The 57,340-nt window shown below is 55.5% G+C and carries 56 protein-coding genes (1 of these 56 cut by a window edge); 19 read left to right on the forward strand and 37 right to left on the reverse strand.

Features of this window, described 5'->3' with window-relative positions; genetic code table 11:
• Positions 1-59: 59 nt before the first annotated feature.
• Positions 60-566: a molybdopterin-guanine dinucleotide biosynthesis protein MobB gene (mobB, locus tag OXR04_RS20760; RefSeq protein ID WP_267372668.1), complete on the reverse strand. Its 507-nt coding sequence runs from the start codon at positions 564-566 to the stop codon at positions 60-62.
• Between the two features lies 1 nt (position 567).
• The gene (gene mobA / locus OXR04_RS20765) at positions 568-1,134 is read right to left on the reverse strand and encodes a molybdenum cofactor guanylyltransferase MobA (protein WP_058957391.1); all 567 of its coding nucleotides are present in this window, start codon (positions 1,132-1,134) and stop codon (positions 568-570) included.
• A 39-nt stretch (positions 1,135-1,173) separates the two neighbouring features.
• Here mobA and OXR04_RS20770 point away from each other — a divergent pair, with 39 nt between their 5' ends.
• From OXR04_RS20770 to polA, 4 genes are all read left to right on the forward strand, one after another.
• Positions 1,174-1,449, forward strand: coding sequence for a YihD family protein (locus tag OXR04_RS20770; RefSeq protein ID WP_046100879.1), 276 nt, complete (start codon positions 1,174-1,176; stop codon positions 1,447-1,449).
• Positions 1,450-1,494: 45 nt separating this feature from the next.
• On the forward strand, positions 1,495-2,481 hold the full coding sequence (locus OXR04_RS20775) for a serine/threonine protein kinase (RefSeq protein WP_140029970.1): 987 nt from the start codon (positions 1,495-1,497) through the stop codon (positions 2,479-2,481).
• Between the two features lie 26 nt (positions 2,482-2,507).
• The gene (dsbA, locus tag OXR04_RS20780) at positions 2,508-3,137 is read left to right on the forward strand and encodes a thiol:disulfide interchange protein DsbA (RefSeq protein WP_009088168.1); all 630 of its coding nucleotides are present in this window, start codon (positions 2,508-2,510) and stop codon (positions 3,135-3,137) included.
• 378 nt (positions 3,138-3,515) lie between these two features.
• Positions 3,516-6,302, forward strand: a complete 2,787-nt coding sequence (polA, locus tag OXR04_RS20785; protein ID WP_267372669.1) for a DNA polymerase I — start codon at positions 3,516-3,518, stop codon at positions 6,300-6,302.
• Between the two features lie 418 nt (positions 6,303-6,720).
• Here polA and yihA read toward each other — a convergent pair whose 3' ends face one another.
• A complete protein-coding gene (gene yihA / locus OXR04_RS20790) occupies positions 6,721-7,356 on the reverse strand; it encodes a ribosome biogenesis GTP-binding protein YihA/YsxC (RefSeq protein WP_267372670.1) in 636 nt (211 codons plus the stop codon).
• A 549-nt stretch (positions 7,357-7,905) separates the two neighbouring features.
• Between yihA and yihI the strand changes: the two genes are divergently transcribed.
• Together yihI and hemN are read left to right on the forward strand one after the other, a co-directional pair.
• Positions 7,906-8,430 carry a Der GTPase-activating protein YihI gene (gene yihI, locus OXR04_RS20795; protein ID WP_009088161.1) on the forward strand — a complete coding sequence of 175 codons (525 nt, stop codon included), beginning with the start codon at positions 7,906-7,908 and terminating at the stop codon, positions 8,428-8,430.
• A gap of 233 nt (positions 8,431-8,663) precedes the next feature.
• Positions 8,664-10,037: an oxygen-independent coproporphyrinogen III oxidase gene (gene hemN / locus OXR04_RS20800; protein WP_267372673.1), complete on the forward strand. Its 1,374-nt coding sequence runs from the start codon at positions 8,664-8,666 to the stop codon at positions 10,035-10,037.
• Positions 10,038-10,077: 40 nt separating this feature from the next.
• On the opposite strand, the gene glnG is transcribed toward hemN, so the two are convergent.
• The 3 genes from glnG to glnA all read right to left on the reverse strand — a co-directional run bounded on the left by glnG (position 10,078) and on the right by glnA (position 14,092).
• Positions 10,078-11,487 (reverse strand): nitrogen regulation protein NR(I), encoded by a 1,410-nt coding sequence (glnG, locus tag OXR04_RS20805; RefSeq protein ID WP_009088155.1) that lies wholly within the window; start codon positions 11,485-11,487, stop codon positions 10,078-10,080.
• A 7-nt stretch (positions 11,488-11,494) separates the two neighbouring features.
• The gene (gene glnL / locus OXR04_RS20810) at positions 11,495-12,544 is read right to left on the reverse strand and encodes a nitrogen regulation protein NR(II) (RefSeq protein ID WP_009088153.1); all 1,050 of its coding nucleotides are present in this window, start codon (positions 12,542-12,544) and stop codon (positions 11,495-11,497) included.
• 138 nt (positions 12,545-12,682) lie between these two features.
• Positions 12,683-14,092, reverse strand: a complete 1,410-nt coding sequence (gene glnA, locus OXR04_RS20815) for a glutamate--ammonia ligase (RefSeq protein ID WP_009088151.1) — start codon at positions 14,090-14,092, stop codon at positions 12,683-12,685.
• A 438-nt stretch (positions 14,093-14,530) separates the two neighbouring features.
• On the opposite strand from glnA, the gene typA reads away from it, so the two are divergent.
• From typA to fabY, 5 genes are all read left to right on the forward strand, one after another.
• Complete coding sequence (gene typA / locus OXR04_RS20820) at positions 14,531-16,354, forward strand: ribosome-dependent GTPase TypA (protein WP_009088150.1); 1,824 nt, start codon at positions 14,531-14,533, stop codon at positions 16,352-16,354.
• A gap of 210 nt (positions 16,355-16,564) precedes the next feature.
• Positions 16,565-17,161, forward strand: coding sequence for a glucose-1-phosphatase (yihX, locus tag OXR04_RS20825; RefSeq protein WP_046100875.1), 597 nt, complete (start codon positions 16,565-16,567; stop codon positions 17,159-17,161).
• Between the two features lie 3 nt (positions 17,162-17,164).
• Entirely contained in the window at positions 17,165-18,034 is an 870-nt protein-coding gene (locus OXR04_RS20830) for a virulence factor BrkB family protein (RefSeq protein WP_267372674.1), read from the forward strand.
• Positions 18,031-18,468 carry a D-aminoacyl-tRNA deacylase gene (dtd, locus tag OXR04_RS20835; RefSeq protein WP_009088144.1) on the forward strand — a complete coding sequence of 146 codons (438 nt, stop codon included), beginning with the start codon at positions 18,031-18,033 and terminating at the stop codon, positions 18,466-18,468. The genes OXR04_RS20830 and dtd overlap by 4 nt, the downstream gene beginning before the upstream one ends.
• Positions 18,469-18,524: 56 nt before the next feature.
• On the forward strand, positions 18,525-19,472 hold the full coding sequence (fabY, locus tag OXR04_RS20840; RefSeq protein ID WP_009088141.1) for a fatty acid biosynthesis protein FabY: 948 nt from the start codon (positions 18,525-18,527) through the stop codon (positions 19,470-19,472).
• Positions 19,473-19,504: 32 nt separating this feature from the next.
• Here fabY and OXR04_RS20845 read toward each other — a convergent pair whose 3' ends face one another.
• The 7 genes from OXR04_RS20845 to gmk all read right to left on the reverse strand — a co-directional run bounded on the left by OXR04_RS20845 (position 19,505) and on the right by gmk (position 28,638).
• A complete protein-coding gene (locus OXR04_RS20845) occupies positions 19,505-21,184 on the reverse strand; it encodes an AsmA family protein (protein WP_058957387.1) in 1,680 nt (559 codons plus the stop codon).
• A 118-nt stretch (positions 21,185-21,302) separates the two neighbouring features.
• A complete protein-coding gene (locus OXR04_RS20850; protein ID WP_058957386.1) occupies positions 21,303-22,676 on the reverse strand; it encodes a uracil-xanthine permease family protein in 1,374 nt (457 codons plus the stop codon).
• Positions 22,677-22,781: 105 nt separating this feature from the next.
• Positions 22,782-24,860, reverse strand: coding sequence for an ATP-dependent DNA helicase RecG (gene recG / locus OXR04_RS20855; protein ID WP_140029963.1), 2,079 nt, complete (start codon positions 24,858-24,860; stop codon positions 22,782-22,784).
• On the reverse strand, positions 24,857-25,555 hold the full coding sequence (gene trmH, locus OXR04_RS20860; protein WP_009088135.1) for a tRNA (guanosine(18)-2'-O)-methyltransferase TrmH: 699 nt from the start codon (positions 25,553-25,555) through the stop codon (positions 24,857-24,859). Before trmH ends, recG begins: the two co-directional genes overlap by 4 nt.
• Positions 25,556-25,558: 3 nt before the next feature.
• Positions 25,559-27,664 (reverse strand): bifunctional GTP diphosphokinase/guanosine-3',5'-bis pyrophosphate 3'-pyrophosphohydrolase, encoded by a 2,106-nt coding sequence (gene spoT / locus OXR04_RS20865; RefSeq protein WP_009088134.1) that lies wholly within the window; start codon positions 27,662-27,664, stop codon positions 25,559-25,561.
• A 20-nt stretch (positions 27,665-27,684) separates the two neighbouring features.
• On the reverse strand, positions 27,685-27,960 hold the full coding sequence (gene rpoZ, locus OXR04_RS20870) for a DNA-directed RNA polymerase subunit omega (RefSeq protein ID WP_003851346.1): 276 nt from the start codon (positions 27,958-27,960) through the stop codon (positions 27,685-27,687).
• Between the two features lie 54 nt (positions 27,961-28,014).
• Positions 28,015-28,638 carry a guanylate kinase gene (gene gmk, locus OXR04_RS20875; RefSeq protein WP_009088132.1) on the reverse strand — a complete coding sequence of 208 codons (624 nt, stop codon included), beginning with the start codon at positions 28,636-28,638 and terminating at the stop codon, positions 28,015-28,017.
• A gap of 239 nt (positions 28,639-28,877) precedes the next feature.
• Here gmk and ligB point away from each other — a divergent pair, with 239 nt between their 5' ends.
• Positions 28,878-30,629: an NAD-dependent DNA ligase LigB gene (gene ligB / locus OXR04_RS20880; RefSeq protein WP_267372678.1), complete on the forward strand. Its 1,752-nt coding sequence runs from the start codon at positions 28,878-28,880 to the stop codon at positions 30,627-30,629.
• Here ligB and OXR04_RS20885 read toward each other — a convergent pair.
• From OXR04_RS20885 to OXR04_RS20925, 9 genes are all read right to left on the reverse strand, one after another.
• On the reverse strand, positions 30,567-31,184 hold the full coding sequence (locus OXR04_RS20885; RefSeq protein WP_140925492.1) for a trimeric intracellular cation channel family protein: 618 nt from the start codon (positions 31,182-31,184) through the stop codon (positions 30,567-30,569). The genes ligB and OXR04_RS20885 overlap by 63 nt on opposite strands.
• 432 nt (positions 31,185-31,616) lie before the next feature.
• Positions 31,617-32,261 carry an oligosaccharide flippase family protein gene (locus OXR04_RS20890; RefSeq protein ID WP_111207998.1) on the reverse strand — a complete coding sequence of 215 codons (645 nt, stop codon included), beginning with the start codon at positions 32,259-32,261 and terminating at the stop codon, positions 31,617-31,619.
• A 762-nt stretch (positions 32,262-33,023) separates the two neighbouring features.
• Positions 33,024-33,419, reverse strand: a complete 396-nt coding sequence (locus OXR04_RS20895) for a hypothetical protein (protein WP_009088126.1) — start codon at positions 33,417-33,419, stop codon at positions 33,024-33,026.
• Between the two features lie 135 nt (positions 33,420-33,554).
• Positions 33,555-34,697, reverse strand: a complete 1,143-nt coding sequence (locus tag OXR04_RS20900; RefSeq protein WP_267372682.1) for an alanine racemase — start codon at positions 34,695-34,697, stop codon at positions 33,555-33,557.
• A 218-nt stretch (positions 34,698-34,915) separates the two neighbouring features.
• On the reverse strand, positions 34,916-35,839 hold the full coding sequence (gene lpxP / locus OXR04_RS20905; protein WP_009088122.1) for a kdo(2)-lipid IV(A) palmitoleoyltransferase: 924 nt from the start codon (positions 35,837-35,839) through the stop codon (positions 34,916-34,918).
• Positions 35,817-35,993, reverse strand: a complete 177-nt coding sequence (locus OXR04_RS20910; protein ID WP_158000249.1) for a hypothetical protein — start codon at positions 35,991-35,993, stop codon at positions 35,817-35,819. The genes lpxP and OXR04_RS20910 overlap by 23 nt, the downstream gene beginning before the upstream one ends.
• A 413-nt stretch (positions 35,994-36,406) precedes the next feature.
• Positions 36,407-36,886, reverse strand: a complete 480-nt coding sequence (locus OXR04_RS20915; RefSeq protein ID WP_009088120.1) for a DUF943 family protein — start codon at positions 36,884-36,886, stop codon at positions 36,407-36,409.
• Positions 36,886-37,698: a DUF3289 family protein gene (locus OXR04_RS20920; protein WP_267372685.1), complete on the reverse strand. Its 813-nt coding sequence runs from the start codon at positions 37,696-37,698 to the stop codon at positions 36,886-36,888. Before OXR04_RS20920 ends, OXR04_RS20915 begins: the two co-directional genes overlap by 1 nt.
• Before the next feature lie 297 nt (positions 37,699-37,995).
• Entirely contained in the window at positions 37,996-38,859 is an 864-nt protein-coding gene (locus tag OXR04_RS20925) for a YicC/YloC family endoribonuclease (RefSeq protein ID WP_009088118.1), read from the reverse strand.
• A gap of 157 nt (positions 38,860-39,016) precedes the next feature.
• On the opposite strand from OXR04_RS20925, the gene OXR04_RS20930 reads away from it, so the two are divergent.
• Positions 39,017-39,442 (forward strand): DUF3574 domain-containing protein, encoded by a 426-nt coding sequence (locus OXR04_RS20930; protein ID WP_140029957.1) that lies wholly within the window; start codon positions 39,017-39,019, stop codon positions 39,440-39,442.
• Between the two features lie 35 nt (positions 39,443-39,477).
• Here the strand turns inward: OXR04_RS20930 and OXR04_RS20935 are convergent, their stop codons facing one another.
• On the reverse strand, positions 39,478-40,662 hold the full coding sequence (locus OXR04_RS20935) for a nucleoside transporter C-terminal domain-containing protein (RefSeq protein ID WP_046100862.1): 1,185 nt from the start codon (positions 40,660-40,662) through the stop codon (positions 39,478-39,480).
• A gap of 150 nt (positions 40,663-40,812) precedes the next feature.
• Here OXR04_RS20935 and rph point away from each other — a divergent pair, with 150 nt between their 5' ends.
• Positions 40,813-41,529: a ribonuclease PH gene (rph, locus tag OXR04_RS20940; protein ID WP_009088115.1), complete on the forward strand. Its 717-nt coding sequence runs from the start codon at positions 40,813-40,815 to the stop codon at positions 41,527-41,529.
• A 49-nt stretch (positions 41,530-41,578) separates the two neighbouring features.
• Positions 41,579-42,220 (forward strand): orotate phosphoribosyltransferase, encoded by a 642-nt coding sequence (gene pyrE, locus OXR04_RS20945; RefSeq protein ID WP_009088114.1) that lies wholly within the window; start codon positions 41,579-41,581, stop codon positions 42,218-42,220.
• A 28-nt stretch (positions 42,221-42,248) separates the two neighbouring features.
• Here the strand turns inward: pyrE and slmA are convergent, their stop codons facing one another.
• The 3 genes from slmA to coaBC form a co-directional block, all read right to left on the reverse strand.
• Positions 42,249-42,845 (reverse strand): nucleoid occlusion factor SlmA, encoded by a 597-nt coding sequence (slmA, locus tag OXR04_RS20950; protein ID WP_009088113.1) that lies wholly within the window; start codon positions 42,843-42,845, stop codon positions 42,249-42,251.
• Positions 42,846-42,963: 118 nt separating this feature from the next.
• Entirely contained in the window at positions 42,964-43,422 is a 459-nt protein-coding gene (dut, locus tag OXR04_RS20955) for a dUTP diphosphatase (RefSeq protein ID WP_033736106.1), read from the reverse strand.
• Positions 43,400-44,620, reverse strand: a complete 1,221-nt coding sequence (gene coaBC / locus OXR04_RS20960) for a bifunctional phosphopantothenoylcysteine decarboxylase/phosphopantothenate--cysteine ligase CoaBC (protein ID WP_033736105.1) — start codon at positions 44,618-44,620, stop codon at positions 43,400-43,402. Before coaBC ends, dut begins: the two co-directional genes overlap by 23 nt.
• Before the next feature lie 181 nt (positions 44,621-44,801).
• Between coaBC and radC the strand changes: the two genes are divergently transcribed.
• The 4 genes from radC (at position 44,802) to mutM (ending at position 47,002) form a co-directional block, all read left to right on the forward strand.
• A complete protein-coding gene (gene radC / locus OXR04_RS20965) occupies positions 44,802-45,458 on the forward strand; it encodes a DNA repair protein RadC (protein WP_009088110.1) in 657 nt (218 codons plus the stop codon).
• A 240-nt stretch (positions 45,459-45,698) separates the two neighbouring features.
• Complete coding sequence (rpmB, locus tag OXR04_RS20970; RefSeq protein WP_006121249.1) at positions 45,699-45,935, forward strand: 50S ribosomal protein L28; 237 nt, start codon at positions 45,699-45,701, stop codon at positions 45,933-45,935.
• Between the two features lie 20 nt (positions 45,936-45,955).
• The gene (gene rpmG / locus OXR04_RS20975) at positions 45,956-46,123 is read left to right on the forward strand and encodes a 50S ribosomal protein L33 (RefSeq protein ID WP_001051798.1); all 168 of its coding nucleotides are present in this window, start codon (positions 45,956-45,958) and stop codon (positions 46,121-46,123) included.
• Positions 46,124-46,192: 69 nt separating this feature from the next.
• Entirely contained in the window at positions 46,193-47,002 is an 810-nt protein-coding gene (gene mutM, locus OXR04_RS20980) for a bifunctional DNA-formamidopyrimidine glycosylase/DNA-(apurinic or apyrimidinic site) lyase (RefSeq protein ID WP_009088108.1), read from the forward strand.
• Here the strand turns inward: mutM and coaD are convergent.
• The 11 genes from coaD to rfaD form a co-directional block, all read right to left on the reverse strand.
• Positions 46,999-47,478, reverse strand: coding sequence for a pantetheine-phosphate adenylyltransferase (coaD, locus tag OXR04_RS20985; RefSeq protein ID WP_267372686.1), 480 nt, complete (start codon positions 47,476-47,478; stop codon positions 46,999-47,001). The genes mutM and coaD overlap by 4 nt on opposite strands.
• Positions 47,475-48,251, reverse strand: a complete 777-nt coding sequence (locus tag OXR04_RS20990) for a glycosyltransferase family 2 protein (RefSeq protein ID WP_267372687.1) — start codon at positions 48,249-48,251, stop codon at positions 47,475-47,477. Before OXR04_RS20990 ends, coaD begins: the two co-directional genes overlap by 4 nt.
• Positions 48,251-49,525: a lipid IV(A) 3-deoxy-D-manno-octulosonic acid transferase gene (gene waaA, locus OXR04_RS20995; RefSeq protein ID WP_009088102.1), complete on the reverse strand. Its 1,275-nt coding sequence runs from the start codon at positions 49,523-49,525 to the stop codon at positions 48,251-48,253. Before waaA ends, OXR04_RS20990 begins: the two co-directional genes overlap by 1 nt.
• A 92-nt stretch (positions 49,526-49,617) precedes the next feature.
• Complete coding sequence (locus OXR04_RS21000) at positions 49,618-50,751, reverse strand: glycosyltransferase family 4 protein (protein WP_267372688.1); 1,134 nt, start codon at positions 50,749-50,751, stop codon at positions 49,618-49,620.
• Positions 50,744-51,820 carry a putative lipopolysaccharide heptosyltransferase III gene (gene rfaQ, locus OXR04_RS21005; RefSeq protein ID WP_150030371.1) on the reverse strand — a complete coding sequence of 359 codons (1,077 nt, stop codon included), beginning with the start codon at positions 51,818-51,820 and terminating at the stop codon, positions 50,744-50,746. The genes OXR04_RS21000 and rfaQ overlap by 8 nt, the downstream gene beginning before the upstream one ends.
• Positions 51,821-51,893: 73 nt before the next feature.
• Positions 51,894-52,880 carry a glycosyltransferase gene (locus OXR04_RS21010; protein WP_223812786.1) on the reverse strand — a complete coding sequence of 329 codons (987 nt, stop codon included), beginning with the start codon at positions 52,878-52,880 and terminating at the stop codon, positions 51,894-51,896.
• A 325-nt stretch (positions 52,881-53,205) separates the two neighbouring features.
• Positions 53,206-54,195 (reverse strand): glycosyltransferase, encoded by a 990-nt coding sequence (locus OXR04_RS21015; RefSeq protein ID WP_267372689.1) that lies wholly within the window; start codon positions 54,193-54,195, stop codon positions 53,206-53,208.
• Positions 54,196-54,204: 9 nt separating this feature from the next.
• Positions 54,205-55,281: a glycosyltransferase family 9 protein gene (locus tag OXR04_RS21020; protein WP_009088095.1), complete on the reverse strand. Its 1,077-nt coding sequence runs from the start codon at positions 55,279-55,281 to the stop codon at positions 54,205-54,207.
• Positions 55,278-56,255, reverse strand: a complete 978-nt coding sequence (gene rfaC / locus OXR04_RS21025; RefSeq protein WP_267372690.1) for a lipopolysaccharide heptosyltransferase RfaC — start codon at positions 56,253-56,255, stop codon at positions 55,278-55,280. Before rfaC ends, OXR04_RS21020 begins: the two co-directional genes overlap by 4 nt.
• Positions 56,243-57,298, reverse strand: coding sequence for an ADP-heptose--LPS heptosyltransferase RfaF (rfaF, locus tag OXR04_RS21030; protein WP_267372691.1), 1,056 nt, complete (start codon positions 57,296-57,298; stop codon positions 56,243-56,245). Before rfaF ends, rfaC begins: the two co-directional genes overlap by 13 nt.
• A 17-nt stretch (positions 57,299-57,315) precedes the next feature.
• On the reverse strand, positions 57,316-57,340 hold the end of the coding sequence (gene rfaD / locus OXR04_RS21035) for an ADP-glyceromanno-heptose 6-epimerase (RefSeq protein WP_267372692.1). It continues 908 nt past the right edge of the window; the window shows 25 of its 933 coding nt (coding positions 909-933); the start codon falls outside the window, past its right edge; its stop codon occupies positions 57,316-57,318.

Raw genomic sequence — 57,340 nt, forward strand, 5'->3', positions numbered from 1 at the left:
TGACGTGCGGGGCTTTTTTACGTCTGCAGATCGTGAAAAATCGCAGTGTAATACCATCCTCAGCGGCTTTTCAGCCACTCAGCAATGAAATCTGCAACACTGCCCGGACAATTTATATCCAGAAGCGGTACGTTCAGCGCTAATTTCTGGTCGGTGGCAACCGCTATTGTCCGCGCATCGAGCAGCTCTTCGATCCCACCCTTAACTCCCTCGCGCCATAAAACAATCTTTGGAACAGGTTCATCTTTGAAGCCTTCGACCAGCACCACCTCAAGTAAAGCGTGATCCATACGGCTGACCAGATAAGACAGATCAATCGACGGCTGATCCGGCGTTTCACACATCAACGCCCAGCGTTCTGAACTGGCGACCATGACCTGACTGGCCCCCGCCTTTCTGAGCAGATAGCTATCTTTACCTGGGGTATCCACATCCATCTGATGATGGGTATGCTTGATCAACCCCGCGCGAATGCCTTTGCCACTGAGAAGCGGAATCACCTGCTGCAACAGCGTGGTTTTACCGGTTCCACTCCAGCCCACAATGGCAAGTAAGGGTAGTGACATATCAGGTTCTCTCTTTCAGATCGTCTGGCGTATTGATGTTGCGGAAGGCGGATTCATCATCATCCAGCGCGACCGCATGACCACCATGATCGCGCAGGAACTGCATGAGGCGCCGCTCTCCGGCCTGCAGATAGTCAAAAAGGGCTTTTGCCATGTCACGGTGAATCAGGGCGAGTGTAGGGTGATCGCGCGTCTGCGAGCGAACCCATACTGCGGGTGCTTCTCTGCGTTGATGGATCAGTTTTTCCACAAAGTTAAGAGGAATCGCGGGGGTATCGCAGGAGCAAAAAACCGCCCATTCCCCTTCTATGGCGATCAAGGCACTGTAGATGCCAGCCAGCGGGCCCGGGTAATCGTCAAAAACATCCTCTATAACGCGACACCCGCTTAGCTGATAGCGATCAATATTACGATTCGCATTAATCATGACAATGTCGACTTGTGGCCTGAGCCGCTCAAGAACATGCTGGTAAAGCGGTCTGCCATCCAGCTGCACCAGCCCTTTATCCAGACCACCCATACGGCGGCCCTGACCACCCGCCAGAATGATGCCGGTTAATGCTGTCATGACAGTGCCCTCGCTGATTACGTACCTGGAGAAAACGAAATGAAATGCCATCGCCTGAATGAATTGCTGGAATTGCTGCAACCCGCCTGGCAAAAAGAGCCTGACCTTAATCTGGTCACATTTTTGCAGAAACTGGCTCAGGAATCTGGTTTCCGTGGCCCGTTAAGTGAATTAACGGACGATATATTAATTTACCATCTCAAAATGCGTGACTCAGCCAGCGATGATGCCATTCCGGGGCTGAAAAAAGATTATGAAGTCGATTTTAAAACGGCACTCCTCCGCGCGCGGGGTGTCATTAAACCGGACGAGTAGTGTTATCCTTGGCAGCTACATGCAAGGGCAACCACAGGTAACAGAATGAGCGACGCTGCTTTCAACTTCCAGACACTGAACCCCGACGTACTGCTTGATGCGCTCTGGGGTACAGGAATCCGCGTCGAATCGGGACTGACAGCCCTGAACAGTTATGAGAACAGGGTCTATCAGTTCAGCGATGATGAAAAACGTCGCTATGTCGCCAAATTCTATCGTCCACAGCGCTGGCGTGCCGAACAGATTGCGGAAGAGCATCAGTATGCCCTCGATCTGCTGGCTGACGAGGTCCCTGTTGCTGCACCGCTGCGGCTTCAGGGCGAGACGTTGCACCGCCACGCGGGCTTTTTCTTTGCGCTCTTTCCCAGTCTGGGCGGGCGGCAATATGAGACCGACAACGAAGATCAGATGGAGTGGGTGGGTCGTTTTCTGGGGCGTCTTCATCAGACCGGTCGCAAAGCGCTGTTCAGTCACCGGCCAGTCATGGGACTGGATGAGTATCTGCACGAACCGCGTCAGGTGCTGGAGCAGGCTCAGCTGGTTCCTGATTCACTGAAAGCCATGCTGCTACAGGCGGTTGATAAGCTGGGAGAGGCGCTGCAGCAGCACTGGCATACCGGATGGCAGCCGCTACGATTACATGGTGACTGCCATCCGGGAAATATTCTGTGGCGCGATGGACCGCTGTTTGTCGATCTCGATGACGCCCGTAATGGCCCGGCGGTGCAGGATCTCTGGATGCTGATCAGCGGCGATCGACAGGAACAGCGTATTCAGTGGGATATCCTGCTGGAGGCTTACGGTGAATTCAGCGATTTTGATATTAATGAATTGTCACTGATTGAACCTTTACGCGCGATGCGCATGGTTTATTATCTGGCCTGGGTCGTCAGACGCTGGCAGGATCCCGCTTTTCCGCGTGCGTTTCCCTGGATGACAGATGAAGATTTCTGGCGCAGGCAAATTTCGCTATTCACCGAGCAGGAGAAGCTGTTGCAGGAACCTCCTCTGCAGCTGACACCGCAATATTAATGACGTAGTCAGGAGAGTGTTTCACGATGAAAAAGATTTGGTTTGCACTGATGGGTTTAGTGCTGGCATTCAGCGCGTCTGCTGCCCAGTTCACTGAAGGTAAACAATATGTCAGTCTGCAGAAACCCGTGGCCGGCGAACCTCAGGTGATGGAGTTCTTCTCGTTTTTCTGCCCGCACTGCTACCAGTTTGAACGCATTTATCACGTTAATGACGCGGTTAAAAAGAACCTGCCTGCTGACACCAAACTGGTGAAATATCACGTCGATTTCCTCGGCGGTGATCTCGGGCCGGTCGTGACTCAGGCCTGGGCGGTAGCGATGGCGCTGGGTGTGGAAGACAAGGTTACGGCACCGATCTTCGACGGCATTCAGAAAACGCAGACCATTACCGATCCTGCCAGTCTGAAAGAGGCCTTTATTCAGGCGGCCGGGATCTCCTCTTCTGATTACGATGCGGCCTGGAACAGCTTCGCAGTTAAAGCCTTAGTTGCCCAGCAGCAGAAAGCGGCGGCTGATGTCGATCTGCGTGGTGTGCCTGCGATGTTCGTTAATGGCAAATACATGGTGAACAATGGCGGGCTGGATACCAGCTCTATGGATAATTTCGTTGCAGACTATGCCAACGTCGTTAAATTCCTGGTAAGCCAGAAGTAATCAGCCTTCTGCACCCGTGAAACGCCAGCGCCTGCTGGCGTTTTTTTTATGCTTCTTAATTGCGCGACGGTTTTGTCCATCTCCAGGGCATAAATTTAATATCCACACAAGGGATCACGCTATTGAAAATGGCGATCACGTCACGGTAATTGATAAAGCATATGAAAAATAAGCATTTTATTTGCTCATAAATTGCCTGATCGCCTGAGGGATCGCGCGTTATCATTTTTACGCACAAAGTTATCCACAACCCGATCGTTGCGATCCTGCCTCCGGAAATGTGAAAAAACGTCCACGCGGCACGCCTTAGTTCACCATTTCTGCCAGGTTGTGGCATCCTTATAGTCCAACTCACAGCAACGAAGACTACACAGACTTATGGCGCAAATTGCAGAAAATCCCCTGATTCTGGTTGATGGCTCATCCTATCTTTATCGCGCGTATCACGCGTTTCCGCCGCTGACCAACAGTGCAGGTGAACCGACTGGCGCCATGTACGGCGTGCTCAACATGCTGAAAAGCCTGCTGGCACAGTATAATCCGAGTCACGTTGCTGTGGTGTTCGATGCCAAAGGCAAAACCTTCAGAGACGAACTGTTCGAGCATTACAAATCTCACCGCCCCCCAATGCCAGACGATCTGCGCGCGCAGATTGAGCCGCTGCACGAGATGGTACGGGCGATGGGGCTGCCGTTGCTGGCGGTGAGCGGTGTGGAAGCGGACGATGTGATCGGTACGCTGGCGCTGGAGGCTGAAAAGAAGGGCCGTTCAGTGCTGATCAGCACGGGCGATAAAGATATGGCGCAGCTGGTTTCGCCAGGGATTACGCTGATTAACACCATGACCAATACCATTCTCGGGCCGGAAGAGGTCGAGCAGAAATATGGTGTCCCTCCCGCGCTGATTATCGACTTCCTTGCCATGATGGGCGACAGCTCAGATAACATTCCCGGCGTACCGGGCGTGGGTGAGAAAACCGCACAGGCGCTGCTGCAGGGGCTGGGCAGCATGCAGACGATCTATGACAACCTGGATAAAGTGGCCGATCTCTCGTTTCGCGGTGCCAAAACGATGGCGACCAAACTTGAGCAGAATCGTGAGGTGGCCTTCCTCTCGTATCAGCTGGCGACCATCAAAACCGACGTTGAGCTGGCACAGCCCTGTGAAGAGCTGACGGTGACCGATCCCGATATTGAGGCACTGCAGTCTCTGTTCAGCCGTTATGAGTTCAAACGCTGGCTGAGCGATCTGCAGGACGGTAAATGGCTGCAGGGGAAAAAGAGCAATACGCAGGCGCAAAAAGCCCTGTCCGATGAGCCGGCACCCGTGGTGGAAACCAGCAGCGTATTGCCAACCGATAATTACGTGACCATTCTGGATCAGGCTCTCTTTGATAGCTGGCTGGAGAAGCTGAAAAACAGCGACGTCTTTGCCTTTGATCTGGAGACCGATGCGCTTGATACCCTGAGTGCAAATATTGTCGGCATCAGCTTCGCGGTGGCACCCGGTGAAGCGGCTTATCTGCCGGTTGCCCATGACTATCTTGATGCGCCTGAGCAGCTGGATCGCGACGCCGTTCTGGCGCAGCTCAAGCCCCTGCTGGAAGATGCCAGTGCCTGGAAAGTGGGTCAGAACCTGAAATACGATCGCGGCGTCCTCAGGAACTACGACATTGAACTGGCCGGTATCCGGTTCGACACCATGCTGGAGTCATATATCCTCAATAGCGTAGTGGGCAAACACGATATGGATAGCCTGGCTGCTCGCTGGCTTAAACATAAAACGGTCACTTTCCAGGAGATTGCCGGTAAAGGTAAAAATCAGCTGACGTTCAATCAGATCGCGTTAGAGCAGGCAGCCCACTATGCTGCCGAAGATGCCGATGTCACGCTGCAGCTGCATCTGAAGATGTGGCCTGAGCTGGAAAAAGAAGCGGGCCCGAGAAACGTCTTTGAGCAGATTGAGATGCCATTGCTGACGGTCATCTCCCGGATAGAGCGTAATGGCGTCTTGATCGACCAGGCTATTCTGGCGCAACACTCGAAAGAGTTGACTGCCCGACTGGCTGAGCTGGAGTCGAAAGCGCATGAGCTGGCAGGCGAGCCCTTCAACCTCTCCTCCACGAAACAACTTCAGGTGATTCTGTTTGAAAAACAGGGCATCAAACCCACGAAGAAAACACCGGGTGGGGCACCGTCAACCAGCGAAGAGGTGTTAGCCGAACTGGCGCTCGATTATCCGCTGCCTAAAGTGATCCTGGAGCATCGCGGCCTGTCGAAACTGAAATCGACCTATACGGATAAGCTGCCGCAGATGATCAATCCGCTGAGCGGACGGGTGCATACCTCCTATCATCAGGCCGTTACCGCCACCGGGCGCTTGTCCTCTGCCGATCCTAACCTGCAGAACATCCCGGTGCGTAATGACGAGGGACGCCGAATCCGTCAGGCCTTTATTGCCGATAAAGGTTATCGCATTGTGGCGGCCGACTACTCACAGATTGAACTGCGTATCATGGCGCATCTCTCTCAGGATAAAGGCTTACTGGATGCCTTTGCCCAGGGTGAGGATATTCACCGTGCCACGGCATCGGAAGTGTTTGGTGTCGCGCTGGATAAGGTGAGTGGAGAACAGCGTCGCAGCGCCAAAGCGATTAACTTTGGTCTGATTTATGGCATGAGTGCCTTTGGCCTGTCACGTCAGCTCAACATCGGTGCAGGTGAAGCGAAAAAGTATATGGACCTCTACTTTGAACGCTATCCGGGCGTACTGCGCTATATGGAGAACACCCGGCAGCTGGCGGCGAATAAAGGCTATGTTGAAACGCTGGAAGGGCGCCGGCTCTGGCTGCCGGATATTAAATCCAGCAATGCGATTCGCCGCAAAGCCGCAGAGCGTGCCGCCATCAATGCGCCGATGCAGGGAACGGCAGCAGACATCATCAAACGCGCGATGATTGCCGTGGATGAGTGGCTTCAGCAGCAGAATGACAGCGCAGTAAGAATGATCATGCAGGTTCACGATGAACTGGTGTTCGAAGTGAAATCGGAGGCGGTGGAAGCGGCCAGCCAGAAAATCCGTGCGTTAATGGAAGGCAGTGTAAAGCTCGACGTACCGTTACTGGTTGAAGTCGGCGTCGGTGACAACTGGGACGAAGCACACTGATTACCGCCTCCGGGCCGGTTCTGTCGCACAAAACTGGCCCTGATTCAGGCATAAGTAATTCGTTTAGTTGAGCGGTCAGCTGTAACCGGGCGACACCGGGAGCGAAAGCGCGTTTCTAACTGCTTATCGGCTAAACATTTTTTTCGTCATTAAACTACATCACAACGCTATTTTTGTGACGGGTATGGTAAAAAAAGTCCTGTTTTGATGTAAGTAAGCAACAAAAAAGCCTTTGTCAGGCACAAAAAATCAGGTAAAGTTCGTCGCGTAGGGTACAGAGGTAAGATGTTCTATCTTTCAGACCTTTTACTTCACGTAATCGGATTTGGCTGAATTTAGCCGCCCCAGTCATTCTGTGACTGGGGCGTTTTTTATTGGGATTTTTGTTACCGCAGTGTCAGCGGATCAGCGATGCTGCTCACGCGTCCCCGTGCTGTTCCTCAGTCGCCTCATCAGGCATTGCATACCAGCTGTCCAGTTTCTGACGAACCTTATCCACGCCGATTTTCTTCAGCGATGAGAAGAGCTCTACCTGGATATCGCCGCCGAAGCTAAGCGCTGCCTCACGCACGACGTTGAGCTGGGCTTTGCGGGCACCGGAAGCGAGTTTATCGGCTTTGGTGAGCAGCAGCAGAACCGGAATTGCGCTTTCCACCGACCACTGAATCATCTGGCGGTCGAGATCTTTCAGCGGATGACGAATGTCCATCAATACGACCAGCCCCTTCAGCGCCTGACGCTTTTGCAGGTACTCGCCTAACGCACGCTGCCACTTCAGCTTCATCTCTTCCGGCACTTCGGCATAACCGTAGCCTGGCAGGTCGACCAGACGCTTCCCTTCTTTAACTTCAAACAGGTTGATCAGCTGGGTACGTCCCGGTGTTTTACTGGTGCGCGCCAGCCCTTTCTGATTGGTTAACGTGTTCAGCGCACTCGATTTTCCCGCGTTCGAGCGGCCAGCAAAAGCCACCTCAATTCCGGTATCGGCAGGCAGATGACGGATATCCGGCGCGCTCATGACAAAGTGGGTAACGTGATAATTCAATTCAGACAAGGTAACACTCCAGAAAACGCATTAGGGCAATGGCGGCGATTATACGCGTTATGGCGCGAAAGTGCTCAATCGCGTCGTGATAACAGTCCATGTAAGAGATTGACCATTCGCGCTGCGGGTTATGTCGATTTTTACGCGGATTTCTGAAAATAAAATCATCACTATTTCAATGAGTTAATAAGTTTTGCTCTTTTTTTAAGCCAACTATCGGTGGCGCTGACTTGAGGCTTTTACCAGTTGGTCTACATTATTGTGCAGTGAATGGCAGCACACATCAGGATGATGCGCTCAGGGATGTCAGGATGGCAATGAGCGATGGAATGGAACAGGTCAGGGACATGGCCAGACAGGGACAGGGAATAGCTCAGGAGTTGAGCAGGCGCGGGATTGACCGGGATGTTACGAGCCGAAAAGGATTTAAAACATGATTCCTTCTTGTGAAGGTATGAAATAAGGCGACAGCTTGAGCTGTCGCCTTTTTTCTTTGTCGGGTTTCTGCTAGATTTCGCCGCAATTCTATACTGAATAAAAAAGCCAGGACCGAATACTATGAAGCAACCTGCACGAGCTGCCCACGGCAAACCTGCCGTCAAAGCCAAACGCAAATCGCGTGACGAAATTAACCTCGAAGCGCGCGATCGCAAACGCGATAAAAAGCATCGCGGACATGCATCTGGCAGCCGTGCTAATCCGGCGGCGTCGGACAGCAATGGCGCACGCCAGTCAGCCCCCGCAAAAGATCCGCGCATCGGGAGTAAGAAGCCGGTGGCCCTGATCGCCGATGGCAAAACTACCGCCGTCAGGCCACAGAAAAGTGCAGATAAACCGGCAGCCCCGAAGAAAGTGCGCCTGACGCCGGAAGAAGAGCTGGCGAAGCTGGAAAACGATGAACGTCTGGATGCGCTGCTGGATCGCCTGGAAAATGGCGAAACGCTGTCGGCAGAAGATCAGGGCTGGCTGGATGCCTCGCTGGATCGCATCGACGAACTGATGGAGCAGTTAGGCATCGTGATGGACGATGGCGAAGATGAACAGGCAGAAGAGGATATGTACCGTCTGCTGAAGGGCAACTAAGCAAATTTGATCGGCATGCGAGTTCCGCATGCCGTGCTTCTCAGGTAAACGACAATGTTTTGGCCTGGATCAATTTTCGCGCTGCTGGCGACATGTTATCTGCTGTGGTTATTGTTTAAACTACGACGCCTGTCGCGTCTGAAGCAACGTTTACGTCGGGTCTCATCCCGCTCACCTTTCATCCCTTCTTCTTCGCGACCTTCTCTCAGACGACGTCACCGGAAGGAGTGAGCATGCCATCGCTGCAGATTGCCTGGGATCAGGCGTTAATTGAAAAGTACAATTACGCCGGGCCACGTTACACCTCCTATCCCACTGCGCTGGAGTTCAGCGAAGATTATACGGAAACCGATTTTCAGCATGCTGTGGCACGCTATCCCGGGCGTCCGCTGTCGCTTTACGTTCATATCCCTTTCTGCCACCGTCTCTGCTACTTCTGCGGCTGTAATAAGCAGGTGACGCGTCAGCGCCACAAAGCGGACCGCTATCTGGATGTGCTGGAGCAGGAGATTATTCAGCGCGCGCCGCTGTTCCGCCAGCGCCGGGTGACACAGCTTCACTGGGGCGGCGGCACACCGACCTTTCTCGACAGGCAGCAGGTTTCGCGGCTGGTGGGCCTGCTGAAGCAACACTTCAATGTGACCGATGATGCCGAAATGTCGATCGAGGTCGATCCGCGGGAAATGGCGCCGGATATGATCGATCATCTTCGATCGCTGGGCTTTAATCGTCTCAGTATGGGCGTGCAGGACTTCAACAAAGCGGTGCAGGCGCGGGTTAACCGGGTGCAGGATGAGGAGATGATCTTCAGTCTGATGGCCCGCGCTCGTGAACAGGGCTTTCGCTCAACCAGCATCGATCTGATCTACGGTTTACCTCTGCAGACGCCCGACAGCTTCGCCTGGACGCTGGAGCGGGTCGTGGCGCTGAATCCGGACCGTCTCAGCGTCTTCAACTATGCGCATCTGCCGGCGCTGTTTGCGGCACAGCGCAAAATCAAAGAGGATGAACTCCCCTCGGCCCGGCAGAAACTGGATATTTTGCAGCAGACCATCGCGACCCTGACGCAGCAGGGCTATCACTATATCGGCATGGATCACTTTGCGAAGCCGCAGGATGAGCTGGCTGTCGCGCAGCGCGACGGGAAGCTGCATCGCAATTTTCAGGGTTACACGACGCAGGGTGACAGCGACTTGCTGGGGCTGGGTGTCTCCGCCATCAGCATGGTGGGTGACAGCTATGCGCAGAACCAGAAAGACCTTAACAGCTGGTACAGCAGTGTGGAACAGCAGGGGAATGGCCTGTGGCGCGGCGTCGCCTTAACCCGCGATGACTGTCTGCGGCGGGACGTGATTAAAACACTGATTTGCCACTTTTCGCTCGATTTTGCCGCAACAGAGGCGCAGTGGGGAATTTGCTTTCATGACTACTTTGCTGAAGATCTGGCGCTGCTGAAACCCTTAATTGCCGACGGGCTGGTGGAGCAGACGACGACGGGGCTGGAAGTGACGGGGATTGGCCGGTTGCTGGTCCGCAATATCTGTATGTGCTTTGATCGCTATCTGCGGCAGAAAGCCCGTCAGCAGCAGTTTTCGCGCGTGATCTAGAGAAACGGGCTGGCAGACCTCGCCAGCCCGAACTGAACCCCTATTCCATCCCCAGCTCTTTCAGCTTGCGCGTCAGGGTGTTGCGTCCCCATCCCAGCAGACGTGCGGCTTCCTGCTTGTGGCCCTGGGTATGGCGCAGCGCCGTAGTCAGCAGCGTCCGCTCCATCTCGGGCTGGGCTTCTGACAGCAGATTCTGATGACCGGAACGCAGCGCGCGGTCGGCCCACTGAGCCAGCAGCGTTGCCCAGCTGTCAGGCAGTGACTGCACCGGGTTTTCCGGTGTGCTGGACTCAAACAGCTCGCCGGGCAGATCCTGAATCAGCACTTCCTGACCGGCCGCCATCACCGTCAGCCAGCGACAGGTATTTTCCAGCTGGCGCACGTTACCTGACCAGTGCAGACGGGTCAGCGCCGTTTCGGTTTCCGGATGCAGAATCTTCGCTTCTACCCCCAGCTCACGGGCCGCCACCTGCAGGAAATAACGCGCCAGACGCGGGATATCTTCACGACGCTCACGCAGCGGCGGCAGATGCACACGAATTACATTCAGGCGGTGGAACAGATCCTCACGGAACTTGCCTTCCTGCACGCGTAATTCCAGGTTCTGGTGGGTAGCCGCAATGATCCGCACGTCCACTTTGACCGGCGCATAGCCGCCGACGCGATAGAACTGACCATCGGCCAGCACGCGCAGCAGTCGGGTCTGCACATCCAGCGGCATGTCGCCAATCTCATCCAGAAACAGCGTGCCCCCATCTGCCTGCTCAAAACGGCCCTGACGGATCTGGTTTGCACCGGTAAAGGCGCCTTTCTCGTGACCGAACAGTTCTGACTCAATCAAATCTTTGGGGATCGCCGCCATATTCAGCGCGATAAACGGTGCTTTGGTGCGTGGGCTGTGCCGGTGCAGCGCATGGGCGACCAGCTCTTTACCGGTGCCCGACTCACCATTGATCAGGACGCTGATTGAGGAGCGCGACAACCGCCCGATGATGCGGAACACATCCTGCATCGCGGGCGCTTCCCCGATAATATCGGTGGTCGGTCCGCTGACCGGCTGATTACGCGGCTGCTGCTGCTCCTGATAGTGACTGATGGCACGCTCTACCAGCGCAACCGCCTCATCAATATCGAACGGCTTAGGCAGGTAATCAAACGCCCCCTGCTGATAGGCGCTGACTGCGGCATCGAGATCGGAATGCGCCGTCATAATGATGACCGGCAGCATCGGATGACGCTGTTTAATCTGTTTCAGCAGCGCCAGACCATCCATACCGGGCATGCGAATATCTGACAGTAAAACGTCCGGGGTTTTGGTTGAGAGGGCATCCAGCACCTCACCTGCGCTGTCAAACGTCGCACAGCTCAAACCGGCTCCAGTGAGCGCGCGTTCAAGCACCCAGCGGATGGAGCTATCGTCATCGACGATCCAGACTATCCCTCGTTGCATAGAAACCTCACTGGCGAATAGGCAGGTAGACCGAGAATTCGGTGTGACCCGGCCAACTGTTAAATTCTATTTTTCCTGAATGCTGATCAATCAGGCTACGGGCGATGGAGAGACCTAAACCGGTTCCGCCTTCACGTCCACTGACCATCGGATAGAAAAGCGTATCCTGTAGCTGGGCCGGAATACCGGGGCCATCATCTTCAATATCTATTCGTGCTACCAGGCGATAACGGGTGCCATGCAGCGTCAGCTGAAAAGCCGTACGGGTGCGAATAACAATCGTCCCGCCGTCGTCGCCCAGCGCCTGAAGCGCATTGCGTACGACGTTAAGCAGCACCTGTTCAATCTGGTCAGGGTCGTGCGGCAGTTCCGGCAGGCTGGGATCGTAATCCCGCACCAGGGAGACATTCTCCGGCAGCTCCATCGACACCAGATTGACCACCCGCTCAGCCACCTGGTGAATGCTCTGGGTAATGTGCATCCCCGGCTGCTGTGGCCCTAACAGACGATCCACCAGATTCCGCAACCGGTCGGCCTGTTCAATAATGACCCTGGTATATTCATTCAGCGAGGGATCGGGCAGGGCGCGTGATAAAAGCTGTGCCGCGCCGCGCAATCCTCCCAGCGGATTTTTTATCTCATGGGCCAGGCCGCGAACCAGATCGCGTGCAGCCACCTGCTGGGCGTGCTGTAACTGCTCCTGACTGAGGCGACGCTGGTTATCCATCGGCGCCATTTCCATCAGAATCAAGCCATCGGGTAAACGCTGTGCGGTCAGCGACATAATATGTGCGCGACCATCGACTACCAGCGTGACCTCACTGTCAGTGAATCCCTGGCCAGCCTCAAGACTCTCGCGCATCACCTCAATATTCAGCGAAAAGTAGCCGGTTAAATCCGGTAACGGCGTGCCGAACAACTTGCGTGAGCTCTGCGCCAGTAATTGCTGCGCCGCCGGGTTGGCGTAATGAATAACCAGGTCGTTATCCACCAACAAAATACTGTTGATTAAAGCGTTGAGAATCTGCCCGGCGTCGGGCAGAGAGCCAGTTGCCATACAACGTTCCTCTGCACTAAATAGGTGCATTCTGGTGTTTAAGCCGAAAAGCGGGAGAATGAACGGTGAATTCGCGGAGAAAAAAGCCCATCCGAAGATGGGCTAAAAGTTTCCACGGCAACAAAAACGTCTGATCAGTTAAACGCTGTAGTACAGCTCGAACTCAACCGGGTGTGGCGTCATGCGAACGCGGTCCATCTCAGTTTTACGCAGTTCGATGTAAGCATCGATAGATTCATCAGTGAAGACACCACCGCGGGTCAGGAACTCGCGATCTTCGTTCAGTGCATTCAGCGCTTCTTCCAGCGAGCCTGCAACTTTTGGAATCTCAGCTTCTTCTTCCGGTGGCAGGTCGTACAGGTTTTTATCCATCGCATCGCCAGGGTGGATTTTGTTGATGATGCCATCAAGGCCAGCCATCAGCAGTGCGGTGAACGCCAGGTATGGGTTAGCCGCTGGATCCGGGAAGCGCGCTTCAATACGACGGGCTTTCGGGCTGGCCACTACCGGGATACGGATAGACGCGGAACGGTTACGGGCAGAGTAAGCCAGCATAACCGGTGCTTCGTAACCCGGAACCAGACGCTTGTAGGAGTTGGTGGTCGGGTTCGCCAGGGCGTTGATCGCTTTAGCGTGCTTGATGATACCGCCGATGTAGAACAGCGCCATTTCAGACAGGCCGCCGTACTTATCGCCCGCGAACAGGTTCTGGCCACCTTTAGAGAGTGACATGTGGCAGTGCATGCCTGAACCGTTGTCGCCAAACATTGGCTTCGGCATAAAGGTCGCGGTCTTACCGTAAGCGTGCGCGACGTTGTGAACGACATATTTGTAGATCTGAATTTCGTCAGCTTTTTTGGTCATGGTATTGAAGCGGGTCGCCACTTCGTTCTGACCTGCGGTCGCCACTTCGTGGTGATGCGCTTCAACCACCAGGCCCATCTGCTCCATGGTCAGACACATGGCAGAACGGATGTCCTGTGATGAGTCAACCGGTGGAACCGGGAAGTAGCCGCCTTTCAGACCTGGACGGTGACCTTTGTTACCGCCTTCGTACTCTTTACCGGTGTTCCATGCCGCTTCGATATCGTCGATAGCAACGTGTGAGCCGGAAGTTGATGAACCGAAACGGATGTCATCGAACAGGAAGAATTCAGGTTCTGGTCCAAACAGGACGGTATCGGCGATACCGGAAGAGCGCAGGAAATCTTCAGCGCGTTTGGCGATAGAACGTGGATCGCGGTCGTAGCCCTGCATGGTGCCTGGCTCGAGAATGTCACAACGGATGATCAGCGTAGAATCTTCGAAGAAAGGATCCATGACCGCCGTGGTAGCGTCAGGCATCAGCACCATGTCTGATTCGTTGATGCCTTTCCAGCCGCCGATAGACGAACCATCGAACATTTTGCCTTCTTCGAAGAAGTCAGCGTTAACCTGGTGAGCAGGGATCGTAACATGCTGTTCTTTACCTTTGGTATCGGTAAAACGCAGGTCAACAAACTTAACTTCATGCTCGTTCATCATCGAGAGAACGTGTTCAGCGGACATACTCAACTCTCCTGGAAATGGTCTTTCATTATCTACATGGCGAGGAAACGTCGTTTCCGGAGGGCGTGGCGGGAAAGGGAATTCCTGACCACTCTTTTCCGGCACGCTCTTCAACCGACATCTGACTGGCGTTTACGCTTGTTACAGATAAAGCGAATTCTGTGCCAACTTTTTTGATGTTGCTTAAATCGCCTTATGATGCACCTTTTTGTCGTAATGCGGCTGCACCACGATGGTTTTAGTGCACCATAACAGTGCTGAAGGTGAATTTACAGGCACCAATTTGGTGCATAGGACCAACTTAGTGCATTTTCTGCACCGGGAACAGTGCGAATTTGCGTCAATGCAATAATCTTTCAGTGAAAAGTGTGATCGTGTTCAGTCTTCCGCTTAATCCGTGTACAATAGCGCGCTATTTCTAATGCCTGAGGCAAAGCTGTGATCGAAAATTTGCGTAACATCGCCATCATCGCGCACGTTGACCATGGAAAGACCACCCTGGTTGACAAACTGCTGCAACAATCCGGTACTTTTGATGCCCGTACCGAAGCAACCGAGCGCGTGATGGACTCCAATGATTTGGAGAAAGAGCGTGGGATTACCATCCTCGCAAAAAACACCGCCATTAAGTGGAATGACTACCGTATCAACATCGTTGATACCCCAGGACACGCCGACTTCGGTGGTGAAGTTGAGCGCGTCATGTCCATGGTGGACTCGGTGCTGCTGGTTGTAGATGCGATGGATGGCCCTATGCCGCAAACCCGCTTCGTGACCAAAAAAGCGTTCGCGCATGGTCTGAAGCCGATTGTGGTTATCAACAAGGTAGACCGCCCGGGCGCACGTCCGGATTGGGTTGTGGATCAGGTGTTTGACCTGTTCGTTAACCTGGATGCGACTGATGAGCAGCTCGACTTCCCTATCATTTTCGCCTCTGCGCTGAATGGTATTGCAGGTCTTGACCACACCGATATGGCTGACGATATGACCCCGCTGTACCAGGCCATCGTTGACCACGTTTCACCTCCACAGGTTGAAGTTGAAGCGCCACTGCAGATGCAAATCTCGCAGCTGGACTACAACAACTACCTGGGCGTGATCGGCATCGGCCGCATCAAGCGCGGTAAAGTGAAGCCTAACCAGCAGGTTACTATCATCGATAGCGAAGGCAAAACCCGTAACGGTAAAGTCGGCAAAGTCCTGACTCACCTGGGTCTTGAGCGTATCGACAGCGATCTGGCTGAAGCGGGCGATATCATTGCTATCACCGGTCTGGGTGAGCTGAACATCTCTGACACCATCTGTGACACGCAGAATGTGGAAGCGCTGCCAGCCCTGAGCGTCGATGAACCTACCGTAACCATGTTCTTCAACGTCAACACCTCACCGTTCTGCGGTAAAGAAGGTAAGTACGTGACGTCGCGCCAGATCCTGGAGCGTCTGAACAAAGAACTGGTTCACAACGTGGCACTGCGCGTTGAAGAAACCGAAGACTCGGACGCATTCCGCGTTTCAGGTCGTGGTGAGCTGCACCTGTCTGTTCTGATCGAAAACATGCGTCGTGAAGGTTTCGAACTGGCGGTATCCCGTCCGAAAGTTATCTTCCGTGAATTCGAAGGCCGTAAACAGGAGCCATTCGAGAACGTCACGCTGGATATCGAAGAAACGCATCAGGGTTCCGTTATGCAAGCCATGGGCGAGCGTAAAGGCGACCTGAAAAACATGGACCCGGACGGTAAAGGCCGCGTACGTCTTGACTACGTGATCCCAAGCCGTGGTCTGATCGGCTTCCGTAACGAATTCATGACCATGACTTCCGGTACCGGTCTGCTTTACTCCACCTTCAGCCACTACGACGACATTCGTCAGGGCGAAGTGGGTCAGCGTCAGAACGGCGTCCTGATCTCTAACGGTCAGGGTAAAGCGGTTGCGTTCGCCCTGTTCGGTCTGCAGGATCGCGGTAAGCTGTTCCTGGGTCACGGTGCAGAAGTCTATGAAGGCCAGATCATCGGTATTCACAGCCGTTCTAACGACCTGACCGTGAACTGTCTGACCGGTAAGAAGCTGACCAACATGCGTGCTTCCGGTACAGATGAAGCCACCACCCTGGTTCCACCGCAGAAAATGACGCTGGAGCAGGCTATCGAGTTCATCGATGATGACGAACTGGTAGAAGTGACTCCGCTGTCAGTGCGTATCCGTAAACGGCATCTGACCGAAAACGACCGTAAACGTGCTTCACGTGGTCCTAAAGACGCGTAATCGTGCTTTAGCGTAATAAAGAGCCCCGCCATGCGGGGCTTTTTTTTGCCTGCGATTCCGCGCCTGCCCGCCGGGCCAGCCAATTATTGTCTGCTGTGACACGCTTTTTGCCCACCCGCTGCCGTTTACGCCTTTCTCTCCGGTGCTGGCTGTTCAGCCTGCGTTTTTGCCGCTAGAGTGAATACTCCAGGGAACCGAAGGAGGCGCACCATGCTGTATATCTTTGATTTAGGCAATGTGATTATCGATATCGACTTTAACCGCGTGCTGGGCGTCTGGAGTGACCTTAGCCGTGTGCCGCTGGCCTCACTGCAAAGCCATTTCCGGATGGATGAGGCGTTCGAACAGCATGAACGCGGTGAGATCAGCGATGAAGATTTTGCGCTGGCCCTCTGCGAAAAGCTGGAGATCGCTCTCAGCTATGAACAGTTTGCCGCGGGCTGGCAGGCGGTGTTCGTTGACGTGCGTCCGGAAACGCTGGCGCTGATGAACCGGCTGCGGCTGGAGGGGCATCGGGTCGTGATCCTCTCCAATACCAATAAGCTGCACTGCGCCTTCTGGCCAACGCAGTACCCCGACGTGCAGCAGGCGGCCGACAAGCTCTACCTGTCACAGGAGCTGGGCATGCGGAAGCCGGAAGCCCGCATTTATCAGCATGTGCTGGATGCGGAAGGGGTAACGGCCGATCAGGCGGTCTTTTTTGATGATAACGCAGAAAATATCGAGGCGGCCCGGGCGCTGGGTATCGAAAGCGTGCTGGTGACGGACAGCCGCACGGTTCCCGACTGGTTTGCAGGTCGACAGTAACGCATGAAGTCACGAACATTTCGTCCCGGGCTGCATGCCTTCTGGCTGTGGCTCAGGCTGCTGTGGAAACGCATTGACGAAGATGGCATGACAACCCAGGCGGGCAACCTGGCCTATGTCTCACTGCTGGCGCTGGTGCCGCTGATTGCGGTGGTGTTTGCGCTGTTTGCGGCGTTTCCGGTCTTCTCCGACATCAGCGTGCAGCTGAAGCAGTTTGTCTTTAATAACCTGATGCCCGCCGCAGGCAATACGCTGCAACGCTATCTTGAGCAGTTTGTGGCTAACGTCAACCGGATGACGGCGGTCGGGGCCGTTGGCCTGATTGTGACGGCCCTGCTGCTGATGCATTCGGTCGATACCGCGCTGAATACCATCTGGCGCAGCCATAAGAAGCGGCCGATGGTTTACTCTTTTGCGGTCTACTGGATGATCCTGACCCTCGGCCCGCTGCTGGCCGGTGCCAGCCTGGCGATCAGCTCCTATCTGCTGTCGCTGCGCTGGATTAATGTTACCGGGGTCACCAGCCTGGTTGATCAGATGCTGCGTATTTTTCCGCTTCTGCTCTCGTGGCTCGCCTTCTGGCTGCTCTACAGTATTGTCCCCACTCAGCGCGTGCCGCCGCGTGATGCGCTGATTGGTGCACTGGTCGCCGGGGCGCTGTTTGAGCTGGGCAAAAAGGCCTTTGCGCTCTATGTTACGATGTTCCCCTCTTATCAGTTGATCTACGGTGTTCTGGCCGTGATCCCGATTCTGTTTCTCTGGGTCTACTGGACCTGGTGTATTGTGTTGCTGGGTGCTGAAATAACCGTAACGCTAGCCGATTACCGGCAGCTGAAACAGCAGCACAAAGATGAGCAACGCGAGGAAAGATGATTGCATTGATTCAGCGCGTAACGCGCGCCAGCGTCAGCGTCGATCAGGATGTGACCGGTGAAATTGGTGCCGGACTACTGGTCCTGCTGGGGGTGGAGAAGGGCGATGACAATGCGCGTGCGGAACGTCTCGCAGAACGCGTACTGGGCTATCGCATCTTTAGTGATGAGCAGGGCAAAATGAACCTGAGTCTCCGCCAGACGGGGGGAAGCGTGCTGGTGGTGTCACAGTTTACGCTGGCCGCTGACACGCAAAAAGGGATGCGCCCCTCCTTTTCTGGTGGCGCCGAGCCGGCTGAGGCTGAGCGCCTGTATGAGTACTTCAGCGACTGCTGTCGGCAGCAGGGCATTACCACGGCGAATGGCCGTTTCGCGGCAGATATGCAGGTTTCGCTGGTGAACGATGGTCCGGTGACGTTCTGGTTACAGGTGTGAGATCGTCAGCTGAGCGGCAGGGAACAGGCCACACCTCCGAGCGGGAGAAACATTTTATGTATCACCTTCGTGTGCCTCAGACAGCGGAAGAGCTGGATATCTACTATCAGTTCCGCTGGGAAATGTTACGTAAACCGCTGCGTCAGCCGCAGGGGTCTGAACGTGACGCCTGGGATGCCCTAGCGCATCATCAGATGGTGGTGGACGAGCAGGGAAATCCGGTCGCCATCGGTCGTCTCTACATTAATGCCGACAACGAGGCCGCGATCCGCTTCATGGCCGTTCATCCCTCCGTGCAGGGCAAAGGGCTGGGAACGCTGGTGGCAATGACGCTGGAGTCAGTGGCGCGTCAGGAAGGTGCCAAGCGGGTAACCTGCAGTGCCCGGGAAGATGCTGTCGCTTTCTTCGCGAAACTCGGCTACGTCAATCAGGGCGAGATAACCGCGCCGCAGACCACGCCGGTTCGTCACTTTCTGATGATTAAGCCGGTCATTACGCTGGATGACATTCTGCACCGCGCCGACTGGTGCGGGCAACTGCAACAGGCCTGGTACGATCACATCCCGCTCAGCGAGAAAATGGGGGTCCGCATTCTGCAGTTTACCGGGCAGAAATTTATTACCACCATGCCCGAGGCGGGCAACCAGAATCCGCACCATACCCTGTTCGCCGGCAGCCTCTTTTCGCTGGCAACACTGACCGGCTGGGGATTGATCTGGTTGCTGCTGCGCGAGCGTCATCTCGGTGGAACGATTATTCTGGCAGATGCCCACATTCGCTATAGCCATCCTATCAGCGGGCGGCCCGGCGCGATTGCCGATCTGGGCTCATTAAGCGGCGATCTCGATCGTCTGGCGCGTGGCCGTAAAGCGCGCGTGCAGCTTGAAGTGGAGCTGTTCGGCGATGATGAGTGTGGCGCAGTGTTTGAAGGCGTTTATATCGTGCTGCCCGCCGATCCCGACGGACCGCTGGAAGAGGGCGGTTCCGGCGCACGTATCAATTAATCAGCAGGGCCGCACCCGCGGCCCTGCTGCGATTATCGGACCTCACCGGCCTGCATGGTCTGCTGCAGCTGCTGACTGTCGGTTGTCACCGACAGCGTGCCATTTACCGTCGGACGAAGTGGCTGATCAGCGCGTAACGCACCGTTGAGTTGCAGCTGCATATTGCTGTCTCCCGTTAGCGGCAATGCGGGCCATCCCCAGTTCTGCAATACGTTCGCCGGCACCGCACGACCGGTCAGCTGCAGCGTCAGCGGACGGGCGGATTGCTGGCCCACGGTGGCCGTTCCTTCGAGCAGTCCCTTGTTACTGAACGCGCTCAGCTCCGTCACCTTAATCTGCTCTGCATCAGCACTCAGCGCAATGGATGGGTGACGCAGATCGGTACGGTTAAAGGTGGACTCCGCCGCATTCAGGCTCAGCTTACCCGACCAGATCCCCCACTGATGCTGCTGCGCCAGTCGCAGATTCTCACCCGTGCCATCCAGTGATGTCAGCTGGAAAGGAAAGGCCGGATTGATATCGATAATCAGGTTCCGGTTCGACATAAAACGCGTTACCTCTACACTCTCCAGCCACGCGGGCAGGGTTGCCTGCCAGCGGTCGCGCCAGTCCTGCGGCAGGGTATATTCCAGCCCGGCAACGGCCAGATTTTTCAGGGTCAGGCGTTTATCGCTGCGCGACCAGTCACCGTCAGCCCGAATCACACCGTTCGCCCAGCGTGAACTGAACTGCGTCAGTGCGATGCCCTGCGGAGAAAAATCCAGGTTAACGATAGGGTCGTTAAGCTCGAAACCCCCGTTGATAAAATTGCTGGCATTCAGCGCCAGTGAACCATCATTACTCTGCCAGTCGTCTCCCTGCCAGTTAACGTTTCTCAGCGTCAGGTCGAGGTCAGTTACCGCCCAGTCCGGTCCCTGCAGACGGGCATCGGTCAGATCGAGTCGCGTAATCGCGATGGAGGGAACCACCTGCAGGCTGTGCAGGAAGTCTTTCAGGCTGCTGGCGGTCTGCAGACGGATATCGTTCAGTCGCAGCTGGTTGATTTTCCAGTTGCCCTGGGCATCCCGTTCACCGTTACCGGTCATGGAGCCGCGCGCCAGATCGGCACCGATATTGTCAAAGCGCATCCGGCCCTGGGACACACTTCCCTGAATCAGTACGTTCTCGCCCGCCACATTGTTCAGCGTCATGCTGCCGGCGCTCATCTGGAAGCGGGCATCGCGGCCCAGCATATCGCGGGCGGTCGGTTTCCACGGCAGAATGCCGCCATTCACCTGCTGAGCAAACAGCGGTAACGCGCTGCCGGGGCTGTCGAGACGCATGTTATTGAGTTGCAGGCGGTCAGCCTGAATCGGAAGCGCGCTGTCTGGCGTCAGGTTAGCCAGATTCACTTCCCCGTCGCGCAGCTCAAGACTGCTGAAATGCAGCGGATCGCTGAACTGAATCAGGGCCAGACCGAGATCGACCCGCTTTGCTACCAGCACCGCCGGCTGCCCATCGTGACCAAAGCTGAAATCATCCAGAATGATGTGAGAGGGCGAGGAGAAATTGTGTTCAATTTTACTCAGGGAGAGATGCCATTCGGTTTTGTCGCTCACCCACCGGCTAAACCAGCCTGCACCCCACTGTGTCTGCAGCAGCACATAGATCACCACCAGGGTGAAAAGCAGCAGTAACAGTATGGTGAGGAAAAACTTTCCAAGAAATTTCATCGCATCCTTCCCGCGTTCAATCCGGTGAGAGGTTGTTATGCCTGAATTACCGTTACAGCTCAACAGCCTGGATGTAAATACGAAGAAATAGCAGGCAGGCCGAAGCCTGCCCGTGGCCTTACTTCTCTGGCGGGAAAATCAGGTTGAGCAGGATAGCGGTAATACCGCCTGCGGCAATGCCCGAAGAGAGCAGGGTTTTCAGCCAGTCAGGGGCAAACTGCAGGATCAGTGGCTGCTGGGAAACACCCAGGCCCACGGCCAGCGACAGCGCAATAATCATGATGGCGCGGCGGTTGAGCGGCTCGCGTGACACGATGCGAACGCCCGACGCAGCAATGGTGCCGAACATCACAATGGTGGCACCGCCAAGCACCGGCTCAGGGATCAGCTGCACCAGACCACTGACCGCCGGGAACAGCCCCAGCACAATCAGCATCAGCGCCACCACAAAGCCCACGTAGCGGCTGGCCACGCCGGTTAACTGAATCACCCCATTATTCTGACCGAAGCAGGAGTTAGGAAAGGTGTTAAACAGCGCAGAGACAAAGGAGTTCAGGCCATTCGCCAGCACGCCGCCCTTCAGGCGTTTCATATAGAGAGGGCCGCTCACCGGCTGCTCTGATACATCCGAGGTGGCCGTGATGTCGCCGATGGTCTCCAGTGAGGTCACCATAAACACCAGCATCAGGGGGATGAGCAGGTTCCAGTCGAAGCCCAGTCCGTAATAGAGCGGGCTGGGTACCCTGATCAGCGGCTGATCGGCCGGGAGACCTGAGGCAGGCAGCATGCCCATGGCCCAGGCCAGCAGATAGCCGACCGCCATCGCAATCACCAGGGAGGCGACACGCAGGTAAGGGTTTTTCTGCCGGTTAAGCAGCACGATCACCAGCAGCACCGCGCCGGCCAGCATCAGGTTTTTCGGCGCGCCAAAGGTGTGATCGTTAATCGCACCGAATCCCCCGCCGATAGAGGTGAGTCCCACCTGAATCAGCGACAGGCCGATAATCATGACCACGATACCGGACACCAGCGGGGTAATGATCCGGCGTGCCAGGTGCAGGACGCGGGACAGTACCATCTCAGTACAGGAGGCCACCATCAGCGTACCAAACAGGGCCGCCATCATGGTGGGAACATCCGCACCGCCGTTTTTCAGCGCCATCCCCCCCATGATTAAGGGGGTGACGAAGTTGAAGCTGGTTCCCTGAATCGACAGCAGGCCCGAACCGACCGGTCCCCAGGTTTTGATCTGCAGCAGTGATGCCACACCCGAGGCAAACAGCGACATGCTGATGATGTGCCGGGTGTCTTCTGCGGGCAGGCCCAGTGCCTGACAGATCAGTATCGCGGGCGTGATGACGGCCACAAACATGGCCAGCAGATGCTGAGCGGCAGCAAACAGCGTCTGCGGAAGGGGAGGACGATCGTCGAGGCGGTAAATCAGTTCGCTTTGCAGAGCGGAGGGCTGGTCTGGCTGCGGATTGGTGGACATCTTCTGCTCTTCCCGAAAAAGTGTGTGGCGATTGTAATCATCCGCAGGCCAAAAGCAATCGTTTGCCCGGCTGAGGTGAAAAGTGGGTGCGGGCAGGGGCGTGACTCAGACGTTGGTATAACGGGTATTTTCCGGCAGCCAGCGTTCAATCAGGGCGCTGGCCTGTTCGGGATAGTGCTGGTGGATGTGACGCGCGACACGCTGAACTTCGGGCACCATCGCCTGATCGCGCAGCAGGTCGGCCACTTTAAACTCGGCGTTACCGGTCTGGCGGGTGCCCAGCAGCTCACCTGGCCCGCGTATCTCCAGATCGAACTGGGCAATGACGAAGCCATCGTTGCTGTCTCGCAGCACCTGCAAACGCTTCTGCGCCGTCTTGCTGAGCGGCGCTTTGTAGAGCAGCACACAGTGTGAAGCCACCGCACCGCGACCGACCCGGCCCCGCAGCTGATGCAGCTGTGCCAGGCCTAACCGTTCCGGATTCTCAATAATCATCAGGCTGGCGTTAGGCACGTCTACCCCGACTTCAATCACGGTGGTCGCCACCAGCAGTTGCAGCTCGTTTGCTTTAAACGCCTGCATCACCGCCTGTTTCTCGGCGGGTTTCATCCGGCCATGCACCAGGCCTATATTCAACGCAGGCAGGGCCGTTTTAAGGGCTTCCCAGCTCGCCTCTGCCGCCTGCGCCTCCAGTAATTCTGACTCTTCAATCAGGGTGCAGACCCAGTAGGCCTGACGCCCTTCGCGGCAGGCGTGTTCCACCCGTGCGACGATCTCATCCCGTCGGGAGTCGGGAATGGCCACGGTGGTCACCGGTGTGCGTCCCGGCGGCAGCTCGTCGATGGTTGAGGTATCCAGATCGGCATAGGCGGTCATCGCCAGGGTGCGCGGAATGGGGGTGGCGGTCATGATCAGCTGATGCGGATGGAAACCCTGCTCCTCACCTTTTTCCCACAGCGCAAGGCGCTGATGGACGCCGAACCGATGCTGTTCATCAATGATGACCAGCGCCAGTCCCTTAAACTGCACCTGTTCCTGAAACAGAGCATGGGTGCCGACGACCATCGCCACCTGACCGCTGGCGATCGCTTCCTGCTGCGCCTGACGCGCTTTGCCTTTCTGTTTCCCGGCCAGCCAGCCGACTTCAATTCCCAGCGGTGCAAACCACTGACGGAAGTTACTGGCGTGCTGTTCAGCCAGCAGTTCGGTCGGTGCCATCAGCGCCACCTGTTTACCGTGGGCGATCACGTTCAGCGCAGCGAGCGCAGCCACCAGCGTCTTGCCTGAGCCAACATCACCCTGCACCAGTCGCATCATCGGAAAGTCATTCGCCAGATCGTTTTCTATCTCCGCCACTACCCTTTTCTGCGCCTGGGTGGGCGAGAAGGGCAGCGCGGCCAGCAGCTGGTCACTCAGGTTATGGCGCGGCGGCATGGGCAACGCGTAATAGCGCTGCGCACCGGCGCGCACCGCCAGCATACTCAGGTTGTGCGCCAGCAACTCTTCCAGAATCAGGCGGCGCTGGGCCGGATGGCGGCCACTCTCCAGTTCGCTGAGCCGGAGGTCGGGCGGTGGGCGATGCAGCGTGCGTAAGGCATCGGGCAGGCTGATCAGACCGCCGCTCAGCTCCTGCGGCAGCAGTTCGGCTATCGGGCAGCTCTCCAGCAGCGTCAGCGCCTGATCGGTCAGATTACGCAGCGTGGCCTGGCGGATACCTTCGGTGGTGGGATAAACCGGCGTTAAGGTCTCTTCCAGCGTTACACTGCTCTGTTCGCCCTGGATGCGGTATTCAGGATGGATAATCTCAGCGCCACGCTGGCCGCGCTTGATTTCACCATAGGCGGTAACGTGACGACCCGGCGACAGGTTGTTCTTCATACCGGCATTGAAATTGAAGAAGCGCATGGTCAGCACGCCGCTGCCATCGCTGATCTGGCAGACCATCATCCGGCGGCGACCAAAGGTGATATCCGTGTGCAGCACTTCGCCTTCTACGGTGGCCCAGATGCCAGGCAGCAGATCGTTAATGGCATAGAGCTGAGTGCGATCTTCGTAGCGCAGCGGGAGATGAAGCAGAAGATCCTGGATGGTGTGCAGGCCTATTCTGGCCAGCTTTGCTGCCTGGCTGGCACCGACGCCGGTCAGGGTACTGAGCGGGATGGCATCCAGCAGACGGCCTTTCATCGTCTTTTACCGGTCGATTGCATCGTCGCCCACCAGCTGGGATCGGCGTCAACTTCACCCTGGGCGTTGATGCGCGGATAGGGCAACCCTTTCTGTCTGGCGACGCGCGCCAGCACCGGGAATCCGCCTTCGAACAGCAGACGCTGCTGTTCCTCTTCGTCCAGCAGGCTGTAGTCGCGCAGATAGAGCCCCGCATTCTGCCGCTGCCGCTGTGCTTCGTACAGGATCAGCGCGCAGGCGACCGAGACATTCAGCGACTGAACCATCCCCACCATCGGAATAACGATCTGCCGATCGGCCAGCGCCAGTGCTTCTTCGGTAATCCCGGTTTTTTCCTGTCCCATCAGGATGCAGGTCGGCAGGGTGTAATCGATCTCGCGGAAATCAACGGCATCCGCAGAGAGATGGGTCGCTAAAACCTGCATCTTCTGCTGTTTTAGCTGTTTTACGGCATCGCCGATGGTGGGATGGGTGACCACTTTCACCCAGCTGTTGCTGCCGGCAGAGGCAGAAGCCTGCGTGCGCATCCGCTGGCTGGGCCAGACCGCATGCACTTCGTGGATGCCCACGGCGTCGGCTGTGCGGATCACTGCGGAAACATTGTGCGGCTTATGCACCTGCTCCATACAGACCGTGAGATCGTGCTGGCGCAGTGCCAGCATCGCCTGAATCCGGGCAAAACGTTGATCGTTCATGCACTAATTACGGTTACGGTGGACTTTAATCACATCCGGCATCACGCGGATTTTCCGCATGATGTTGGCCAGATGGACGCGGTCACGGGCGGTCAGGCGGATAAAGGCGCTGTAAACGCGGCCATCGCGCTCTTCGGTATTCAGGCTCTGAATATTCGAGCCGGCGGTGTTAATCGCCGCCGTCAGGTTAGCCAGCGCGCCCTGATGGTTAAACATGTCGACCTTGATCTCCGCCACGAACTCCTGCTCAGTGACTTTGTCCCACTCGACCGGCATGAATTTTTCAGGCTCTTTCTGATAGCCGCGAATATTCCGGCAGGATTCGTGATGCACCACCAGCCCTTTTCCGGGGCTGACATGGGCCACAATCGGGTCACCAGGAATAGGGCGGCAGCATTTGGCGAAGGTAATCAATACGCCATCAGCGCCCTTTATCGGCAGCTTACCGCGTTTGCTGTTGCTGATCGTCTTGTTGTCAGCCTGCAGCAGGTTCTTCGCCACCACCACGCTCATCGCGTTGCCCAGACCGATCTCGGCCAGCAGATCGTCGAGCGAGGTCAGCTTCATGCGATCCAGCTCCTGGCGGATATTCTCAGCCGGGATTTCAGCCAGTTTACGGCTGCCGCCCAGCGCATGGCTGAGCAGGCGGCGACCCAGATTGACCGAGTCTTCGCGCTTAAGGTTTTTCAGCAGCTGACGGATTTTGGCACGGGCTTTGGAGCTGACGACGAAGTTAAGCCAGGCGGCGTTAGGCCGGGCGCCTGGGGCGGTAATGATCTCAATCGTCTGCCCGCTGGTCAGCGGCTGCGACAGCGGATAAGGCTGGCGATCGACGCGCGCGCCGACGCAGGCATGACCAATATCGGTGTGAACCGCATAGGCGAAGTCCACCGGTGTCGCGCCGGTGGGCAGTTCCACAATGCGGCCTTCAGGCGTAAAGACGTAGATCTCGTCAGGAAAGAGATCGGACTTCACGCTCTCAATAAATTCAAATGAGCTGCCCGCACTCTGTTGCAGCTCCAGCAGGCTTTGCAGCCAGCGCTGGGCGCGAATCTGTGCGGTGGTGCCACTTTCGCCCGCCTGTTTGTAGGCCCAGTGCGCAGCGACCCCCATCTCCGCCATCTGATCCATATCCTCGGTGCGAATCTGCACCTCAACCGGCACGCCGTGCGGGCCAATCATGGAGGTATGGAGCGACTGATAGCCGTTAGCTTTGGGGATGGCGATGTAATCTTTCACGCGACCCGGACGCGGCTTATAGAGGCTGTGCATCTGGCCCAGAACGCGATAGCAGGTATCCAGGTCTTTCACGATGACGCGAAAGGCGTAGATATCCATGATCGAGTGAAAACGCTGCTCTTTCAGCGTCATTTTGCGGTAGATCGAGTAAAGATGCTTTTCACGACCGCTGACGCGGCAGGGGATGCCCGCTTCCTGCAAACGGCCATCGATCTCAGAAAGAATCTTCTGGATCATCTCTTTACGGTTACCGCGCGCGGCTTTCACCACCTCTTTAATCACCCGATAGCGGTTCGGATAGAGGGCCTCAAAACCGAGCTCTTCCAGCTCCGTTTTCAGATGGTGAATACCCAGGCGGTGCGCCAGCGGACTGTAAATCTCTAACGTCTCCAGCGCGATGCGGCGACGTTTGTCCGGGCGTAATGACCCCAGGGTGCGCATATTGTGGGTGCGGTCAGCCAGCTTGATGAGAATGACGCGGATATCCTGCACCATCGCCATAATCATCTTGCGGAAGTTCTCTGCCTGCGCCTCTTTCTTGTCGCGGAATTTCAGCTTATCCAGCTTGGAAACGCCTTCGACCAGTTCCGCCACGCTTTTACCGAACAGCTGTTCCATGTCCTGGTAAGTGGCAGGCGTATCTTCGATGACGTCATGCAGCAGCGCGGCCATGAGGGTCTCATGGTCGAGCTTCATTTCCGCCAGAATACAGGCCACGGCAACCGGATGGGTGATATAAGGTTCACCGCTGGAGCGTGTCTGTCCCTCGTGGGCATCACGTGCGACAAGGTAGGCTTGCTGGAGGCGCTTGATCTGCTCCTCTGGCAAGTATTTTTCAATCAGTTGATTGAGGCTCTCAAACAGATACAAGGGCGACCTGCAGGTGGCTGTTAACGACGACCTTCAGCGATAGCGGTAACGGCCTGTAACTCAGCGGCTTCCTGCTCTTGCTGTTCCTGACGATCACGCACATCTAAAATCTGATTGGTGACCAGACCTTCTTCGATTTCGCGCAGAGCGATAACGGTAGGTTTGTCGTTCTCTTCCGGAACCAGCGGATCTTTACCGCCAACCTGCATCTGACGTGCACGACGTGCAGCGACCAACACCAGGTCAAAACGATTACCAACTTTTTCTACTGCGTCCTGAACGGTTACGCGTGCCATAGGTGTGCTACTCCACAGATGAAGAAATGACTGCGCATCATACTGAAACTGTATTCAGACTGCCAACAGTTTGCTGATTAAAGCATCGTGACGCGCCTTCTGACGTGCCATGCGCAGACGTTCTGCGCGAATGATGGTTTTCAGATCGGACAGCGCCAGATCGAAATCATCATTCACAATTAAATAGTCATATTCGGCGTAGTGGCTCATTTCCGCGACGGCCTGCGCCATGCGGCGCGTGATGACCTCTTCGCTGTCCTGGCCACGACCGCGCAAACGGCGATCGAGCTCTTCTTTCGACGGCGGCAAAACGAAGATGCTGCGTGCGCCGGGCATTTTCGCGCGAATCTGCTGCGCGCCCTGCCAGTCGATATCAAGAAAAACATCTACGCCGGTCGCCAGCACCTGCTCAATTGCCTGACGTGAGGTGCCGTAGTAATTGTCGAAAACTTTGGCGTGTTCGAGAAAAGCTTCTTCCTCAATCATCCGCTCAAATTCATGTTTTTCAACAAAGAAGTAGTGTTCGCCATGGGTTTCACCCGGACGCATACCGCGCGTCGTGTGCGAAACAGAGACCTGCGTGTCATACAACGGCTGGGTCTTTAACAGTGCCTGAATCAGGCTGGATTTACCTGCGCCGCTGGGAGCAGAAACAATATAGAGCGTGCCTTGAGCCATGGTTTTCTTGAATTGATTAAAAGCGGAGTCGATTTCCTGCACAGTATACACAGCTTCCGGTTGCCACGCAGCGTTTGCGCAGCGGCAATAGCCAGTTTTTGCGCATTCTGACGCAATGACCTGTCGTGCCGCTGCAATAGCGGGCAGATGACGACAGCCTCTCTTCCATCTTTGTACATCGTCGCTGGCTGGTGCTGATAGCCTGAGGTTGAATGCCATAAAACCTCAGGAGAGAGAAGATGAAAGGAGTTGGCTGGAGGCTGTTTGGGGTGGTGCTGGGGTTCGTCCTCTGTCCGGCGCACAGCGCCCTGTGTCCGGTCTGGACCCCCATCCGGGCGGAGAAAGAGATCGCTCGCCTGCAGCAGCAGCTGCAACACTGGGACGAGGCCTACTATCAGCAGGGGCAGAGCCCGGTGGCGGACAGCGATTACGATGCGCTGCAGCAGCGCCTGAATCACTGGCAGCATTGCTTCAGTCCTTCGCAGCCTGCTTATACACCGCAACTGTCGAACAAGGGAGAACATCTGCATCCGGTTGCGCATACCGGCGTGAAAAAGCTGCGGGACAAGCTGGCTCTGGCCTACTGGATGCAGGGACGGCACGATCTCTGGGTACAGCCGAAAGTCGATGGCATTGCTGTTTCGCTGGTTTATCGCCAGGGCCGGCTGGTTTCCCTGTTGAGTCGCGGCGATGGCTTACGCGGTGAAGAGTGGCTGAGTAAAGCCGCTGAGATTCCGGCGATCCCACAGCATATCGACACCCGCCTTGAAGAGGTGGTGCTGCAGGGTGAGCTCTTCCTGTCGATGACCGGTCATCAGCAGGCAACGGATGGCGGCAGGAATGCGCGCGCGCAGGTGGCGGGTGCCATGATGAGCAAAACGCGGGCTCCGCTGCGCCAGTCGCTCGATATTTTTATCTGGGCCTGGCCCGATGGTCCCGCCGCAATGACGGAACGCCTGCAGCAACTCAGCCGCTGGGGACTGGGTGTGGCGGAAAAATGGAGTCACCGGGTAAACGACGAAGAGGATGTCGCCGCCTGGCGAACGCGCTGGTTCCATGCTGCGCTGCCTTTTGTGACTGACGGTGTGGTGGTACATCAGGCCCGGCGACCTGCGGGTAAAAACTGGCTGCCGGGCGAGGGGAGCTGGGCCGTTGCCTGGAAATATGAGCCTCCTGAAGTGAGCGCGGAAGTGCTCTCGGTCGATTTCCCCATCGGCCGGACCGGGAAAATCGCGGCGGTTCTCAATCTGCAGCCGGTTCAGCTGGATGATAAGACCGTCAGACGGGTCAGCGTCGGATCGCTGCGTCGCTGGCAGGAGATGGACATCGTTGCAGGCGATCTGATTACGCTGAGCCTGGCGGGCCAGGGTATTCCCCGGCTGGAGCGGGTGATCTGGCGCGTGGCAGAAAGGCACTACCCTCAGCCTCCCGATGCGGCGCGCTATATGCCGCTGAGCTGTTTCACCTTCAGTGCTGCATGTCAGAAACAGCTGCTGGCAAAATTACGCTGGCTCAGCCAGAAAGCGGTGCTGAATATTCCGGGCGTAGAGCGCAGCACCTGGCTGCGCTTACTGGAAAGCGGCGCAATGACGCACCTCTTTGACTGGCTGACGTTAACACCGGAACAGATCGCCGCCGCGACAGGCCTCTCTCCGGAACGGGCAATGGCGATCTGGCACCGCTTTAATCTCACCCGCCAGCAGCCCCTTCGCCGCTGGGTGGCGGCGTCCGGCGTTTCGCTGCCACGCAAGGCGCTGAACACGCTGCCCGACAGGCAGTGGGAAAGCTTAACGCAGCGGGATGTGATGGCCTGGCAGACCCTGCCGGGTGTGGGCGCAGCACTGGCCCGGCGCCTCGTTGCGCAGTTTCATGATGCCCGGCTGCAGGCCGTAATCGCATTCCTGCAGCAGCAGAACATCCCCGCTTCCTCAATGCTCGGGATGGGGATAGTTGAAAATGGGCAAACCGAGACGGAAGCGCAGCGCCAGTAAGCGCGCAAAGAATCCGAACAGCAGAGTAATGATGATGACGGCTTCATGCGCCAGGGTTGTTTTCAGCAGCAGGATATACATCCAGCCCGAGGCGAAGGCGATACCGGCGTAGAGCTCTTTCTGAAACACCAGCGGAATGCGATTGCAGAACATGTCGCGCAATACGCCGCCGAAGACACCCGTAATCACCGCGCTGATGGCGGCAATAATCATGGCATGTCCGGAATCCAGCGCAACCTGTGCGCCAATGATGGAGAAGACCACCAGGCCCAGCGCATCCAGCACCAGAAACACTTTGCGCAGGTGCGTCATCAGGGGAGCCACGAATGTCGTCACCACCGCTGCTGCCGCAACGATCATGATGTATTCAGGGTGCTTTATCCAGCCCAGCGGATAGTGACCGAGCAGAATATCGCGCACTGACCCGCCGCCTATGGCGGTCACCGAGGCGATAATAATGACGCCGAACAGATCCATTTTGCGGCGACCGGCCGCCAGCGCGCCGGTCATGGCTTCGGCGGTAATACCAATGATGTAGAGAACAGTCAGTAACATAGCAGGCTCCAGTGAGACGGCGACAAGGCTACGGCATTACCTTAGCGCCAGCGACTGAGATTTTCTGGCGAGCGGCGTCCGGGATGAGCGCAGTTTATACCAGCCAGCGATGGCGTCAGCATATAAAGGCTCTCTGACGAGCAGACTGTGCTGAACGCATGAGAAAAACTGAGATGAAGGCGCAGAGATCCGGGGCATGTTTCTGTCCGGATTGCGCTTACGCAGAACGGGGGACGTCGTGACCGCAAAGGCTTTTTCGCTACCCGGCGGAGATTCATCCGGACAGGAAGGAATAAGCAGAGGTGAGGATAGAGGAAATAACCGGTCACAGGGAAAAGATATCCGGCGCAATAAAAAAGAAAGGCGTGCTGGTTAACAGCACGCCAACGCATCGTTTCGGATGCTCAGAGCCCACCTTACAGACTTATTATATTATTTGTTTCTTGCACGAATTTTAGCAAAGGCATTCAGGCTAAAACGATATTCTGGCTGGAACCATGAACGACCGTAGTAGCAGTAAATGAGCATGCGAATAGACGCCATCGCCAGATAACCCCAGATTGCACATAATACGGAAGGTGTCAGCCAGACGGTAAATAAGGTCACGCCCAGTCCGGCCAGTACTGACGATGTTTCCGCAAAGGCGATACGGGTGTACTGTTTTTCGCGCTGTAATATCGCACGATAATGCTGGCCCTGTGGAATAATAATAAAGACCACTGAGACCATCTGCAGCATTAATGCCAGCTCGGGCTGATCAAACAGGTTACTGAGCAGATGGCTGCCAGAAAAGAGCAGGCCAAATATTGCCACACCCACCAGGACATTCCCCCAGTAAAGGATGGACAGATCATTAATCGAGAGCATGCAGCGGCGGATCAGTGAGTTTGAGAAGCCCCGATCGGCCAGCGTATCGATAGCCAGCAGAGCAATCACGGCGATCGCCAGCAGGTTAAGTTCGTTTGCCTGCAGAATCTGCGCCAGCAGCGAAAGCTGCAGAACGCCGATGCCAATAATTTTAATGGAAGAGAGCAGAGACCATTTTGCGCTATTAAGACTGCTTTCGCGTATTGCCATAATATACTCGTTAGAGTCCGGCGACTCTGTGAGAATGTTGTCTTTGTGCAACGGCAAGAGATGATTGCTGTGACACCGTTAATGAGTGCAATTCTTTCTGAGCGGAGTCCTGGAAAAATTTATCAGGCTTGCCCTGTTATTATGTGCTGCTTTAAATAATCCTGGAAAGTATCCCTGGTAAAGTCCCTGTTTCGTGTCATGGCGGAATTCCCTGCTATCACAAAGAATTCCGCCAGATCACGAATAAATCCTGTTGTTGTTTTATATTCTCCTGCCAGCATCCTTGCGGCAAACTCAACGCTTTCATTTAAAGATTCGCTGAGCGGTCCATGACTTTTTACTGCTTTATCATTATGGGTATTGCTGTGTGTGAAATGATTTATACATTGTTTTATTTAATTTAACACCATAAGAAAAGTCTGATAACGGGGCCGCAGAAATAAATGGTTTCACTTTGTGCATGATAAATATTAAATCCTCAGTGGTGGCATAATAAACGCCGATTAAGGATTAATGTGTGCAGGAAACAATCAAAACATGCAGGAGACATTAAAAGCCCTGAAATCCCGGGGAATCCCTGCTTCTGACAGGGTTTTCCCAGGAATTTTCCTGGAAGGGAAGCTTAAGCAGGGTTGTTACTAATGGTGAAGGCGCGGTCATCAATCAGATAAGTGCTTTATGCTTTATCCGCGCAAATTTTTCTGTTTTTTTTCATTACCGGCCAGCCATAACTACAGAAAGAAATCGCGCTAAGTTATTGATTTACTGAGTCAGCAAATGATTAAGTTTTTCCAGATCGTTGCTAACCCATTCAATATCCTGCTTAAATTTCTCATCAGAGGTAAATGGCTGGCGATAGACCGTCACCATCACTTCAGCGCCCTGTTCATTCGCTATCACGCGCATAGGCACGTAAATCTCTCTGCCAGAGCCGCTATCAATCCAGTGATCCATCACACCAAACGGATTATGGGGCGAGAAACGGAGCTTCACATTTCCCTGTGGGCCTTTAGCACGCCAGCGATTGCCATCAGGTTCTAACGCGCTGTGCGTCAGGCCGGAAGCCCACTTAGGAAAAAATTCGGGCTTCCAGATGGTTTCATAGAGATCTAACCAGTGGCGCGGAATCGTCAGGCTCAGCGTGCGCGAGGAGAGCATATAACCTCCGGGGGAGAAGCAAAAAAGCATTAAAGCACGGCCACCGGTATGTTAAAACGTTGTAACGACAGAAGTGTGGTGCTGGCAGGGTTTCGTACAGGGCGCAGACAGCATAAGGCGCTGTCTGCAACGGATTCAGATGAAGTTACCACGCGCAGACACCGCCTGTTCTTCACTCTGGCCGGTGGCGTGACGCAGAACAAAGCCATCTGACTGGGCCATTACGGCGCAACTGTGATTGGGGAAAATGCGCAGCAGCGTGCCGACTTCAGGGCGACGATGCTGATAGAGCAGGAACCCATGTTCTTCCGATAGTTTCGTAACCTTATAGGTCTGACCTGCTTCATCCACGGCAATGCCAAAGCCGCTGGCATTGGTGCCGTGCGGCCCTTTATCCGAACTCAGCATTTTTGATCCTGCATCCACAATCACAAAGTGATCGTTCACCGCGACCACACGTGTAATCACGCTCATTGCCAGCTGATCGACGCGGCTTAAACCGAGACGGCAGGCGGTCAGGTCCAGCAGGGCATAATTGCCGGGTCGGATTTCCCTGGTGCCGGGCGCAATATCTGCCGCCAGCGCGGTCGGGGTTGAGCCGACAGAAACAGGGCAGTCGCCAAACCCGGCAGCCTGCAACTTTAACTGCAGTCGCTGCATCAGGGCCATTTCCTGTCGGGCAATCTCAGCGATGGCCGCGACATGACCGGCACCATAAGCGTGACCTGCATGCGACACCAGTCCGGCAAAACGTAACCCTTTGTCCCGCAACGCCTGCGCTATCTCCTCAGCTTCATCGCTCTCAGGATTGACGCCAATCCGGTGTAAACCGACATCAACTTTAATCGCCACCGCCAGTTCGCATTGCGGTTGCTGCTGCCAGGCCGCAGCTATCGCCTCCACACCCTGCAGTCTGTCCGCAATCAGTGTGACTTTCGCCTGGTGCTGCACGGCGAGACGCAGTAATTCTGCCACGCTCTGTGGTTGCACCACCGGATAGGCTAACAGCAGATCGCGAATGCCACCCTGAATGAAGGTGATGCCTTCACTGGGTTTAGAAACGGTGACGCCCTGTGCGCCGAGCGCAAGCTGCTGCTGAGCAATCCAGACGCTTTTATGCGTTTTGATATGAGGGCGAAGCGCAACGCCGGCCACCTGTGCTTTTTGCTGCATCTGCTGCAGGTTCTGCTCCAGTCGCGCTGCATCCACTTCAATATAGGGGGTGAGGCGGTCATCAATCAGCGGACGCTGCCACTGCTGTTTATCGTTGATATCCATATGAAGGTCCGGCCTTGAGGTAATAAGGGTGTTTATGATTGCTGAATTAACGATCTGATACCAGTCTGCCCACTCGCCGCGTGAGGCCGGACAGCAGGAATGGCAGGAACGTGTTAAGCAAAGCCCGGCAGGCAAACGGAAGAAGGCGCGAAAGTCAGACTGCAGGAAGGAGAAGCTGAAAAAATAAAGCAGGCGCGTGGCCTGCTTTATCCGTTAACTCAGACGTAGAGCGATGCTTCACCCGGTGGCCGGGTTTTGAAGCGACGATGCAGCCAAAGATACTGCTCAGGCGCTCGCAGGATCTGATTCTCAATGACTTTATTCATATAAGCCGCTGCCGCTGCTTCATCCGTATGCGGGTAGTTTTCCAGCATCGGTTCAATGATCAGATGGTAGCCATAATTATCGGGATTACGAATCAGCATAATCGGCACCATCGCGGGCTTCGCCAGACGCGACAGGACAAACGTCCCGTTGGTGGTGGCGGCTTTTTCTACCGCAAACAGTGGCGCAAAGGTGCTGCCTTTAGGGCCATAATCCTGGTCCGGTGCAAACCAGACTGATTCACCCTGTTTCAGCGCATGCACCATACCGCGCAGGTCGCGACGGTCGATCATCGCTTTATTTGAGCGCATCCGACCCCGGGTTTGTACATACTCCATCGCCTGGTTGTTGTGCGGGCGATACATCGCCATCATCGGCTGGCAGAGACCGCTGATGCGACCGCCCAGTTCCAGCGACATGAAGTGCACGCCAATCAGCATCACGCCACGCTTTTCGTTCTGCGCCGCATGAAGATTTGCCATCCCGGTGACATTAAACAGACGCCTTACGGCACGATCCGACCAGAACCAGGCTATACCGGTTTCTGCCAGTGCCATGCCCAGTGAGGCAAAATTGCCGGCGATCATCGCCTCTGTTTTTTCTTCACTGATGCCCGGAAAGCAGAGTTCAATATTCCGGCGGGTGATGCGCTCGCGGCGCTGCAGGAAATGACGGGAGATCTTGCCTGCACCGGCACCCAGACGCATAAGAAGAGGGTAGGGAAGCTGGACGATGAGCCACAGCACACTAAGACCAAACCAGGTAAACCAATAACGCGGATGCAGCAGCGAGCTGCTAAATTTTCCGGTGTTTTTCATTAAAACCTTCATGAGATAAATGGATGCATCGCATAAAGAACACTTCCATAAAGTCTCCAGGCGCTACAGCTGTACTGATTTCGACCAGCACTTTATCAAAAAGTGCCTTCAAAGAAAGGGAAACTACTGACTCCACAGGATTGACCAGTTTCATGGAACGAGCGCATTGAGGGTGTTCAGAAGGGTTTTTTATGAAAAAGTATTTTTAATTCAGTGTATTAGGAGGCGTGCTTCTGAAAGGGAAAACGTGACAAACGACCGTTCAGGAACAGTCCGGAAATGATTATTTATCTATCTTTACGAAATCCCGCGGCACTTAAGCAGCACGATCCTTCTGTATGCCACTACATCTCAGCCCACCCTGTACAAAAAGTGAGTAAGCTGCCATCGCTGACGCTTACTCACTTTCCACCATATAAAGGCTTACTCAATATTAAGAATCTTAAGGTTGATTGTTTGAAATTAGTAATGCATATAAATTAAGTAACTGATTTATTTTGATATTTTGATTTTTCTCACTAAGTCACTCTTCAGTGAGCACTGCTACAAGCTCGTCGGCTAACAAGCTTACTTAATGGTTGTCGTAAATCGCTCACCTTTGACCAGTTCACCGGAAGGTTTTCGATAGTAAGACTCGCCATCAAGTCGGTAGTAAGTGTATCCATCTTTTGTTTTAGTGATGTCCATAATCCAGTTTGACTTGTCTATACAATTTTCATCTGATTTCATGTCATCAAAGCACAGTAAGTAGTCAGTGTCGTGGTCTGGAAAAGCACCTGAGTTTTTAGGAGCGAGCTTTTGATACTTACCATCAGATTTCCATATTGAAACATTGTAGGTTTCACGGGAAAAAATGGTGTTGACTCCATTTTTATCCCACCATTTTATTTTATCACTATCTGAGAAAGGCATGTTTTTAACCAAAAAATCTTTTCTGGTATCAGAACCATGAATTGCTAGCACTTTTGGAGAATTAAAGAAGCTAACATAAAATAATGCTAACATTGTCAATGCCACTATAAAAACTGTACTCTTTTTGAATCTCATTAATTTCTCCTGCTATTTATTTCAAACTCAGCTTTCATATTTGTTAAGAAAGGTTTGAAAGCGAAGTGTTCCCATCTTTGAAGGACAAACCAAATACGAAACGCTCTGATAAAATGAAACTTAGGATTCATGATGTCATTTTTATCGAGGCCGAAATGATCTTGCCCTGTAAATGTTATTTTTGCTACATAACCATTATCAGTTATATCGAGCTGATTTATCTGTATGTTTGTAGCATGAATATCATGTATCGACATGCCTAATCCATTGAAGCTGTCAGCCCATCTATTGAACTTGGGAAGTATCGAATTTCTTAAAGCCTGTGTTATTAGATCTTTATCTGTATCTGATAAGCTTTTTTGTCCAGAAATGACAATCTTATCTAATGAAGACTTAATTACAGTAAGGGGGGAAAGTGGCGAAGATTGTCCGCTCAAAATTAGATTTTTATATGCGCTATCAAGAAAAGGGCTGGAATAAATCTTTCCATTGCCGTGATAAAGATGCTTTACGAGATTGTTGAATATTTGGTGCTGTCCAAGATAATATGCAGGCATAGAAACACGAAGAAACTCATTGAAAAGAAGTTCAGCCATTTCTGCTCTGGATTTTTGACGGGTATCCCGGAATGAGTTGAAGATTGATACTTCTTTTCCAGTCCAGGGATCAACCACTTCAGAAACATCATCCAGACCCAAATCGCCTCTGAGTTGCTTCTCAGTAAGATCACCACACTTCATATCATCAGTACTATAATCGTTAAACTTATGCTTTGTTTGATAGATCGTAGCAGGCAACGTTAATACTGACATGATAACCTCCTTGTGATATCAATATTTCGTACTCAATTTTAAAATTATTAAATATTTCAGAATCGCTACATCTGTAAAAACTGAACCCTTGTTTATTACAGTACAGCTCATAAAGCTACCACTCTAAAGATAGAACCGATCCCTGCAATGCTAAACGGCATAATTGAGAAAGTGAAGTGGTATGTGTCTCACTTTTCATTTTGATTCGGTTTTTCCTGCTGAATTAACCGGAACTCAGGACCTATTTAAAAGCCCATTTAACATGGGCTTATGGATATCGGTGGATAGATATAAATATTACTCGATGTTCTGAATCTGCTCACGCATCTGCTCGATCAGCACTTTCAGCTCAATGGCTGACGCGGTGATATCGGCGTTAATCGATTTTGACGCCAGCGTGTTTGATTCGCGATTAAACTCCTGCATCATGAAATCGAGACGACGGCCCACGGCCTCTTTCTTTTTCAGGATGTTGTAAGTCTCTTTAACGTGCGCATCCAGACGATCCAGCTCTTCAGCGACGTCAACACGCTGCGCCATCATCACCAGCTCCTGCTCAAGGCGATTATTTTCCAGCTGGACTTCCGCATCTTCCAGCTTAGCGACGAGGCGCTCGCGCTGCCATTTGATCACTTCAGGCATCTGTGCGCGAACCTTACTGACTTCCTGTGAAACGCCTTCCAGACGCTGTTCAATCATCGCTTTCAGCGCAGTGCCTTCGCTTTCGCGAGCCGCAACGAAGTTATCCAGCGCATTGTCCAGCGCCTGCAATAACTGCGTGTTGATGGCATCCAGATCCTGCTCCTGGGCAGACATCACGCCAGGCCAGCGCAGAATATCCAGCGGATTAATCGCGCCTTCATCGCTCTGCATTTTGACCCAGTTAGCGGCCTGAACCAGCTGTTTTGCCAGCGTTTCGTTCAGCATCAGCTCGCCCTGTGCGCTGGGATCGGCGTCATAACGCAGGTTGCACTCGATTTTCCCGCGCGTCAGACGCTGGCGAATGCGCTCGCGGATAACCGGCTCCAGCCCGCGAAACTGTTCCGGCAGGCGGATATAGGTTTCCAGATAACGCTGGTTCACGGAACGCAGCTCCCAGGCGGCGCTGCCCCATTCGCCTTTGGCTTCGCTGCGGGCATAAGCGGTCATACTGCGGATCATAAGTGGCACTCTTTTACGGAAAGATGGGTGAAGTATAGCGAGGCGAGCCACGGCATAACAGGCATAAGCGTCTCACAGGGCAATAACGAACGCTTTACGCCTTCAGTGACAGCCACTTATGATGACCACTGACCCCCTGTGTGAGGATTACTGATCGATGTCTCGCGTGATTGCTCTTCCCGTTATGCTGGCGCTGCTGCTGTCAGGTTGCCAGACTCGCCATCCGGCACCCACTAAACCGCAACCGATCTGCGCGGGTGGCGACATGATGATGCAGACCACCTTGTGGTTTGGACTGAGTAAGCCCGATGGCGGTACGGTCAGCTCACTCGACTGGATGAACTTCGTGGACAATGAGGTCACGCCACGCTTCAAAGCGGGCCTGTCGGTCTATGACGCTAAAGGTCAGTGGCTGGGGGAAAACGGGAAGCTGGCAAGAGAGAACAGTAAAGCGCTGCTGCTGATCCACGGCATCGATCCCGCCATCAACCATGATATTGAGGCGCTACGCAGCCTCTATAAAAAACGCTTTCATCAGGAGTCGGTCATGCGGGTGGATGCGCCCGTCTGTGTCGGGTTCTAGGGGGAAGGGGCGGCAGAGCCACCGCCCCTGCATCATCAGATAAACAGGCCGGCAAAGGCCGCAGAAAGCAGGCTGACCAGCGTAGAGCCGTAAACCAGCTTCCAGCCAAAACGGGACACCACATTACCCTGCGTCTCGTTCAGGCCTTTTATCGCTCCCGCCACGATGCCGATTGAGGCGAAGTTGGCGAAGGAGACCAGGAAGACCGACAGAATCCCCAGTCCGCGTGCGCTCATACCTGCCGCTACCTTCTGCAGCTCGATCATCGCCACAAACTCATTTGCCACCAGCTTGGTCGCCATAATGCTGGCCGCCTGCAGGGCATCGGCTTTGGGAATGCCAATCAGCCAGGCCAGCGGATAGAACAGATAGCCGAGCAACTGCTGGAAGCTGTACCCGAACAGCGCCGCGAACAGCGCGTTAACGGCGGCAATCAGGGCGATAAAGCCAATCAGCATGGCCAGAATGATCATGGCCACTTTGAAACCCGCCAGGATGTACTCGCCGAGCATCTCGAAGAAGCTCTGCTCTTCATGCAGTTTTTCCAGGGCGATAGGCTGCTCATCCTGCTGTTTCATCGGGTTGATGATCGACAGGATAATAAAGGTGCTGAACATGTTAAGCAGCAGTGCGGCAACCACATACTTTGCTTCGATCATCGACATGTAGGCGCCGACAATCGACAGCGACACGGTAGACATCGCGGTCGCCGCCATGGTGTACATCCGGCGCGGCGGGATATCTCCGAGGATCCCTTTGTAGGCGATAAAATTTTCCGACTGACCGAGAATCAGCGTGCTGACGGCATTGAACGATTCCAGCTTGCCCATGCCGTTAATTTTCGACAGCAGCGTCCCGAAAATACGGATCAGCAGCGGCAGGATACGCCAGTGCTGCAATATGCCGATCAGCGCGGAGATAAAGACAATCGGGCAGAGCACGCCGAGGAAAATAAAGGCCAGCCCCTGTTTGCTCATGCCGCCAAACACGAACTCCGTGCCCTGTGCGGCGAAGCCCAGCAATGTCTCAAAGAAGCCGGCGAACGAACTGACCAGCGCCAGCCCTCCGGCAGAGTGAAGGAAGAACCAGCCCAGCGCGGCTTCCACCACAATCAGTTGAATAATAAAGCGCAGGCGAATCTGTTTACGGTCATGACTGACCAGCAGCGCAAGGGCGAAAATCACCACCAGCGCCAGCAGGAAATGAAGAATGGCGGCCATATGTCTTTTTAATCAGAGTGAAAGGAACGCGCATTTAGCCACAGCTGGCGCGGAATTTCATCTGGAGCCTGCGCCCGACCAGCGCAAGAGACAGCGGGCAAGGAAGTCCGTATAATGCGCAGCCAATCATTAGCAAGCCGGAGATAACCCATGCGTCCAGCAGGCCGTCGCGCACAGCAGGTGCGTCCAGTCACATTGACCCGCAATTACACCAAACACGCAGAGGGTTCCGTTCTGGTGGAGTTCGGCGAAACGAAAGTGCTTTGCACTGCCTCCGTAGACGAAGGGGTTCCGCGTTTCCTTAAAGGGCAGGGCCAGGGCTGGATAACAGCTGAATATGGCATGCTGCCGCGTTCAACTCACAGCCGCATGGCGCGTGAGGCCGCAAAAGGCAAGCAGGGTGGCCGCACGCTGGAAATTCAGCGTCTGATTGCCCGCTCACTGCGCGCCGCCGTCGATCTGAAAGCGCTGGGGGAATTCACGATTACACTCGACTGTGACGTGATCCAGGCCGATGGCGGCACCCGCACCGCGTCCATCACCGGCGCCTGTGTGGCGCTGGCCGACGCGCTGAACAAGCTGGTCGCCAGCGGCAAGCTGAAAGCCAATCCGATGAAAGGCATGGTTGCCGCTATTTCTGTAGGGATCGTGGCGGGCGAAGCGCTGTGCGATCTGGAGTATGTGGAAGATTCAGCCGCAGAAACCGACATGAACGTCGTGATGATGGAAGATGGCCGCATGATTGAGGTTCAGGGCACCGCCGAAGGCGAGCCGTTCAGCCATGAAGAGCTGCTGGCACTACTGGCGCTGGCACGCGGCGGAATTGAGGAGTTAATTCAGGCGCAGAAAGCGGCACTGAACAGTTGATGTAACAGGCGACCACAGAGTCGCCTTTTCTTTATTTGAGGAGTGAGAAATGAAAGCCTGGCAGCGTCAGTTTATTGAATTCGCCCTGAACAAACAGGTGCTGAAGTTCGGTGAGTTCACTTTAAAGTCCGGACGTAAAAGTCCCTATTTCTTTAACGCCGGTCTGTTTAACAGCGGACGGGATTTAGCGCTGCTGGGACGCTTCTACGCGCAGGCGCTGGTGGATGGCGCTGTCGATTTCGATCTGCTCTTTGGCCCGGCCTACAAAGGTATTCCGATTGCGACCACCACCGCGGTGGCGCTGGCGGATCATCATGACCGCGACGTGCCTTACTGCTTCAACCGCAAAGAAGCCAAAGATCACGGCGAAGGCGGCCTGCTGGTGGGCAGCCCGCTGCAGGGCAAAGTGATGCTGGTTGATGACGTGATCACCGCAGGTACGGCGATTCGTGAGTCGATGGATATCATTGGCGCGCACAACGCTACGCTGGCGGGCGTGCTGGTTTCGCTTGATCGTCAGGAGCGTGGCCGTGGTGACATGTCAGCCATTCAGGAAGTGGAACGTGATTATGGCTGTAAGGTGACGGCGATTATTACGCTGGCAGACCTGATTACGTGGCTGGAAGAGAAGCCGGAGATGGCCGATCACCTGGCTCAGGTGCGTGCCTATCAGCAGGCGTACGGGATTTAACCCGGGCGGGCGTAATGCCCGCCTTTGTTCAGACCAGCTGGGCCGCGATAAGTGGCCAGCGGCTATCGAAGTCTGCGGTAGGACTGAAGCGAAACTCCGAGCGGACATAGCGCGACAGTAAGCCTTCACAGAAGGCCAGCAGCTGACTCGCCAGCAGCGCTTCATCAGCCTGAAAGGCTTCACCCTCACGCATTTTACGCTCACGCATGACCTGTCGCAGCTGCACTTCAATCCGCTCAAACAGCTGGTTGATACGTCCCTGCAGCCGGTCCTGCTCAAACATCAGCGCATGACCGGTCAGAATGCGCGTCAGTCCCGGATTACGCTCACCAAAACCCAGAATCAATTGCACGATCAGACGCAGGCGCGTCATGGTCTCTTTTTCATCTTTGAGGATCAGATTGATGCGGGTAATGAGACTGTCTTCGATAAACTCGATCAGACTGTCGAACATCCGTGTTTTACTGGGAAAGTGACGATAGAGCGCCGCTTCGGATACGCCCACGTTGGCTGCCAGTTTGGCTGTGGTAATACGCTGACTGCCATCACCGGACTGCAGCATCTGCGCCAGCGCCTGCAAAATCTCTTCACGACGATTTCGCTTCACGACTTTTTTTTCTGCCATGACCTTAAAAACCCCTGAAATTCACCTGAAACAGGCAACACCTACGCATCTGCCACAAGAACGCGTCTCATGGCGATGAGGAAAAATAACGGGCGTAAGTGAAAGTCGGTAATACGGGTTACTGGCGGCCTGAGTGGCCGAAGCCGCCTTCGCCGCGCAGGCTGGCGTCAAACTCTTCTACCAGATTAAATTCCGCCTGCACTACCGGAACGAAGACCAGTTGCGCCATGCGGTCGCCAGGCTGCAGTGAGAAGCTTTCCTGACCGCGGTTCCAGACGGAAACCATCAGCTGCCCCTGATAGTCGGAGTCAATCAGACCGACCAGGTTGCCCAGCACGATGCCATGCTTATGGCCAAGGCCGGAGCGCGGCAGGATGACCGCAGCCAGATCGGGATCGGCAATATGAATCGCCAGACCGGTCGGAACCAGCGTCGTGGTGCCCGGTGCGATGTCGAGAACATCATCAATACAGGCGCGTAAATCTAACCCAGCGGAACCTGACGTGGCGTAGGTCGGCAGAGGAAATTCTTTGCCGACGCGCGCATCGAGGATTTTAACGTCTATTTTTTTCATCATAACGGCTGACAATCTCGTCTATTAATTGTTGGCCAAGGAGAGACTTATCGCTGAGCGGTAAGCGCTTTTCTCCATCCTGCCAAAAAAGGTGAAGAGCATTGGTGTCGCTATTAAACCCCTGTCCGGTTTGAGCGACGTTGTTAGCGCAGATCAGATCCAGATTCTTGCGCACCCGTTTTTGCCGCGCGTATTCTTCCACATTCTGTGTTTCAGCAGCAAATCCAACGACGAATGGCCGATTTTCCTGAAGTGCGGCGACGCCGGCAACAATGTCGGGATTCTTTATCAGGTTCAGCGTGACGGTATCATCGCCGCCCTGTTTCTTGATTTTATCGGCCGCAATATCGGCTGCCCGGTAGTCTGCCACGGCTGCGCTTGCAATGAAAATATGTTGTTTATCTATCTCACCCATCACGGCGGCCTGCATCTCCAGCGCGCTGGTGACATCAATGCGCCGCACGCCGGCAGGGGCAGACAACGTGACCGGGCCGCTGACCAGCGTGACCGTTGCGCCGCGTCGGGCGGCGGCGGCGGCAATCGCAAACCCCATTTTTCCGGAGCTGTGGTTGGTGATGTAGCGCACCGGGTCCAGCGCCTCACGGGTCGGGCCGGCGGTAATCATAATGTTGAGATGTTGCAGATCGTTGACGGGGGTGGCCCACGTGACCGCATGGTCCACAATCGCCAGCGGATCGAGCATCCGGCCGGGGCCGACATCGCCGCAGGCCTGGCTGCCGCTGTCCGGCCCCCAGATCAGCACGCCACGCGCCTGTAACTGCTCCAGGTTGTGCTGCGTCACCGCCGCGCGATACATCTGCTGATTCATGGCGGGTACCACGGCCACGGGCGAGGCGGTCGCTAACACGGCGGTGGTCACCAGATCGTTTGCCATACCGGCGGTAATACGGGCTATCAGATCAGCCGTCGCCGGTGCCAGTACAATCAGGTCGGCCCACTTTGCCAGCTCAATGTGACCCATCGCGGCTTCCGCCGCCGGGTCGAGCAGATCGTCAAACACCGGATAGCCGGAGACGGCCTGCAGGCTGAGCGGCGTAATAAACGCCTTCGCGCCCTGCGTCATCATGACGCGGACATCGGCACCGCGATCGCGCAGGCGGCGCACCAGCTCCGGAGTTTTATAAGCAGCAATGCCGCCGCTTACGCCAAGAAGAATTTTTTTGCCGGCTAATCCCATCATGATGTTGGCCTCACTAAGCTCTCTGCCGCACGGGGCGGCGAATGCACGGACTTTATCACAAAAGTGCGGATGCGCCTTTTCACGGACTGCGTTTGCGAGCCGCCTCGAAGATTGTGGCTGCGCTGATGGCACCCCGGGCATGGCTGGGTCATGCTGAGGTTGATCTCAGGGAGGAGCAGACATGAAAAACAGTGGACCACGGGAAAAACTGCAGAAGCTGGGCGCGCATGCCCTCAGCGATACCGAACTGCTGGCCATTTTTCTCCGCACCGGCTCGCCGGGGCAGAACGTCATTGAGCTGGCCGGACAGATGCTGCAGGAGTTTGGCTCGCTTTATCAGCTGATGACATCGGGCAAGGCGGCATTCAGTAACATAAAAGGCGTTGGTGATGCCAAACTGGCCCAGCTGCACGCGATTGCCGAACTGGCGAAGCGTTTCTTCGCCAGCAAGCTGGCGCGCGAAAGCGTCATGGAAAATCCCCAGATCACCCGCCAGTATCTGCAAAGTTTATTAGCCCATCAGGAGCGCGAGATCTTTATGGCGCTCTTTCTGGATAATCAGCACCGGGTGCTGCGGGCACAAAAAATGTTCTCGGGGTCGATTAACAGTGTGGAAGTGCACCCACGCGAGATCGTCCGGGAGGCGCTGAAGCTCAACGCCGCCGCGCTGATACTGGCGCATAATCATCCGTCGGGCATGGCAGAACCGAGCCGGGCTGACCGCCAGGTGACCCATAAAGTCAGCGAAGCCTGCCAGCTTCTCGACATCCGCCTGCTCGATCATCTGGTGATAGGTCATGGCGAATATGTCTCCTTTGCTGAGCGGGGATGGCTCTGATAGCGGGAAAATTCGCTCCAGGTGGCGGCTTTTTGCCCGATCATTCGGGATCTTTATCTGTTCGGGACTTGAGCACTTGGGCTGAGCGGCGTATACTACGCCACCTTTGAGAATCTCGGGTTTGGCGGTTAGGCCAGCTTAGCGGGTTCCATGGAACTCGCCTGGCGGGCTGCAAGCCTGACGAGGCGGCCAAAACCTAATTTTTAAAGCTCGAGCTGATTTGATTTTTGGAGAATAGACATGTCACGAGTCTGCCAGGTAACTGGAAAGCGTCCGGTGACCGGTAACAACCGTTCCCACGCAATGAACGCGACGAAACGCCGTTTCCTTCCGAACCTGCACTCACACCGTTTTTGGGTTGAGAGCGAGAAGCGCTTCGTTACTCTGCGTGTATCTGTAAAAGGTATGCGTATTATTGATAAAAAGGGCATTGATACGGTGTTAGCCGACATGCGTGCCCGTGGTGAGAAGTACTAAGAGTACTAAGGAACTGAATCATGGCTAAAGGTATTCGTGAGAAGATCAAGCTGGTTTCCTCTGCTGGTACAGGTCACTTCTATACCACCACGAAGAACAAACGTACTAAACCAGAGAAGCTGGAACTGAAAAAGTTCGATCCGGTTGTACGTCAGCATGTGATCTACAAAGAAGCTAAAATTAAGTAATTTTAGTGTTCTGCTAAAAACCCGGCTCCGGCCGGGTTTTTTGTTTGTGTAAAACGCTGAGGAGAGGGTATGCCAGAGTTGCCAGAGGTTGAAACCAGCCGCCGCGGTATCGAACCGCATTTGGTGGGTGAAACCATCCTTCACGCCGTGGTGCGTAATTCCCGTCTGCGCTGGCCTGTTTCACAGGAGATCCATGCGCTGAGCGATCAGCCAGTGCTCAGCGTGCAGCGCCGGGCAAAATATCTGCTGCTGGAGCTGCCGCATGGCTGGATCATTATCCACCTGGGCATGTCCGGCAGCCTGCGCGTGCTGCCGGAAGAGCGGCCTGCGGAGAAGCATGACCATGTTGATTTGGTGATGAGCAACGGCAAAGTGCTGCGCTACACCGATCCGCGGCGTTTTGGTGCCTGGCTCTGGAGCAGCGAACTGGCAGGCAGCAGCGTGCTGGCGCATCTGGGACCGGAGCCACTGAGCGACCAGTTTGACGCGGCTTACCTGTTTGAGAAGTCACGCGGCAAGCGAACGGTGATTAAGCAGTGGCTGATGGATAACAAAGTCGTGGTGGGGGTGGGCAACATCTACGCCAGCGAGTCACTGTTTACCGCCGGGATCCTGCCCGATCGTGCCGCCGGCAGTCTGTCGCAGGCGGAAGCAGAGCTGCTGGTCAATACCATCAAGGCGGTGCTGTTACGTTCCATTGAGCAGGGCGGAACCACGCTGCGGGATTTCTTACAGAGCGACGGTAAACCGGGCTATTTTGCGCAGCAGCTGCAGGTCTATGGCCGGGCAGGTGAGCCCTGCCGGGCCTGTGGAACACCCATTATCAGCGGCAGGCATGGGCAGCGCAGCACCTACTGGTGCCCCCGCTGCCAGCACTAAGCCAGCTTAGCCAGCAATGCCTGATGGACGGGCGCGGACAGGAAGGCGGAGACATCACCACCGTGACGCGCCACCTCTTTGACCAGCGAAGAGGAGATAAACGAGAAGCCCTCAGACGGCATCAGGAAAACGCTCTCCAGCGTCGGCAGCAGGTGACGATTCATCTGCGCCAGCTGCATTTCATACTCAAAGTCTGACACCGCACGCAATCCGCGCACCAGCACATTCGCCTGCTGGTCTCGCGCAAAATTGGCCATCAGGTCGCTGAATCCTACCACCTTAACGTTGGGCAGATGGGCCACTATTTCACTCGCCAGCGCCACGCGCTCCTCCAGACTGAACAGCGGCTTTTTGCTGGGGCTGGCGGCAACGGCCAGAATAACCTGATCAAACATCTGTGCGGCCCGCGTCACGATGTCGAGATGGCCAAGGGTGACAGGATCAAATGTTCCGGGATAGATGGCTTTCGTGCTCATACCTGCCCTTTTTTCGCAGCCTGATTCAGCGCCCAGAGGGCGGCATATTTGTTAAAGGTATATTGTGCGTTGACCACCGCCAGTATCCAGCCCTGCTTTCCGTCGAGAAAACCGGCGCGCAGCAGCAGCGTTTTCACAAACGCGCCCAGCGTATGACCGAACAGCGAGAACGGACCGCAACGCTTACCACGCTGGTGGCGTTCCGTGGCCCAGGCTTCGGCATAGGCCAGTTGCTTACGCTGAAAAGCGATCAGATCGCGGCAGGTCAGATGCTGTAAATCGCCGGCTAACGCCACCACCGGTGCGCCGTCACGCTGCAGCGATTCATGCACCAGATTATCATTGTAGCGGAAGGTGCGCGGATAGAGCCGCATCACGCGGTCAGGGTACCAGCCGCTGTGGCGCATAAAGCGCCCCAGAAACAGATTGCTGCGACTCAGGCTGTAAATCGTGCGGCCCGGCGGCGCGATAAGCACCTGCTCAATCGCCGCGCGCAGTTCCGGTGTGACGCGCTCATCGGCATCGATCATCAGAATCATATCGCCGGTGGCATAGTGCTGCGCGCGCTGTCGCTGGATACCATACCCCTGCCAGTCATCGCTGTGGTAGACCTTCGCGCCAGCCTGCGTGGCGATATCGGCACTGTTATCGTGACTGCCTGAATCCAGCACGATAATCTCATCCGCCCAGCTGACCGAAGCCAGACAGTCGGGCAGCAGTTCCGCTTCATTTTTAGCGATCATAACGACTGAAAGACGCTGGCGTGCTGACATCAGTGAGCCCGTGGAGGTAAATGCGGTTCAAGTAACTGGAGCAGACGCTGTAACGCACCCTGGTTCTGGTGCAGCACGTCCACGGCATGACGGCCGTAATAACGACGATAGTCATCATCCTGCAACAGGTTGGTGACCTCTTTTTCCAGCGAGAACACGTCGGTGACAGTAATCAGTCCCTGGCCTTCCTGCAATTTGCCGCAGATATCTTTGAAGTTCCAGATATGTGGCCCCATCAGAACCGGAATCGCGTGCGCTGCAGGCTCCAGCGGATTGTGTCCGCCGCGCTCCACCAGGCTGCCGCCGACAAACGCCAGATCGGCAATGCCGTAAAGCAGCATCAGTTCGCCCATCGAGTCGCCGATGACTACCTGGGTGGAGCCCGAAGGGATCTCGCCGCTGCTGCGCAGAATAAAGCTGAAGCCGCGCGACTGGGTCAGTTCACGCGCATCGTTAAAGCGCTCAGGATGACGCGGAACCAGAATCAGCAGCAGATCAGGGAACGTCTGCAGCAGGCGGCGGTGGGCATCCAGCACAATGGCCTCTTCGCCTTCGTGAGTGCTGGTGGCAATCCAGACCGGACGGCGTGGCGCCCACTGGCGACGCAGCGTGACGGCTCTGGCGGCCAGCTCTGGCGTGACAGAAATATCAAACTTCAGGCTGCCGGTGATCGCCAGCTGAGAACGTTTCAGGCCAAGCTCCAGGAAGCGGTCGCCATCTTCACTGTTCTGCGCTGCTATCAGCGTGATGCTCTGCAACAGCCTGCGCATGAATTTACCCAGCTTGCGATAGCCTTTGGCGGACCGGGCTGAGAGACGGGCGTTGGCGATCACCAGCGGAATGTTACGCTGATGCAGAATGCGGATGATGTTCGGCCACAGCTCGGTTTCCATGATGATCACCAGCCGGGGGTTGACCGTGTCCAGAAAACGATTAATCGATCCGGGCAGATCGTAAGGCAGATAGACGTGGTGCACATCTTTGCCAAAGGCTGACTGTGCACGCTCAGAGCCGGTTGGCGTCATGGTCGTGACGGTAATCGGCAGGGTCGGGTAACGATGACGCAGCGCGCGCACCAGCGGCACCGCGGCCAGGGTTTCCCCCACGGAAACCGAATGCAGCACAATGCCGTCGGGCTTCACTTTGCCAACGCAATAGCCATAGCGCTCCGCCCAGCGTTTGCGATACGCCGGTGCTTTACGACCGCGCAGCCACAGGCGCAGCCAAATCAGTGGCTGAATAAAGTAGAGCAATGCGGTGTAAATGGTCGTCATAGTTACCGTTACAGCAGGTTCGCGTCTAAAAACAGGTTAAAATCAGATGGCGGCATGTTATCAGAAACCCCGCATGCACTCATCCCGGATTGTCAGTTGGTACTCAATACCTGTTGATAAAGCGAAGTCAGCGCCTGTGCCAGCCGTTGCGGGCCATAGGGTTCAACTTTACGCCGGGCCGCATCACCCATGCGTGAATCTTCCGTCAGCAGCGGAATGGCGCAAACAGCCTGATTTAATCCGTTGATATCCAGCGCATCACAGACGAAGCCCTCCTGACCGGCGGTAATAAACTCAGCACCCCCGCAGCCGGTGCTGGTAATAACCGGCAGGCCGCAGGCCATCGCCTCCAGCACCACGTTAGGAAAAGGATCGTAGAGCGTGGGCAGCAGCAGGCCGTCCGCCGCGTGATAAAACGGCTGCACATCCTGCTGTACGCCAACAAAGCGCAGGCGATCCAGGCAGTTCAGCTGGTTAGCCAGCTGCTGATAACGCTGCAGCTGTTTATCCTGACCCACCACAATCAGGTAACGGTCACTGGCGGCCAGCGCCTGAATCGCTGCTTTCAGCCCTTTGCGCTCAAAGCCGGAACCGACGTAAATCAGTACGGTGGCCGCATCCGGCAGCCCCAGCTGCTGGCGGGTCGCATGGCGGGTCGCTGCCGTGGCAGGCTGAAAACGACGGGCATCAATAGCGTTATGGATGACGTGAATTTTTCCGGCGTCGAGTGAGAAACAGCGCAGGATATCGCGCTTAACCATCTCTGAATTGCAGATCACCGCTTTCAGCGTCGGCGAATTAAACATCTCCGCTTCCGCCTGCAGAACGTAGCGATGATAGGGACTGAGGGTTGCGCTCAGTCGTTGCCACGGTGAGACGATGCGGGCGCGCTGCTCCAGCCAGACGCGATGCACGCCATCACCCGCGCGAAAGATGTCACAGCCAGCGATGCGTTCATGACTCTGCACAATATCGAATTTTTCACGCTCCCAGCAGGCGCGTGCGGCACGGGCAAAGCCGCGCTCGCGGGAAACCCTGCCCAGCTTTGCAGGATTACAGATATGGAGATGCCAGTCCGGATTGGGCGTGCCCTGCCAGCTGCGGGTAATGATGTTGAGATCGAGCTGTTCGCTGCCCAGGGCTTCCAGCGCACGGGAGATAAAACGCTCAGCACCGCCATCCGGCCGGTATTTCTGCCGGACAATCGCCAGCCTTAACTTACTCATTCAGGAAGCTCCTCGCCGCCGCGACCACATCCTTCACCGGAATGGCTGACAGATAACGCTGATCCGTTCGGGTGTCGATAGAATCAGGTGAGGGCAGTGGGCCATAATCCCCCGCCCAGATGACATGGTTGTTGTTCCCCCATGGCCGCCAGTGCTGCAGCTTGGTCGGGCCAAACAGGGCGATACAGGGCGTTTCCAGCGCTGCCGCCATGTGCATCGGCGCGGAATCGACCCCGATAAACAGCGTGGCGTGATCGATAAGCGCCGCCAGCTGCGGCAGCGTAAACTGACCCGCCAGCGACACGACATCCGGCGAGGCGCACAGCGCGCGGATGCGGTTGATCATCGCCAGCTCCTGTTTGTCCGGCCCGGCGGTCAGCACCACCTTCCGTCCAGCCCGTGCCAGCTCATCGACCGTGGCGGCCACGCTCTCCTCTTCCCAGCATTTAAAGCCCCAGCGTGAGGTAGGCTGAACCACGATATAGGGGGTGGTCACCTGATGTTCTGACAGGCGGGTCAGCACGATCTGCTGGTCAGCGTCACTGTAGTGCATCGAAACGCGCGCATTGTCGCTGCTGATACCGAGCGGGGCCAGCGCGGACATGTTCTGCTCAACGGTATGCAGTCTGCTGTGATTATGCGTCGGGACCAGCCGGTTGTGACACCAGCGCCACAGGACGTTATCGCGTTTTTTAAAGGCGAAACCAATGCGCACCGGCGCAGCGGAGAGCCGGGTGATCAGCGCCGCACGCCACTGGTCTGCCAGATTAATCACCAGGTCATAATGGGCGTCACGTATGGCACGGATTAATGCCCGTTCATGGCCCAGCTTGCGCCAGGTGCCCTCCTGCTTCCATTTCCGGTCGATGACGTGCAGATGGCGGATAGCCGGATGCGCTTCCAGCATCGGGCGTGTCTCCTGATAGAGCAACACGTCGATACTGGCCTGCGGATAACGCGCATGCAGCGCATTGATGGCGGGCGTGGTGAGCAGCATGTCGCCATGATGGCGCAGCTTAATCAGTAAAATACGTTTTGGAGAGATGTTTGCTGGAGTCAGGCTGGCCATAAACAAAGGTTCTCAGATTTCAGTGAACCGATTGTAGGGCAAACGCTTTTTAGGATAAAGCCAGCCTCAGGGGTTATTTATCGCGCCAGCGATAGAGCCGTCCCAGCCACAGCAGTAACTGATACCACTGCTTAATGCCGCGGGCGTTGCGTAACATACGCCGGTGTGTCCGGGTCGCGAACAGATCGGCGATGATCGCCTGGCGTGCGCGGGCATCAGGCTCACGTCTCACGCTATGGCAGACACTGAGCGCTTCATGCGTCACCTGAGCGTGAAACGACGGGTAGATCCGCACGCGGTCACGATAGCGGATATTAATCTCTTCCAGCAGCCGCGCAATCTTCAGGTAGTGGCGCTGATATTCGACGTTGCGCTCGCCGGTGCGTTTGCGGTTACTGATCGACGCGTCATGCATATAGTAGCGGTAGAGCACCGCATCGGTGTAACGCACGCGTTTTGCCAGCAGCATAAACTCGGTGGTCCAGGGAATATCCTGATGATGCAGGCCCGGCTCGAACTGCAACTGGTGCTGCTCGATTAGCGACCGGCGGTAGATGCCCAGCCAGACCACATGCATATAGCGGCGGGTTTTCAGCGCGGTATTGAGCCAGTCAGCGCCGCTCAGCACCGGCGTGCTGCGCAGGCGATCCAGTGGTATCAGGGGTTTTACCCGCTGGCTGTGTTTGAAAAACCATTCGGCGTTGCACTGTGCCGCATCCAGATTGTCCGTTTCCGCCAGCGTCACCAGCGTCTGGTACATCCCGGGCTGCATGGTGTCATCCGCATCCGGAAAGGTGACATATTTGCCGCGCGCTATCGCCAGCCCGGCGTTACGGGCACGCGACACGCCGCCATTTTCCTGATGAATCACGCGAATGTGGGAGTGATGTTCTGCATAGTGGTCAGCGCGCTCGCCTGAGCCGTCAGTAGAACCATCATCGACGATGATGATCTCCAGCGAGGTCAGCGTCTGCGCCAGCAGTGCCTGCATGAACTCATCAAACATGCTGCCCGCATTGTACATCGGGGTAATGATACTCAGCAGAGGAGAAGTACTCATGACAATATCTGCACCAGCATTCTGTTCACTGTCAAAGGGCGTTGCCTCGTCATAAATCATTTCCAAATCAGCAGAATGGCATACATTAATCCACGATTATAAAACGGTGTCGCCTCCCTGCTTCACGAAAAACCACGCGCGCGCGTAATAATGCACTATCTGCCTCTTTTTTACGCAACGCGGCCGCGCCGGTAAACAGCATAGTGTGCCTGGGGTTTATCAGCAGCATTTTCAAAAGGATCTGGCAGACAGCGGTGGGGTCAGAGGGAAAAGATGGCGCGGCAGTCACCGCGCCCGGAGCGGTTTGACAGGTGGAGAGCGCTGACTAAAAAAATTTTAGCCTGACGTAATGCATCATCCAGCTCACGCTTTCTGCATACTGCTTCTGATGCCACTTGATACGGGCAAAGCGCTTCATCTCTTTATAATGTCTGGGTAAATCAAGCGGCTGAGAAGCCCAGGGCGAGCGCTGGTAATAGCTGTAGTAGAGCAGGGACAGGTCGCTGCCGGCCCAGGCATGCCAGGGCTTACACTTACCGGTGTAGTGAATCATCACGGTGTCAGCGGGTACGCGGGAGTGGTCCCAGACCTTGTTCGCGATGATGTCGTAGATGTGGTTGTAGCGATCCGGCAGGATCAGCACCTCATCCTCCAGCACAATATTCAGCGCATCCTGGTCAGGAAAACCGAAGGCTGCGCCCCGGGTCACCAGAACCTCAGTAATCCGCGCGGTAGTCTGCCTGGCGAGCCAGCGTGGAATATTGATCAGCATAAAGCCGGAGTTGAAATAGTCATGGCGTTGCAGCCCGAGTCGCGCGCACTGGTTATGACGCGCACGCGGGGTGTCGTTGCAGGCTGCCAGCGTATAGTCCGTGATATCCAGCGTGAACAGGGGGGAGTAATCGCCGACGACCAGCGTGTCCGCATCAATGTAGATTACCCGATCGCTGTAGCGCGCCACCGTTTCAGGGATCAGAAAGCGGTAATGGATACTTTTGGGATAGCGCCCGACCGCCGGCAACTGATCGACCCAGGCACTGTTAAAAATATGCAGGGTGATGGCCAGACGATATCCCGTTGCCATTGAGCGCAGCTTTTCCACATCCTCTTCCTGCAGCGAGTCAGAGAAAATATGGGCATGGAAAGCGGTGTCGGGGTGATGGCTGAGAAGTGAAAACAACGTAATACCCAGACCACGCGCGTAAGCGTGGTTGATGCCAAACGCAACGTGAACCGGATTATCATCCGCATCCGCAAGCGTGTTGACCAGCAGCTGACTTTGCTGAACGGCATCAGCAAGAGGGGTAATTGCCATTACGCTTCACTATTCCAGATTATGAGTAATAAACGTTTGTATTCTAGTCAGTTTGTCGGCATCCAGCCCGAATAATTTTTCAGCGGGCTGATCAAACTTAAATCGCGTGGCAAAAACAAAGGTCGATGCGGCGATATTGTCCGGTCCGATAAACAGGACATTATTAACCGGGCGCTGTTCCCTGATCTCACAGGGGCCATAGAGCATAATGACCGGTATCTGTCGGGCGTCAGCAATATAAGCATTACCGGAATCCGATGAAATATAAAAATCCATCTGCGAGATGGCCCATGGCACCTCTTCCAGCTTCAGCGCGCCAATCAGGCTGACAATATTCTCCTGCGGGCCGGTCAGGCTCAGTAATTCATCCAGCCACGGCTGCTCGGCTGGTGGACCAAAGACATAAAAGGTGCAGGGCAGCTCAGCCAGCGACGCCATCAGCTGCTGCCAGATGGCGGCAGGAATGGTTTTGGCCCGATTCCCGGCAGAAATGCTGATACCGATTTTAATCCCGCTGCGCGGATGCAGCAGCGCGGCGGGAGGCGCAGGCGGCTGCCAGAGCGGTGACGTAGCGTGCTTGGGAAAATCGGTGTAACGATAGTCCCGATTAATCAGCTTCAGATAGCTGTCGAGCGTCAAATCCGTTTTCGCGTGGTCGACGATGCCACTGGCGCTGCGATAGAAGATCGCATGATAGGATTTACGCACATAGGTGCGCAGAAACTGTTTGTTCGGTGCGTTGCACAGCGCCGCGAAAAACAGGTTAACGCTGTTGGGCTGAACCAGATAAACATGGTCATAACGGTTCATCAGCGTGAACGCGAGTCTGAGTTTGGCAAAAAAGCTGCGCTTCGCCTCTTCAATCAGAAAATAGCGGCTGACCGTGTCATCGTGACGCGCCAGCGGCTCTACCGATTTGCTGATCAGCAGTTCAGACTGACCCAGGGCGCGCAGCATCGGGGTGATGTTAATAAAATCCCCGATCTTCGCCGTCTGAATCACCAGACTGCGGCCGGTGGGCCGGTAAAAGAGCCGCATCAGGGTGCGGAAAGGCAGCAGCAGCAGATAGATCAGCACATAGTTCATGGCGCATTTTTCCCGATAACGGCCTGCAGTTTCTCTGCCACGGCGTCAGCTGTCAGCTCCGCCAGATTGTGATTCGGGGCGCTCAGCGCCTGTTGGTTCTGCCCGTAGCCGCCAATCAGACCCGGATCGGTCGGGCCATACAGCGTGAGATTAGGACGATCCAGTGCGGCGGTCAGATGGCTTAAACCGGTATCCACAGAGACCACCGCGCGTGCACCTGCCAGCTGTCGGGCGATCGCTTCCAGCGTCAGCTTAGGCAGCACCTCGACATGCTCAAAACCTTCAGCCAGGCGCAGCGCACGCTGATGCTCATGTTCGGCACCCCAGGGCAGCTTCACCCGCAATCCGCTGGGCTGCATCTGCTCAATCAGCTGTCGCCAGTGGGATTCCGGCCAGTGCTTGTTGTCACGCGTTGTGGCATGCAGAAAGACCAGATAGTGATGCGCATCCGCGGGCAGATGATGCAGAAAATGCCCGGCAATCGCGTAGTCACCCTGGGTTTGCGGCTTTTCATAGCCCAGGCTTTTGGCGAACAGCTCGCGCGTCCGCTCAACGGCGTGCTGGCGTTTGCAGATCTCATGGCGGACGTCAAACCACCAGCTGGCAAAAGGTTCACGCGCGCTGCGGCTATCCTGCCCGTGCTTTACCCCTTTGGATAAACGGGTCACCAGCGCGGCGCTTTTGATCAGCCCCTGGGCATCAATCACGATATCGTACTCGCGCGACTGTAACGCGCGCTTAAACTGCACGCGCTCTTCACGCTGCTGACTGCCAAACCAGTGTTTGCGCCAGCGGCGAATCGCGACCGGCAACACCTGGTCCACGGCAGGGTGCCAGCCAGGGATCTGGGCGAAATTCTCTTCCACTACCCAGTCAAAACGGATGCCGGGAATGGCATGCATGGCATCGGTCAGAGCCGGCAGCGAATGCAGCACATCCCCCATTGAGGACGTTTTAACAATCAGGACGTGCATGGCACCTCCTGCGGCGCAAGGAGTTCATTCAGCGTCTGAAGAACGCGCTCAGGCTGAATATCAATCAGGCTCTGGTGATACCCCTGTTCGGCATCGCCCTTACGCACTTTGTGATAGCCGGTAATCAGGCGAATAATACGCGCCTGGCGGGCCAGCGGTGGCGTAAAGTCAGGGCTGCTGGGTCCATAGAGTGCCACCAGCGGACGATCCAGCGCGGCGGCGATGTGCATCAGGCCGGAGTCGTTACTGACCACGGCGCGGCATTGCGCCAGCAGGATGACCGCCTGCTCCAGCTGGGTTTCACCCGCCAGGTTGCGGCAGTGGCTGCGACTCTCTTCCGGCAGTACCGCGATGATCTCTTCACCGGTCGGGCGATCTTTGGCGGAACCAAACAGCAGGATCTGAAAGCCTTCGGCGATCAGCTGGCGGGCCAGGGCGGCGTAGTGGTAGTGGGGCCAGCGTTTAGCCGGGCCAAATTCCGCGCCCGGACAAAAACCGATGATCGGACGCGTTGCGGTGAGCTGAAACTGTGCGGCCGTTTCCCGCATCTCCCGCTCTTCAACCTGCAACTTTGGCCACAGGAGCGGCTGCGGCAGCTGCGCCGCCGAGGCGACAGGCGTGTCGTAGCCCAGCGCCACGTAGCGCTCAACCATCAGCGGGAACGCGGCTTTATCCAGCACCCGCAGATCGTTCAGCAGGCCATAGCGCATCTCCCCCCGCCAGCCGACGCGGCGTGGTATGCCGGCAAAGAAGGGAACCAGCGCCGACTTAAAAGAGTTAGGCAGCACATAGGCCCGGTCATAATGGCTGTCGCGCAGTGCCTTGCCCAGCCGGCGACGCTCGCCGAGTTCCAGCGCGCCATGGCCCAGGGGCATCGCCAGCGCCTGACTGACCTCCGGCATGCGTGACAGCAGGGGACGACACCATGCCGGTGCCATCACGTCTATCACCGCATCGGGATGTTCGGCCTTGAGGGTGCGATAGAGACTTTGCGACATCATCATATCGCCGACCCACGACGGGCCGATTACCAGAATTTTCATCGCCGGAGCAGCTTCCTTTATGCGTTGCGATTCAGCCAGACC

This window comes from Pantoea sp. GM_Pan_3, assembly GCF_026541045.1.
Taxonomy (GTDB): Bacteria; Pseudomonadota; Gammaproteobacteria; order Enterobacterales; family Enterobacteriaceae; genus Pantoea; species Pantoea anthophila.

Coding starts and splice junctions, on each gene's coding strand:
- OXR04_RS20775 (WP_140029970.1), top strand. CDS start 1,495: ATGAGCGACGCTGCTTTCAACTTCCAGACACTGAACCCCGACGTACTG.
- OXR04_RS20920 (WP_267372685.1), bottom strand. CDS start 37,698: ATGTCAGTATTAACGTTGCCTGCTACGATCTATCAAACAAAGCATAAG.
- hemN (WP_267372673.1), top strand. CDS start 8,664: ATGCCATCGCTGCAGATTGCCTGGGATCAGGCGTTAATTGAAAAGTAC.
- glnL (WP_009088153.1), bottom strand. CDS start 12,544: ATGGCAACTGGCTCTCTGCCCGACGCCGGGCAGATTCTCAACGCTTTA.
- OXR04_RS20770 (WP_046100879.1), top strand. CDS start 1,174: ATGAAATGCCATCGCCTGAATGAATTGCTGGAATTGCTGCAACCCGCC.
- OXR04_RS20830 (WP_267372674.1), top strand. CDS start 17,165: ATGAAGTCACGAACATTTCGTCCCGGGCTGCATGCCTTCTGGCTGTGG.
- coaD (WP_267372686.1), bottom strand. CDS start 47,478: ATGAGCACGAAAGCCATCTATCCCGGAACATTTGATCCTGTCACCCTT.
- dtd (WP_009088144.1), top strand. CDS start 18,031: ATGATTGCATTGATTCAGCGCGTAACGCGCGCCAGCGTCAGCGTCGAT.
- OXR04_RS20915 (WP_009088120.1), bottom strand. CDS start 36,886: ATGAGATTCAAAAAGAGTACAGTTTTTATAGTGGCATTGACAATGTTA.
- rph (WP_009088115.1), top strand. CDS start 40,813: ATGCGTCCAGCAGGCCGTCGCGCACAGCAGGTGCGTCCAGTCACATTG.
- coaBC (WP_033736105.1), bottom strand. CDS start 44,620: ATGATGGGATTAGCCGGCAAAAAAATTCTTCTTGGCGTAAGCGGCGGC.
- radC (WP_009088110.1), top strand. CDS start 44,802: ATGAAAAACAGTGGACCACGGGAAAAACTGCAGAAGCTGGGCGCGCAT.
- yihX (WP_046100875.1), top strand. CDS start 16,565: ATGCTGTATATCTTTGATTTAGGCAATGTGATTATCGATATCGACTTT.
- fabY (WP_009088141.1), top strand. CDS start 18,525: ATGTATCACCTTCGTGTGCCTCAGACAGCGGAAGAGCTGGATATCTAC.
- waaA (WP_009088102.1), bottom strand. CDS start 49,525: ATGACGACCATTTACACCGCATTGCTCTACTTTATTCAGCCACTGATT.
- rpmB (WP_006121249.1), top strand. CDS start 45,699: ATGTCACGAGTCTGCCAGGTAACTGGAAAGCGTCCGGTGACCGGTAAC.
- ligB (WP_267372678.1), top strand. CDS start 28,878: ATGAAAGGAGTTGGCTGGAGGCTGTTTGGGGTGGTGCTGGGGTTCGTC.
- dut (WP_033736106.1), bottom strand. CDS start 43,422: ATGATGAAAAAAATAGACGTTAAAATCCTCGATGCGCGCGTCGGCAAA.
- dsbA (WP_009088168.1), top strand. CDS start 2,508: ATGAAAAAGATTTGGTTTGCACTGATGGGTTTAGTGCTGGCATTCAGC.
- rfaC (WP_267372690.1), bottom strand. CDS start 56,255: ATGCACGTCCTGATTGTTAAAACGTCCTCAATGGGGGATGTGCTGCAT.
- mutM (WP_009088108.1), top strand. CDS start 46,193: ATGCCAGAGTTGCCAGAGGTTGAAACCAGCCGCCGCGGTATCGAACCG.
- rpmG (WP_001051798.1), top strand. CDS start 45,956: ATGGCTAAAGGTATTCGTGAGAAGATCAAGCTGGTTTCCTCTGCTGGT.
- rfaQ (WP_150030371.1), bottom strand. CDS start 51,820: ATGGCCAGCCTGACTCCAGCAAACATCTCTCCAAAACGTATTTTACTG.
- OXR04_RS21020 (WP_009088095.1), bottom strand. CDS start 55,281: ATGAACTATGTGCTGATCTATCTGCTGCTGCTGCCTTTCCGCACCCTG.
- recG (WP_140029963.1), bottom strand. CDS start 24,860: ATGAAAGGCCGTCTGCTGGATGCCATCCCGCTCAGTACCCTGACCGGC.
- OXR04_RS20895 (WP_009088126.1), bottom strand. CDS start 33,419: ATGCTCTCCTCGCGCACGCTGAGCCTGACGATTCCGCGCCACTGGTTA.
- OXR04_RS21010 (WP_223812786.1), bottom strand. CDS start 52,880: ATGAGTACTTCTCCTCTGCTGAGTATCATTACCCCGATGTACAATGCG.
- OXR04_RS20845 (WP_058957387.1), bottom strand. CDS start 21,184: ATGAAATTTCTTGGAAAGTTTTTCCTCACCATACTGTTACTGCTGCTT.
- OXR04_RS20890 (WP_111207998.1), bottom strand. CDS start 32,261: ATGGCAATACGCGAAAGCAGTCTTAATAGCGCAAAATGGTCTCTGCTC.
- glnG (WP_009088155.1), bottom strand. CDS start 11,487: ATGCAACGAGGGATAGTCTGGATCGTCGATGACGATAGCTCCATCCGC.
- rpoZ (WP_003851346.1), bottom strand. CDS start 27,960: ATGGCACGCGTAACCGTTCAGGACGCAGTAGAAAAAGTTGGTAATCGT.
- mobB (WP_267372668.1), bottom strand. CDS start 566: ATGTCACTACCCTTACTTGCCATTGTGGGCTGGAGTGGAACCGGTAAA.
- pyrE (WP_009088114.1), top strand. CDS start 41,579: ATGAAAGCCTGGCAGCGTCAGTTTATTGAATTCGCCCTGAACAAACAG.
- lpxP (WP_009088122.1), bottom strand. CDS start 35,839: ATGAAAAACACCGGAAAATTTAGCAGCTCGCTGCTGCATCCGCGTTAT.
- mobA (WP_058957391.1), bottom strand. CDS start 1,134: ATGACAGCATTAACCGGCATCATTCTGGCGGGTGGTCAGGGCCGCCGT.
- OXR04_RS20925 (WP_009088118.1), bottom strand. CDS start 38,859: ATGATCCGCAGTATGACCGCTTATGCCCGCAGCGAAGCCAAAGGCGAA.
- OXR04_RS20990 (WP_267372687.1), bottom strand. CDS start 48,251: ATGTCAGCACGCCAGCGTCTTTCAGTCGTTATGATCGCTAAAAATGAA.
- slmA (WP_009088113.1), bottom strand. CDS start 42,845: ATGGCAGAAAAAAAAGTCGTGAAGCGAAATCGTCGTGAAGAGATTTTG.
- polA (WP_267372669.1), top strand. CDS start 3,516: ATGGCGCAAATTGCAGAAAATCCCCTGATTCTGGTTGATGGCTCATCC.
- trmH (WP_009088135.1), bottom strand. CDS start 25,555: ATGAACGATCAACGTTTTGCCCGGATTCAGGCGATGCTGGCACTGCGC.
- OXR04_RS20910 (WP_158000249.1), bottom strand. CDS start 35,993: ATGAAACTGGTCAATCCTGTGGAGTCAGTAGTTTCCCTTTCTTTGAAG.
- OXR04_RS21000 (WP_267372688.1), bottom strand. CDS start 50,751: ATGAGTAAGTTAAGGCTGGCGATTGTCCGGCAGAAATACCGGCCGGAT.
- OXR04_RS20935 (WP_046100862.1), bottom strand. CDS start 40,662: ATGGCCGCCATTCTTCATTTCCTGCTGGCGCTGGTGGTGATTTTCGCC.
- OXR04_RS20850 (WP_058957386.1), bottom strand. CDS start 22,676: ATGTCCACCAATCCGCAGCCAGACCAGCCCTCCGCTCTGCAAAGCGAA.
- OXR04_RS20900 (WP_267372682.1), bottom strand. CDS start 34,697: ATGGATATCAACGATAAACAGCAGTGGCAGCGTCCGCTGATTGATGAC.
- OXR04_RS21015 (WP_267372689.1), bottom strand. CDS start 54,195: ATGGCAATTACCCCTCTTGCTGATGCCGTTCAGCAAAGTCAGCTGCTG.
- gmk (WP_009088132.1), bottom strand. CDS start 28,638: ATGGCTCAAGGCACGCTCTATATTGTTTCTGCTCCCAGCGGCGCAGGT.
- yihI (WP_009088161.1), top strand. CDS start 7,906: ATGAAGCAACCTGCACGAGCTGCCCACGGCAAACCTGCCGTCAAAGCC.
- glnA (WP_009088151.1), bottom strand. CDS start 14,092: ATGTCCGCTGAACACGTTCTCTCGATGATGAACGAGCATGAAGTTAAG.
- OXR04_RS20930 (WP_140029957.1), top strand. CDS start 39,017: ATGTCTCGCGTGATTGCTCTTCCCGTTATGCTGGCGCTGCTGCTGTCA.
- OXR04_RS20885 (WP_140925492.1), bottom strand. CDS start 31,184: ATGTTACTGACTGTTCTCTACATCATTGGTATTACCGCCGAAGCCATG.
- rfaF (WP_267372691.1), bottom strand. CDS start 57,298: ATGAAAATTCTGGTAATCGGCCCGTCGTGGGTCGGCGATATGATGATG.